56 protein-coding genes and 1 pseudogene (1 of these 57 only partly in view) are annotated in these 56,262 nt (G+C 61.1%); 35 read left to right on the top strand and 22 right to left on the bottom strand.

The features are described 5' to 3' along the window. Together BM131_RS01785 and BM131_RS01780 are read left to right on the top strand one after the other, a co-directional pair. Positions 1-1,181, top strand: partial view of a cobyrinic acid a,c-diamide synthase CobB gene (locus BM131_RS01785; RefSeq protein WP_090184794.1) — the 3' portion only. It extends 82 nt beyond the left edge of the window; 1,181 of the gene's 1,263 nt are visible here — the last part of the coding sequence; its start codon lies off the left edge, out of view; the stop codon is at positions 1,179-1,181. A gap of 27 nt (positions 1,182-1,208) precedes the next feature. After that, positions 1,209-2,423: an MFS transporter gene (locus tag BM131_RS01780; RefSeq protein WP_090184791.1), complete on the top strand. Its 1,215-nt coding sequence runs from the start codon at positions 1,209-1,211 to the stop codon at positions 2,421-2,423. Here BM131_RS01780 and BM131_RS01775 read toward each other — a convergent pair. The 3 genes from BM131_RS01775 to cysS form a co-directional block, all read right to left on the bottom strand. Next, entirely contained in the window at positions 2,420-3,187 is a 768-nt protein-coding gene (locus tag BM131_RS01775; RefSeq protein WP_090184788.1) for a squalene/phytoene synthase family protein, read from the bottom strand. The genes BM131_RS01780 and BM131_RS01775 overlap by 4 nt on opposite strands. 30 nt (positions 3,188-3,217) lie before the next feature. Continuing rightward, complete coding sequence (gene cimA / locus BM131_RS01770; protein ID WP_090184785.1) at positions 3,218-4,837, bottom strand: citramalate synthase; 1,620 nt, start codon at positions 4,835-4,837, stop codon at positions 3,218-3,220. A gap of 70 nt (positions 4,838-4,907) precedes the next feature. Then, positions 4,908-6,353, bottom strand: coding sequence for a cysteine--tRNA ligase (gene cysS, locus BM131_RS01765; RefSeq protein WP_090184783.1), 1,446 nt, complete (start codon positions 6,351-6,353; stop codon positions 4,908-4,910). Between the two features lie 239 nt (positions 6,354-6,592). On the opposite strand from cysS, the gene BM131_RS01760 reads away from it, so the two are divergent. Then, positions 6,593-7,765 (top strand): pyridoxal phosphate-dependent aminotransferase, encoded by a 1,173-nt coding sequence (locus tag BM131_RS01760; protein ID WP_090184780.1) that lies wholly within the window; start codon positions 6,593-6,595, stop codon positions 7,763-7,765. A gap of 70 nt (positions 7,766-7,835) precedes the next feature. Here BM131_RS01760 and BM131_RS01755 read toward each other — a convergent pair whose 3' ends face one another. Both BM131_RS01755 and BM131_RS01750 read right to left on the bottom strand, forming a co-directional pair. Continuing rightward, positions 7,836-8,426, bottom strand: a complete 591-nt coding sequence (locus BM131_RS01755) for an outer membrane protein (protein WP_090184777.1) — start codon at positions 8,424-8,426, stop codon at positions 7,836-7,838. A gap of 136 nt (positions 8,427-8,562) precedes the next feature. Then, the gene (locus BM131_RS01750; RefSeq protein WP_090184774.1) at positions 8,563-9,660 is read right to left on the bottom strand and encodes an anhydro-N-acetylmuramic acid kinase; all 1,098 of its coding nucleotides are present in this window, start codon (positions 9,658-9,660) and stop codon (positions 8,563-8,565) included. A 105-nt stretch (positions 9,661-9,765) separates the two neighbouring features. On the opposite strand from BM131_RS01750, the gene tyrS reads away from it, so the two are divergent. The 5 genes from tyrS (at position 9,766) to BM131_RS01725 (ending at position 15,183) form a co-directional block, all read left to right on the top strand. Next, complete coding sequence (gene tyrS / locus BM131_RS01745; RefSeq protein ID WP_090184772.1) at positions 9,766-11,016, top strand: tyrosine--tRNA ligase; 1,251 nt, start codon at positions 9,766-9,768, stop codon at positions 11,014-11,016. Positions 11,017-11,205: 189 nt separating this feature from the next. Further along, entirely contained in the window at positions 11,206-12,075 is an 870-nt protein-coding gene (locus BM131_RS01740) for a GNAT family N-acetyltransferase (protein ID WP_090184769.1), read from the top strand. 42 nt (positions 12,076-12,117) lie between these two features. Further along, positions 12,118-13,374, top strand: a complete 1,257-nt coding sequence (locus BM131_RS01735; RefSeq protein ID WP_090184766.1) for a cation:proton antiporter — start codon at positions 12,118-12,120, stop codon at positions 13,372-13,374. Then, on the top strand, positions 13,371-14,219 hold the full coding sequence (locus BM131_RS01730; RefSeq protein ID WP_090184763.1) for a PhzF family phenazine biosynthesis protein: 849 nt from the start codon (positions 13,371-13,373) through the stop codon (positions 14,217-14,219). The genes BM131_RS01735 and BM131_RS01730 overlap by 4 nt, the downstream gene beginning before the upstream one ends. Next, positions 14,206-15,183: a CorA family divalent cation transporter gene (locus tag BM131_RS01725; protein WP_090184760.1), complete on the top strand. Its 978-nt coding sequence runs from the start codon at positions 14,206-14,208 to the stop codon at positions 15,181-15,183. Before BM131_RS01730 ends, BM131_RS01725 begins: the two co-directional genes overlap by 14 nt. On the opposite strand, the gene BM131_RS01720 is transcribed toward BM131_RS01725, so the two are convergent. After that, complete coding sequence (locus tag BM131_RS01720; protein WP_175499122.1) at positions 15,180-15,929, bottom strand: DUF533 domain-containing protein; 750 nt, start codon at positions 15,927-15,929, stop codon at positions 15,180-15,182. The genes BM131_RS01725 and BM131_RS01720 overlap by 4 nt on opposite strands. Positions 15,930-16,075: 146 nt before the next feature. Between BM131_RS01720 and BM131_RS01715 the strand changes: the two genes are divergently transcribed. The 3 genes from BM131_RS01715 to eno are packed head-to-tail and all read left to right on the top strand — an operon-like array spanning position 16,076 to position 18,789. Next, on the top strand, positions 16,076-16,525 hold the full coding sequence (locus tag BM131_RS01715; protein WP_090184755.1) for a Fur family transcriptional regulator: 450 nt from the start codon (positions 16,076-16,078) through the stop codon (positions 16,523-16,525). A 57-nt stretch (positions 16,526-16,582) separates the two neighbouring features. After that, positions 16,583-17,473, top strand: a complete 891-nt coding sequence (locus tag BM131_RS01710) for a DMT family transporter (RefSeq protein ID WP_090184753.1) — start codon at positions 16,583-16,585, stop codon at positions 17,471-17,473. Between the two features lie 38 nt (positions 17,474-17,511). Then, positions 17,512-18,789 (top strand): phosphopyruvate hydratase, encoded by a 1,278-nt coding sequence (gene eno, locus BM131_RS01705; RefSeq protein ID WP_090184750.1) that lies wholly within the window; start codon positions 17,512-17,514, stop codon positions 18,787-18,789. A 66-nt stretch (positions 18,790-18,855) separates the two neighbouring features. On the opposite strand, the gene BM131_RS01700 is transcribed toward eno, so the two are convergent. Both BM131_RS01700 and BM131_RS01695 read right to left on the bottom strand, forming a co-directional pair. After that, positions 18,856-19,629, bottom strand: a complete 774-nt coding sequence (locus BM131_RS01700; RefSeq protein ID WP_175499121.1) for an NYN domain-containing protein — start codon at positions 19,627-19,629, stop codon at positions 18,856-18,858. A gap of 140 nt (positions 19,630-19,769) precedes the next feature. Further along, positions 19,770-20,330 carry a PRC-barrel domain-containing protein gene (locus BM131_RS01695; RefSeq protein ID WP_090184745.1) on the bottom strand — a complete coding sequence of 187 codons (561 nt, stop codon included), beginning with the start codon at positions 20,328-20,330 and terminating at the stop codon, positions 19,770-19,772. 145 nt (positions 20,331-20,475) lie between these two features. On the opposite strand from BM131_RS01695, the gene BM131_RS01690 reads away from it, so the two are divergent. The 4 genes from BM131_RS01690 to BM131_RS01675 are packed head-to-tail and all read left to right on the top strand — an operon-like array spanning position 20,476 to position 23,158. After that, complete coding sequence (locus BM131_RS01690; RefSeq protein WP_090184742.1) at positions 20,476-20,904, top strand: cupin domain-containing protein; 429 nt, start codon at positions 20,476-20,478, stop codon at positions 20,902-20,904. Between the two features lie 36 nt (positions 20,905-20,940). Then, on the top strand, positions 20,941-21,645 hold the full coding sequence (locus tag BM131_RS01685) for an ABC transporter permease (protein ID WP_090184739.1): 705 nt from the start codon (positions 20,941-20,943) through the stop codon (positions 21,643-21,645). Beyond that, positions 21,642-22,352: an ATP-binding cassette domain-containing protein gene (locus BM131_RS01680; RefSeq protein ID WP_372804434.1), complete on the top strand. Its 711-nt coding sequence runs from the start codon at positions 21,642-21,644 to the stop codon at positions 22,350-22,352. The genes BM131_RS01685 and BM131_RS01680 overlap by 4 nt, the downstream gene beginning before the upstream one ends. Beyond that, positions 22,349-23,158, top strand: coding sequence for an ABC transporter substrate-binding protein (locus tag BM131_RS01675; RefSeq protein WP_090184733.1), 810 nt, complete (start codon positions 22,349-22,351; stop codon positions 23,156-23,158). Before BM131_RS01680 ends, BM131_RS01675 begins: the two co-directional genes overlap by 4 nt. A 111-nt stretch (positions 23,159-23,269) precedes the next feature. Here BM131_RS01675 and BM131_RS01670 read toward each other — a convergent pair whose 3' ends face one another. The 5 genes from BM131_RS01670 to BM131_RS01650 are packed head-to-tail and all read right to left on the bottom strand — an operon-like array spanning position 23,270 to position 27,745. Continuing rightward, a complete protein-coding gene (locus tag BM131_RS01670) occupies positions 23,270-23,812 on the bottom strand; it encodes a DUF6505 family protein (protein ID WP_090184731.1) in 543 nt (180 codons plus the stop codon). Beyond that, positions 23,809-24,513 (bottom strand): biotin/lipoate--protein ligase family protein, encoded by a 705-nt coding sequence (locus BM131_RS01665; protein ID WP_090184729.1) that lies wholly within the window; start codon positions 24,511-24,513, stop codon positions 23,809-23,811. Before BM131_RS01665 ends, BM131_RS01670 begins: the two co-directional genes overlap by 4 nt. Continuing rightward, positions 24,510-25,574: an Mrp/NBP35 family ATP-binding protein gene (locus BM131_RS01660; RefSeq protein WP_090184727.1), complete on the bottom strand. Its 1,065-nt coding sequence runs from the start codon at positions 25,572-25,574 to the stop codon at positions 24,510-24,512. Before BM131_RS01660 ends, BM131_RS01665 begins: the two co-directional genes overlap by 4 nt. Next, the gene (locus BM131_RS01655) at positions 25,571-25,783 is read right to left on the bottom strand and encodes a DUF6494 family protein (RefSeq protein WP_090184725.1); all 213 of its coding nucleotides are present in this window, start codon (positions 25,781-25,783) and stop codon (positions 25,571-25,573) included. The genes BM131_RS01660 and BM131_RS01655 overlap by 4 nt, the downstream gene beginning before the upstream one ends. Positions 25,784-25,795: 12 nt before the next feature. Then, the gene (locus tag BM131_RS01650; protein ID WP_090184722.1) at positions 25,796-27,745 is read right to left on the bottom strand and encodes a 4Fe-4S binding protein; all 1,950 of its coding nucleotides are present in this window, start codon (positions 27,743-27,745) and stop codon (positions 25,796-25,798) included. A 245-nt stretch (positions 27,746-27,990) separates the two neighbouring features. Between BM131_RS01650 and BM131_RS01645 the strand changes: the two genes are divergently transcribed. The 13 genes from BM131_RS01645 to typA all read left to right on the top strand — a co-directional run bounded on the left by BM131_RS01645 (position 27,991) and on the right by typA (position 40,123). Then, entirely contained in the window at positions 27,991-28,527 is a 537-nt protein-coding gene (locus tag BM131_RS01645) for a DUF3305 domain-containing protein (RefSeq protein WP_090184719.1), read from the top strand. Further along, positions 28,524-29,171, top strand: coding sequence for a DUF3306 domain-containing protein (locus BM131_RS01640; protein ID WP_090184716.1), 648 nt, complete (start codon positions 28,524-28,526; stop codon positions 29,169-29,171). The genes BM131_RS01645 and BM131_RS01640 overlap by 4 nt, the downstream gene beginning before the upstream one ends. Continuing rightward, the gene (locus BM131_RS01635; protein ID WP_090184713.1) at positions 29,168-29,821 is read left to right on the top strand and encodes a TorD/DmsD family molecular chaperone; all 654 of its coding nucleotides are present in this window, start codon (positions 29,168-29,170) and stop codon (positions 29,819-29,821) included. The genes BM131_RS01640 and BM131_RS01635 overlap by 4 nt, the downstream gene beginning before the upstream one ends. After that, complete coding sequence (locus BM131_RS01630; protein ID WP_090184710.1) at positions 29,818-30,009, top strand: twin-arginine translocation pathway signal protein; 192 nt, start codon at positions 29,818-29,820, stop codon at positions 30,007-30,009. The genes BM131_RS01635 and BM131_RS01630 overlap by 4 nt, the downstream gene beginning before the upstream one ends. Before the next feature lie 54 nt (positions 30,010-30,063). After that, on the top strand, positions 30,064-33,024 hold the full coding sequence (locus BM131_RS01625; protein ID WP_090184708.1) for a formate dehydrogenase subunit alpha: 2,961 nt from the start codon (positions 30,064-30,066) through the stop codon (positions 33,022-33,024). Between the two features lie 12 nt (positions 33,025-33,036). Beyond that, complete coding sequence (gene fdh3B / locus BM131_RS01620; RefSeq protein ID WP_090184704.1) at positions 33,037-33,630, top strand: formate dehydrogenase FDH3 subunit beta; 594 nt, start codon at positions 33,037-33,039, stop codon at positions 33,628-33,630. A 63-nt stretch (positions 33,631-33,693) separates the two neighbouring features. After that, positions 33,694-34,917: a formate dehydrogenase subunit gamma gene (locus BM131_RS01615; RefSeq protein WP_175499120.1), complete on the top strand. Its 1,224-nt coding sequence runs from the start codon at positions 33,694-33,696 to the stop codon at positions 34,915-34,917. Positions 34,918-34,920: 3 nt separating this feature from the next. Beyond that, entirely contained in the window at positions 34,921-35,082 is a 162-nt protein-coding gene (locus BM131_RS20180; RefSeq protein WP_175499119.1) for a hypothetical protein, read from the top strand. 163 nt (positions 35,083-35,245) lie between these two features. After that, entirely contained in the window at positions 35,246-36,454 is a 1,209-nt protein-coding gene (locus BM131_RS01610; RefSeq protein WP_090184702.1) for an NADP-dependent isocitrate dehydrogenase, read from the top strand. A 109-nt stretch (positions 36,455-36,563) separates the two neighbouring features. Beyond that, positions 36,564-37,166: a YitT family protein gene (locus BM131_RS01605; RefSeq protein WP_090185323.1), complete on the top strand. Its 603-nt coding sequence runs from the start codon at positions 36,564-36,566 to the stop codon at positions 37,164-37,166. Between the two features lie 190 nt (positions 37,167-37,356). Continuing rightward, positions 37,357-37,752, top strand: coding sequence for an ACT domain-containing protein (locus BM131_RS01600; protein ID WP_090184699.1), 396 nt, complete (start codon positions 37,357-37,359; stop codon positions 37,750-37,752). Positions 37,753-37,906: 154 nt separating this feature from the next. Next, entirely contained in the window at positions 37,907-38,242 is a 336-nt protein-coding gene (locus BM131_RS01595) for a DMT family transporter (RefSeq protein WP_090184696.1), read from the top strand. A gap of 63 nt (positions 38,243-38,305) precedes the next feature. Then, the gene (typA, locus tag BM131_RS01590) at positions 38,306-40,123 is read left to right on the top strand and encodes a translational GTPase TypA (protein ID WP_090184693.1); all 1,818 of its coding nucleotides are present in this window, start codon (positions 38,306-38,308) and stop codon (positions 40,121-40,123) included. 144 nt (positions 40,124-40,267) lie between these two features. Here typA and BM131_RS01585 read toward each other — a convergent pair whose 3' ends face one another. The 4 genes from BM131_RS01585 to recA all read right to left on the bottom strand — a co-directional run bounded on the left by BM131_RS01585 (position 40,268) and on the right by recA (position 44,920). Beyond that, entirely contained in the window at positions 40,268-40,717 is a 450-nt protein-coding gene (locus tag BM131_RS01585) for an MOSC domain-containing protein (protein ID WP_090184689.1), read from the bottom strand. Positions 40,718-40,734: 17 nt separating this feature from the next. Continuing rightward, complete coding sequence (locus tag BM131_RS01580) at positions 40,735-41,022, bottom strand: DUF1330 domain-containing protein (RefSeq protein ID WP_090184686.1); 288 nt, start codon at positions 41,020-41,022, stop codon at positions 40,735-40,737. Beyond that, a complete protein-coding gene (gene alaS / locus BM131_RS01575; RefSeq protein ID WP_090184683.1) occupies positions 41,019-43,673 on the bottom strand; it encodes an alanine--tRNA ligase in 2,655 nt (884 codons plus the stop codon). Before alaS ends, BM131_RS01580 begins: the two co-directional genes overlap by 4 nt. A 167-nt stretch (positions 43,674-43,840) precedes the next feature. Then, the gene (recA, locus tag BM131_RS01570; protein ID WP_090184680.1) at positions 43,841-44,920 is read right to left on the bottom strand and encodes a recombinase RecA; all 1,080 of its coding nucleotides are present in this window, start codon (positions 44,918-44,920) and stop codon (positions 43,841-43,843) included. A 200-nt stretch (positions 44,921-45,120) separates the two neighbouring features. Between recA and BM131_RS01565 the strand changes: the two genes are divergently transcribed. Continuing rightward, a complete protein-coding gene (locus BM131_RS01565; protein ID WP_090184677.1) occupies positions 45,121-45,723 on the top strand; it encodes a sulfotransferase family protein in 603 nt (200 codons plus the stop codon). Here BM131_RS01565 and BM131_RS01560 read toward each other — a convergent pair. After that, the gene (locus BM131_RS01560; protein WP_090184674.1) at positions 45,711-46,457 is read right to left on the bottom strand and encodes an RlmE family RNA methyltransferase; all 747 of its coding nucleotides are present in this window, start codon (positions 46,455-46,457) and stop codon (positions 45,711-45,713) included. The two genes, BM131_RS01565 and BM131_RS01560, sit on opposite strands and share 13 nt — an antisense overlap. A gap of 96 nt (positions 46,458-46,553) precedes the next feature. Next, the gene (locus BM131_RS01555) at positions 46,554-47,666 is read right to left on the bottom strand and encodes a Ppx/GppA phosphatase family protein (RefSeq protein ID WP_090184672.1); all 1,113 of its coding nucleotides are present in this window, start codon (positions 47,664-47,666) and stop codon (positions 46,554-46,556) included. Between the two features lie 255 nt (positions 47,667-47,921). On the opposite strand from BM131_RS01555, the gene BM131_RS01550 reads away from it, so the two are divergent. From BM131_RS01550 to BM131_RS01535, 4 genes are read left to right on the top strand one after another with little or no spacing between them, the layout of a single operon-like run. After that, a complete protein-coding gene (locus tag BM131_RS01550) occupies positions 47,922-48,218 on the top strand; it encodes a virulence factor (protein ID WP_090185320.1) in 297 nt (98 codons plus the stop codon). Between the two features lie 44 nt (positions 48,219-48,262). Next, complete coding sequence (locus BM131_RS01545; RefSeq protein ID WP_090184669.1) at positions 48,263-49,198, top strand: methylenetetrahydrofolate reductase; 936 nt, start codon at positions 48,263-48,265, stop codon at positions 49,196-49,198. Then, entirely contained in the window at positions 49,195-50,262 is a 1,068-nt protein-coding gene (locus tag BM131_RS01540) for a methyltetrahydrofolate cobalamin methyltransferase (RefSeq protein WP_090184667.1), read from the top strand. The genes BM131_RS01545 and BM131_RS01540 overlap by 4 nt, the downstream gene beginning before the upstream one ends. 44 nt (positions 50,263-50,306) lie before the next feature. Next, complete coding sequence (locus tag BM131_RS01535) at positions 50,307-50,528, top strand: N-(5'-phosphoribosyl)anthranilate isomerase (protein WP_245754103.1); 222 nt, start codon at positions 50,307-50,309, stop codon at positions 50,526-50,528. Between the two features lie 51 nt (positions 50,529-50,579). Here BM131_RS01535 and BM131_RS01530 read toward each other — a convergent pair whose 3' ends face one another. Further along, on the bottom strand, positions 50,580-52,235 hold the full coding sequence (locus tag BM131_RS01530) for an alpha-glucosidase (RefSeq protein WP_392337315.1): 1,656 nt from the start codon (positions 52,233-52,235) through the stop codon (positions 50,580-50,582). A gap of 126 nt (positions 52,236-52,361) precedes the next feature. On the opposite strand from BM131_RS01530, the gene BM131_RS01525 reads away from it, so the two are divergent. Together BM131_RS01525 and BM131_RS01520 are read left to right on the top strand one after the other, a co-directional pair. Next, positions 52,362-53,693, top strand: a complete 1,332-nt coding sequence (locus BM131_RS01525; protein WP_090184664.1) for a GH1 family beta-glucosidase — start codon at positions 52,362-52,364, stop codon at positions 53,691-53,693. Next, on the top strand, positions 53,690-54,673 hold the full coding sequence (locus BM131_RS01520; protein ID WP_090184661.1) for a glucokinase: 984 nt from the start codon (positions 53,690-53,692) through the stop codon (positions 54,671-54,673). The genes BM131_RS01525 and BM131_RS01520 overlap by 4 nt, the downstream gene beginning before the upstream one ends. 109 nt (positions 54,674-54,782) lie before the next feature. Here the strand turns inward: BM131_RS01520 and BM131_RS01515 are convergent. Continuing rightward, positions 54,783-55,946, bottom strand: a pseudogene (locus BM131_RS01515) (ATP-binding protein); the annotation flags it as partial. Positions 55,947-55,966: 20 nt separating this feature from the next. Continuing rightward, on the bottom strand, positions 55,967-56,262 hold a 296-nt coding region (locus BM131_RS01510), incomplete at its 5' end, for a transposase (protein WP_139222573.1).

Here is a 56,262-nt window from a genome sequence, read left to right as displayed (position 1 = left end):
GCGCTGGCGTCTGCGTGCGCGGCGCGAAATCCGGCCCCGACTACATTGACCCCGCCTATCATGCCGCGGCCACGGGCAAGCCCTGCCTGAACCTTGACGCTTGGGCGATGTCCGCCGCCGCCACCCAGTCCCGCGCGGCGACCGAGGATTTACTCTTGATCGAGGGGGCCATGGGCCTTTTCGACGGCGCCCCGCCGGACAGGGCAGGCTCCAGCGCTGATCTGGCGCGGATCCTTGGCCTGCCCGTCGTCCTGATTGTCGACGCCGCCCGCATGGCGCAGTCCATTGCGCCGCTGGTGGCGGGATTTGCCCATCATGACCCCGCTGTCCGCATCGCTGGCATCATCCTGAACAAGGTCGGATCAGACCGGCACGCCGCCATGCTGCGCCGCGCGCTTGGCCCCCTTGGCCTGCCGATCTTGGGGGCCTTGCCCCGCCGCGATGATCTGGCCCGCCCGTCCCGGCACCTTGGCTTAGAGCAAGCGATGGAAGACCCCGCATTGCCCGCATTTCTGGACCGCGCCGCCGATTGGGTCACAGCGGGCTGCGATCTGGCAGCGCTGACGGCCTTGGCGCAGCCTTTGCCCGCGCCAAGCACCCGGACCGCGCCGCCGCCCGCGCAACGCATTGCCATCGCGCAGGATGTCGCGTTTTCCTTTTTCTACCCCCACCAGCTGCAAGACTGGCAGGCCGCTGGCGCGCAGATCACGCCCTTCTCGCCACTCGCCAATGACCCTGTACCTGACGCCGATCTGATCATCCTGCCCGGCGGCTACCCAGAGCTTTACGCCCCCCAGCTTGCTGCTGCCCAGACCTTCATGCAAAGCTTGAAGAACGCCGCACAATCAACTGATATATATGGAGAATGTGGCGGGTATATGACCCTTGGCGACAGCCTGACGACCGCCGATGGCACCGTGCACGCCATGGCAGGGCTGCTGCGGCTCGACACCTCTTTTGCCGCACGCAAATTGCACCTTGGCTATCGCCAGCTGCACGCCATGCATGGCCCCTTTGCCGGCGCATGGCGCGGTCACGAATTTCACTATGCCACCACCAGCCGCGCCGCAGGTGATCCGCTGTTCACCGCCCAAGACGCCGCAGGCGATGCCCTGCCGCCGATGGGCCTGCGCCTTGGCCGGGTCGCGGGGTCTTTCGCCCACATCATCGACGGGGCATAAGATCGGCAACGATATAAGGACTCCCCCATGATCGACGATTCGCGCGCCAAACGAAACGTCGCGGTGCTGGTTGCCGCGCAGGCGCTACTGGGCGCGCAGATGCCGATGATCTTTGTGATTGGCGGCCTTGCAGGTGGCATGCTGTCGCCAATTATCTGCCTCGCGACCTTGCCGATCACCTTTATCGTCTTCAGCTCCATGACCACCGCCCCTTGGCTATCCCCGCTGATGCAGCGCCGAGGCCGCCGCTTTGGCTTTGTCCTTGGGGCCGCCGCTGGCGCGCTGGGTGCGCTGATTGCAGCATACGGCCTTTATGTCGGCTCCTTCGCGATCTTGCTGCTCGGTTCATTCTTCACCGGCATCTACATGAGCGCGCAGGGCTTTTACCGCTTCGCCGCCGCCGATACCGCCTCTGACAGCTTTAAGCCCAAGGCGATTTCATACGTGCTGGCGGGCGGATTAATCTCGGCCCTGATCGGCCCGCAACTCAACAAACTGGTCCAAGACGCGTTGGTCGTGCCCTTCCTTGGCACCTACCTAGCGGTCGCTGGCATCAATCTGGTCGGCATGAGCCTGTTCTTTTTCCTCGACCTGCCGAAAGGCACCCGCGGCCAGCCTCAGGTCCTTCACGCCATCCCGCCCCGCACGCGGGGGCAGCTGCTGCGTGACCCGCGCATCGTCGTCGCGATCGTCTGCGGCATGGTGTCTTATGCGCTGATGAACCTCGTGATGACCTCGACCCCGCTGGCCGTCGTCGGCTGCGGCTTTACCAAGAATAACGCCAACGACATCGTGTCAGCCCACGTCATCGCGATGTATTTGCCCAGCTTCTTCACCGGCCACCTGATCGCCCGCTTTGGCGTAACGAAAATCGTCGGCGCAGGTCTTGTGATCCTTGGCCTTGCCGGCATGGTCGCCCTGTCCGGCGTGACGCTTGGCAACTTCTTTGGCGCGCTGGTGCTGCTAGGAATTGGCTGGAACTTCGGCTTCATCGGAGCCACCACAATGCTCGCCGGCAGCCATAACACGGCAGAGCGCGGCGTTGTCCAAGGCCTGAACGATACCATCGTGTTTGGCATGGTCACCGTCGCGTCGCTTGCCTCTGGCGGGCTCATGAACTGCGCTGGCGGCTCTGCGGTGCAAGGCTGGAACATGGTCAATATGGCAATGATCCCGCTGCTGGTGCTGGCGGGCGGCGCGCTGATCTGGCTGATCTTTAGCGCCCGCAGGCCGCTCGCTTAACGCCACCAACCAAAGGTCGCGGCCCGCGCCAGGCGCAGCTGATCCGCGACGGGCGCGGGCTCCAGCAGCCCCTCGACCACGCGCGCGGGCTCTTGCGCGGCGCGAACCAGAACACCCCGCGCTTGCCAGCCCGGCAGCAACGCCGCGCCTGCCGCCTTGGACACCTTGCGCCGCATCCCCCGCGCTCTGTCAAGCCGCGCCAGCGCATCCCGCGCCAGATCGCGCACACCGTCCGGCGTGCCATCGATCAAAGGCTTGCGCCCTGCATCTTCCAGCGCCGGAATAGCCCGCAGAAAATTCGCAACGCCGACACCGTAAGCATAATCGGCGACAACATCCGCATCCGCTGGCCCTAGCAGCCGCGCCGCAACCCCCATCAACGCGCCAGAGGTCGCCGCGATATAGCTGTCCAGATGCGCGCGATCCTCGAACACATCGGAATAGACATCCCAGCGCCGCATCGCGACAAGCTCATCCAATGCCCGCGCGCCTTCGGGATCAAGCACCTGCGCCAAAGCATCGGTAACCTCATGGCGCCGTACAGTTTGACCCGACGCCACTTCCTCCAGCACGTCACGCCACCATTGCAGCCGCATCTCGGCGATCATCGCTTCCTTGGTCACCCAAGGGGCCCGCGCGACTTCTAGGTTAAAGGCATAAAGCGGAAACAAGACGCGGCGCGCTGCCACGGGCGCAGCCATCGCAGCGCGAAACCGCACCGGATCGCCCCGCTCCACCAGCTGCGCGCAGGCCTCAAAGCTCATCGGATTTCACCTTGCCAAATACACTCAAAATCAAACAGTCGCCCCATCACGGATCAGCTTCCAATTGATCGCATCAAGCAGCGCATCAAAGGACGCATCGACGATATTCGCGCTGACGCCCACAGTCGACCATGTCCGGCCCTGTGCATCGGCGCTATCAATGATGACACGGGTCACAGCCTCTGTGCCGCCATCGGTGATACGGACCTTGAAATCGATAAGGCGCAGATCGTCGATGATTGCCTGATATGGCCCCAAATCCTTGGCCAAGGCGCGCGACAGCGCGTTCACCGGGCCGCGGTCCGACCCGTCGGGTCCGATGGATTCTGAGACATTCAGGACCTTCTCGCCCGCGACCTTCACCACGACGACGGCTTCGGACAGGCTGACCATCTTGCCGCGCTTGTTGCGGCGCCGCTCGACCGTGACGCGGTAGCGTTTGACCTCAAAGAACTCTGGCAGCATCCCCAGCTCTTTACGCGCCAGCAGCTCGAAACTGGCCTGCGCGGTATCATAGGAATACCCCTGCGATTCCATCTCTTTGATACGGTCAAGGATACGCGGCAGACGCGGATCGCCCCGCTCCACCTCTAGTCCGGCTTGCATCAACCGCTCGCGCAGGTTCGACTGGCCAGCTTGGTTGGACATCGGCACGATGCGCGCGTTGCCGACAAGCGCCGGATCGATGTGCTCATAGGTCGTAGGGTCTTTGGCGATCGCGCTGGCATGCAGCCCTGCCTTATGGGCAAAGGCCGAACTGCCGACGTAAGCGGCTTGCTTGGCGGGCACCCGGTTCAGGATATCATCCAGCACGCGGCTGGCCTTTTTCAGGCCTTTCAGCGCCTCAAGCGTCACGCCCGTCTCGAACCGGCTGGCAAAGGGTTCTTTGAGCAAAAGTGTCGGGATCAGCGTGGTCAGGTTGGCATTGCCGCAGCGCTCTCCTAGACCGTTCAGCGTGCCTTGCACTTGCCGCGCGCCTGCAAGCACCGCCGCAAGCGTATTTGCCACAGCGTGTTCCGTGTCGTTATGCGTATGGATACCCAGCTTATCGCCGGGGATGCCGCTGGCGATCACCTCGGCCACCACTCGGCCCACATCATCGGGCAAGCTGCCGCCGTTGGTATCGCACAGCACGATCCAGCGCGCGCCGGCGTCATGGGCGGCGTGAACCGCTTCCAGCGCATAGGCCGGATCGGACGCATAGCCGTCAAAGAAATGCTCTGCGTCCAGCATCGCCTCGCGCCCTTGGGCCACGATATGCGCGACAGAGACGCGGATGTTTTCTGTATTCTCGTCGTTGGTGATGCCAAGCGCGGTGGACACGTGGAACGAATGCGACTTGCCGACAAGGCAAACCGCAGGCGTATTGGCATTCAGCACCGCCGCCAGCACATCGTCGTTTTCCGCAGACCGGCCAGCCCGCTTGGTCATGCCAAAGGCGGTCAGCACCGGACGCATCGGGCCGACCTGCTCGAAATACTCGCTGTCGGTCGGGTTCGCGCCGGGCCAGCCGCCTTCGATGTAATCCACGCCAAGAGCGTCCAGCACCGCAGTGATCTTTAGCTTTTCAGAGGTTGAAAACTGCACCCCCTGCGTTTGCTGGCCATCGCGCAAAGTGGTGTCGTACAGATACAAACGTTCCTTGGTCATACCTTCTCCTCTGGCGTACAAATTTTCGCCGAAAATTTGCCTTTTCCGAATTTTCGACGAAAATTCGGCATTACAGATCTACGAGTGCTGCGGCATCGAAATTAGGACCGGCGGCCCAGCTGGCTTGCCCGCCGACGTCGGTGACGACCACACCAGCGGCGGTCAGGATGTCGCGCACCCGGTCGGCCATATCCCAATCCTTGGACGCCCGCGCCTTGGCGCGCGTGTCCAGTAGCGCGTCGATCCGCTGGGCAATGGCGTCATCCACCTGCGCGCCGCCTTCACCGCCCGCAAGGCGCGGCAGGTCGGCCCAATCAGGGACCAGCCCCAGCAGGTCCAGCCCGTGGGCAAAGCCTGCCAGCTGCGCCGGGGTCTTACCCTTGGCCAGCACATGCAGCCGGGCAATCGCGCCGGGGGTATTAAGGTCATTGGCAAGCACGCCAAGGAATTCCGCATCCGGTTCCCACTGGCCATCGGCCTTCAGCGCCTTGATCAGCGCAGGGCCGAAACCGTGGCCGGCCAGAATGCCATACCAGCGCCGCAGGGTCGCATCCGCGTCGTCCCGCTTTTTCGCGGTCCAGTCCATCGGCTTGCCATAATGCGTGCCCAGCATCACAAGGCGGATCACCTCGCCGCTGATGCCTTCGTCCAGCAAATCGCGCACGGTAAAGAAGTTGCCCAGCGACTTGGACATCTTCTTGCCCTCGACCTGTAGCATCTCGTTGTGCAGCCAATAGGTGGCAAAGCCCGCCTCAGGGTCGGCGCAGCAGGACTGGGCGATCTCGTTTTCGTGGTGTGGGAACAGCAGATCGTTGCCGCCGCCGTGGATGTCGAACGCAGGGCCCAGCAGCGCGCGCGACATGGCAGAGCATTCGATATGCCAGCCCGGACGACCAACGCCCCACGGGCTGTCCCAGCCCGGCTGGCCCGCGCCAGAGGGTTTCCACAGTACGAAATCCATCGGATTGCGCTTATACGGCGCGACCTCGACCCGGCTGCCCGCGATCATATCATCCAGCGACCGGCCCGACAGCGCGCCATAGGCGTCATAGCTGTCGACCGCGAACAGGACATGGCCCTCTGCCTCGTAGGCATTGCCGCGCAGGATCAGCTCGTTGATCATATCGACCATCGCGCCGATGAAATCGGTCGCGCGCGGCTCGTGGTTCGGGCGCAGCGCACCCAGCGCGTCCATGTCGTCGTGATACCAGCGGATCGTCTCGGCGGTGATATCGCCAATCTCGCGGCCAGCTTCGGCGGCGCGGGCGTTGATTTTGTCGTCAACGTCGGTGAAATTGCGCACGTAGACAACGTGTTCCGCGCCGTAGGTCTGCCGCAGCAGGCGATACAGCACATCGAACACCAGCACAGGCCGCGCATTGCCAAGGTGCGCCCGGTCATAGACCGTCGGGCCGCACAAATAGATGCCGACCCGCTTTGGATCGAGCGGCTCAAACTCCTCGCGGCGGCGGGATTTGGTGTTCTGCAGACGGATGATGGGCTGGTCGGTCGTCATGTGGGCCTCGCACGGGCGTTACGCCTGCGGGCCTAGATCATCAGTTCAGGAAAGAAACGTGAAAAAGCGGCCCGCGGACTGGATCAGCAGGGAATAATGCAGCAAATAAGGGTGCAGCGCTTGTTCATATCCTTGCTTTAGCACCGACGCCTGCGCCTGTCGAGTAGTCTTGGCCTACCCTGCTTGACTTCGCCCCCGCCCCGCTTGACTTCGCCGATCTGCCCCGATTGGGTGCGGGTATGAAACTCTCATCTCGCATCACGCATATCACTGGCGGCGGCTCTGACGGGTGGAGCGTGCATTACCGCGCGCTGGCCCTGAAAGCCTCTGGCGCACCTGTCACACTGCTATCGATGGGGGAACACGACACGCGCACCGACCCGTCGATTTTGGCGGCGATGGACGCCGCGGCCCGGGGCGGCAATACGGGCTATTCCCCGGTCCCGGGATTTCCCAGCCTGCGCAAGGCTGTGGCCGCGCGGATTGAACGCCAGACGGGCGTGCCGACCGGGCCAGACAACGTCATCATTGTGCCCGGCGGCCAAGCGGCGCTGTTTGCAGCCCATCACGCGGTTTGTGACCCCGGCGATACGGCAGTGTTTATCGACCCCTATTACGCCACCTACCCCGGCACGATCCGCGCCGTCGGCGCTGTGCCGCGTGCGGTATTGGCCCATGCGGACAACGGTTTTCAACCGCTGCGCGCCGATCTGGACGCGGCCGCCAAGGGCGCAAAATCGCTGCTGGTGAACTCGCCCAACAACCCCACTGGCGCGGTCTATTCCGAACAGACGATGCATGACATCGCCGATGTGTGCCGCGACAATGACCTGTGGCTGATCTCGGACGAGGTGTACGACACGCAGGTTTGGGACGGCACCCATATCAGCCCCCGCGCCCTGCCCGGCATGGCAGAGCGGACGCTGATCGTGAATTCCATGTCGAAAAGCCACGCGATGACCGGCAGCCGCGTCGGCTGGGTCTGCGGGCCAGCGGAGGTCATTCACGCGATCCACAACCTGGCGACGCACAACACTTACGGCGTTGCGGGCTTTGTGCAGGATGCGGCGCTGTTCGCCCTTGGCCAAGGGGCCGCCGCAGAAGAGGCCGTCGCCGCCCCGTTCCGCCGCCGCCGCCAAATTGTGATGGACGCGCTGGCCGGGCAAAACGCGGTGCGCGCAGCACCGATCAGCGGGGCGATGTACGCGATGCTGGACGTGCGCGCCACGGGGATGAGCGGCGAAGACTTTGCCAATGCCTTGCTAGATGCAGAGCTGATCGGCGTCATGCCCGGCGAAAGCTTTGGCGCGGGCGGCGCGGGGCATATCCGCGTGGCCATGACTGTGGCCGATGATCTGCTAGCCGATGCGTTGCGCCGCATTGCCAGCTTTGCTGGAACGCTGGTGCGTTAAGGTCGCACAAACAAAAAGGGCACCCCGAAGGGTGCCCTTTGCCGCCGAAACGATGCTCGGCGCTACGTCATTAGAATACGTAGGACACTTTCAGCGAAGTTGTCTTTGCAGTCAGGTCGACATCGGAGTCGTTGAAGTTGTCGAACTTGTGCTCGAGGTACTCAACACCAACGCGGACTTTGGAAGTCACAGCGTAGTCAACGCCAGCACCGTAGTAGTAGCCATCGTCATCGACGCCATCGGCATCAACGTTGGCGTAACCAGCGGTCACGTATGGCAGGAAACGACCAGCGTCGTAACCAGCGATCACACCAGCGCGCAGCACGTCAGCGTTGTCGTCAGCGCCATCAACGTCCAGCTGGGTGTAAGCAGCTTCTGCACCGACAACGAACTTGCCCAGGTCGTACAGGTAACCGCCCTGAACGCCGTATGCAGTCAGGTCTTCGTCAGCGGATACGTCGTCAAGTTCAGCTTCCAGCTGACCAAAACCAACCTGTGCACCAGCGTAGAAGCCGGACCAGTCGTTGGTCATGACGACAGGAGCAGCAACAGCCACGGGCGCTGCGGGTGCAACGGTCATGACGGGCTCAGCGATGCCACCAGCGAAGGATGCAGTTGCGGTCAGCGAAGCGACGACGCTTGCGATCATTACGTTTTTCATTTTGTATTCCTTTGGGAGTTTGGTCGTTCCGGTGAGTTAACCCTCCGGATTGAGTTTGGTTAGCACGCCAGGGTCCAGAAAAACGAAACACAAGATTGTGGATGCAAGTCTGCAACACTCACGCGAATGTGTGCAGTCACGCACCGGGGCGGCTAAGGGTGCCGCCACTCACGGCTGCACGCACACCCGTGGTGCCTTGGCAGGACGTCGGCAGCCCCCGCGCGACACGCACCGCAAGATAGGCAAATGCCTGTGCTTCAAGCATATCACCGTCTAATCCGGCCTCGTCCACCGGGCGCACGGGCACATCGACAGCGGCGGCAATCATCTGCATCAGAACGGGGTTGTGACGCCCGCCGCCTGCCACCCAGATCGTGCTGGGGGCAGTTGGGCAGTGTTGCATCGCACTTGACACGGCCAGCGCGCTTGCTGCGGTCAGAGTCGCGGCAGCGTCTGCATCGGATAGCTTTTCCACGGCTTTGGCGAGTCGTTCAAACGTATCGCGATCAAGCGACTTTGGCGGCATCTTGTAAAAATACGGATGCGCCAGAAACTCAGCAATAATATCGTCGTTGATGGTTCCCGCAGCAGCAAGCGCCCCGCCCTCGTCCAGCGCCTTGCCCAAACGTTTGAACATCGCGTCGTCCAGCAGCGCATTGGCCGGACCCGTATCAAAGGCCAGCAAAGCGCCGTCATCCTCTGGCCGGGCTTTGCCGGGATCAATCCACGTCAGATTGCCCACGCCGCCAAGGTTCAGGAACGCGACAGGTGCATCAGCCTGCATCCAGCGGGCCAGCGCAAAGTGATAGAACGGTGCCAGCGGCGCACCCTGCCCGCCCAATTGCACATCAGCGCTGCGGAAATCCCAGACCACGGGCCAGCCCAAACGATCCGCCAAGGCCGCGCCGTCGCCTACCTGATGCGTGCCGCGTCCGCCCGGATCATGCGCTAGCGTCTGGCCGTGAAAGCCGACAAGCGCGATATCCTCGAACCCCGCCAGCAAGGAATAATGCCCATGTTCCACAACCTTGGCCGCCTCTGCCACGTTGTCGTCATGCCACAGACCCAGCGCGCTGCGCAGGCTGGCGCGTTCGCGGTCAGAGTATTCGCGATAGTCGGTTTCGCCAAAACTGGTGATCGTTTCGCCGTCGGTGACCAGCACCGCGCCATCAATTCCGTCCAGCGACGTGCCTGACATCGCCCCAAGTGCCCTGATCGGCCCTTTGATCTTCATGGTTATTTCCCTTAGCCTCTGGCCCTTAGCCACTAGCCCTTACCAGAGCGCACCGCTATTGATGCCCGGATTATTGATGCCCCGCCACGAGAATGGGAACAAGACATGACCTACCACCCGAAATCAGACTTCATGGCTGTGATGATGGAGCGTGGCTTTTTAGCCGATTGCACCGACTATCAAGCCCTTGATGACGCCCTGAGCAACGGTGTGGTTCCCGCCTATATCGGCTATGACGCCACGGCGGCGTCACTGCATGTTGGCCATCTGATGAACATCATGGTGCTGCGCTGGCTGCAAAAATGCGGCCATAAGCCGATCACCCTGATGGGCGGCGGCACGACCAAGGTGGGCGATCCGTCCTTCCGCAGTGACGAGCGTCCCTTGCTGGGGCCAGAGCAGATTCAGGCCAATATCGACGGCATGGGTCAGGTTTTTGCCAAATACCTGTCCTACGGCGACGGCGCGACCGATGCGATCATGCTGAACAACGCAGAATGGCTCGACCAGCTGAACTACCTCGATTTCCTGCGCGATATCGGGCGGCATTTCAGTGTGAACCGGATGCTGGCGTTTGAATCGGTGAAATCGCGCCTCGACCGGGAACAATCGCTGTCGTTCCTTGAATTCAACTACATGATTCTGCAGGCCTACGACTTTCTAGAACTGAACCGTCGCTATGGCTGCGTGTTGCAGATGGGCGGATCGGACCAGTGGGGCAATATCATCAACGGTATCGACCTGACGCGCCGTGTTCTGGATAACGAGATTTTTGGCCTGACTACGCCGCTGCTGACCACCAGCGATGGCCGCAAGATGGGCAAAAGCCAAGGCGGCGCGATCTGGCTGAACGGCGACATGCTGGCCCCTTATGGCTTCTGGCAGTTCTGGCGCAACACGACGGATGCGGACACGGCGAAGTTCCTGAAAATCTTTACCGAACTGCCTGTCGCGGAATGCGACCGTCTGGGTGCCCTGCAAGGCGCTGACATCAACGCGGCGAAGATCATCCTTGCCAACGAAGTCACCGCCCTGCTGCATGGCCGCGCCGCAGCCGAGGCCGCCGAGGCGACCGCCCGCGAAGTGTTCGAGCAAGGCGGCGTCGGTGACGATCTGCCAACGCTCGACCTGACGGCAGCAGAGCTGGGTGATGGCATGTCCATCGCCCAGATCATCGTGCGCGCGGGCCTTGCCGCATCCGGCAAAGAGGCAAAGCGCCTGATCGCCGACAACGGTGCCCGCCTGAATGATGAGCCGCTGACAGATGCAGGCCTGATGGTGACGGCAGACATGCTGGCCGCGCCGATCAAGCTGTCGGCTGGTAAAAAGCGTCACGCGCTGGTGCGGCTGGCCTAAGTCAGCAGCACATAGATCAGAAGCGGCAAACAGGTTGCGGCGGCTAATATGGCCGCCGCAATTTTTGTAAGACGCGGCGCTGCGGCCGCGACGCCGTGGATTTTGCGCGGTGTCATCATGGCAATCCTAACGTCATTATCATTGACGCTATTAATCGGACCTTAGGTTTCGATTGATTTAACGGCGGCCATGTTGATGCGCCCCGCCACCGATTTGATCGATCACCCCCTGCCATTGCAGCAGTCGCCCGGCTTTGCGCAGGCGTTGACCCTGCTGGGCCGCGATGCCGGGATTGAACCGTTGCAAGGCTGCGGTCAGGTTCTTGTTGTGCGCCGCGCGGTGCGCGGTTTGGGTCATATGCGCTTTGCGTCGCGCGGCCCGGTGTTTTCCCCTGATTTCAGTATCTGCGACCGCGCCACAGCGCTGCGCGCGGCCCGCCTGCATCTGGTGAATGCAGGTCCCGGCGATGCAGAGGTCATGCGCCAAGCGGGGTTTGTGCAGATCATGTCCCCCGCCACGGCTGCGATCTTACAGTTAGATGCGGACCCGAACGCCCAACTGGACCGCGCCTTTGGCAAATGGCGCAACGCCGCGCGGCAGGGCATGGCGGCGGGCCTGCGGCTGCGGCAGCGGATTCTGTGCCCATCCCGCGATGGCTGGTTACTGGACGCCGATCTGGCGCAGCAACGGGCGAAGCGGTTCCGCGCCCTGCCCCATGCGCTGTCGCTCGCCTATGCGCAGGCGAATGCCGGCGACGCGCTGATCATGACCGCCAGCGAAGGCGGCACCCCAGTCGCCGCGATGTTGTTCTTGCGGCACGGCACGATGGCGACTTATCAGATCGGCTGGTCCGGTCCGCGCGGACGCGTCCTGCGCGCGCATCATGCTTTGCTGATCGACGCCGCCCGCAGGTTAGCCGCGATGGGGGTGGCGCAATTGGACCTTGGCACGTTGGATACGCAGAACGCCCCGGGTTTGGCGCGGTTCAAGCTGGGCAGCGGCGCTACTGCACAGCTTTTAGGGGGTACATGGGCGCGTCTGCCGGGGTGGCGAGGGTAAAATCGCCGTGATAGGCAAGGTTAACCGCTGATCGGAGCCGCCATGTCCCTGCTGCAAATCGCCTCTACCCTGATTGTATTGGCCGGGGCCTTTGGCGCGATCAATTACCTTGTGCTCAAATTACCGTCCGCCATCGGCATCTTGATCGTTGCCCTGCTGGCCTCTGTCATCATGATGGGGCTGGACCTGATTGTGCCGTCCCTTGGCATCGCGGACACGATCCGCGCGCAGGTTGTGGGGATCGAGTTTTCGGATGCCTTGTTGGAAGGCATGCTAGGACTGCTGCTGTTTGCGGGCGCGCTCCATGTCAAAACCTCTGATCTGAAACGCGAATGGCCGACGGTCACGCTGATGGCGACGATGGGCATTGCGATATCGACAGCCGTGGTGGGCTACGGCTTTGCCTATGTGACGGGCATGCCGCTGCTGGTGGCGCTGGTGTTTGGCGCGCTGATTTCCCCAACGGATCCGGTCGCCGTGATGGGCGTTTTGCGCGAAACCAACCTGCCCAAATCGCTGGAAACCAAAATTGCGGGGGAAAGCCTGTTTAATGACGGCGTCGGTTATGTCGTCTATCTTATCCTTGTCGGTGCGGCGTTTACCGGGGCGGCGCATGGGGATAGCGACACCAGCGTAGCCTCGGCCACAGCTTTATTCGCACAAGAAGCCATCGGCGGCGCGGCATTGGGCCTTGTCCTTGGCTTCCTGACCTTTCGCGTCATGCGCCATATCGACGACTATTCGCTAGAGGTTCTGCTGACCCTTGGCCTAGCGTTCGGCGGCTACGAACTGGCAGTCGCGCTGCATGTGTCAGCCCCGATCATGGCGGTCTGCGCAGGTCTGCTAATCGGCGACGTCGGCACGCGCCTTGGCATGTCAGAGGAAACCCGCAAATACGTAGAGGCGTTTTGGAAACTGATCGACGAAATCCTGAACGCGGTGCTGTTCTTGATGATCGGGGTCGAAGTTTTCGCCATCGTCTTTGACACAGCCAATGTCATGGCGGGCCTTGCCGCCATCGTGCTGGGCCTTTTCGCGCGGTTCCTGGCCGTGGCCGTCCCGATCACCCTGCTGCGCCCGTTCCGCGATTATAGCACGGGTGTGATCCGCATCATGACTTGGGGCGGGCTAAAGGGCGGGATTTCCGTGGCGCTGGCGCTCTCCCTACCTGACGGCGAATGGAAGCCCGTGATCCTGACCGCAACCTATATGGTTGTCGTGTTTTCCATCATCGTCCAAGGTTTGACCGTCGCGCGGCTGGCCCGCCATGTGAACCCGCAACCGGAGCTGCTGCCATGACCGCATACCTTGTCTACGACGTCTTTACCGACACCCCCTTTGGCGGCAACCAACTGGCGGTTTTCCCCGACGCAGAGGCGCTGCCGCAGGACAAATTGCAGGCCATCGCGGCAGAGTTCAACTTTTCCGAGGTCACCTTTGTCTACCCCCCGGACGATCTGCGAAACACCGCCAAGGTACGGATTTTCACACCAACGCTAGAGCTGCCCTTTGCGGGCCACCCCTTGATTGGCACGGCTATCGCGCTGGCGGATATCGGCTTTCCTGCAGATATGACGCTAGAGCTGGGGATTGGCCCCGTGCCGTGCAGCGTTGCGGATGGCCGGGCGCAATTCACCGCCACGGTGCCTTTGACGCGCGATAATACGCCGGATGTGGCCCTTGTGGCGGACGCACTTGGGCTGGCGCCGGACGATATCGCGGTGCAGGTTCACGCCCCGGTGCAGGCGGGCGTCGGCGTGCCGTTTGTCATTGCGCAACTGACGGACCGCGCGGCGCTGTCGCGCTGCCAACCTGATGTGGCCGCCATGCGCATCGGTGCGGCGCGCTATCCCAGCAAGTTCGATTTCGCCGTGCTTGCCTATGTCGTGGCGGATGATCTGATCCACGCCCGCATGTTTGCCCCCCTCGACAATATTCCAGAGGATCCCGCTACCGGCAGCGCCGCGGCCGCCCTTGCCGCTTTGCTGTTTGATGTGACAGGCGCGGCGCAGGACCTGACGATCCACCAAGGCGACGATATGGGCCGCCCGTCGGTTATTCACGCCCGCGCACACGCCGCTGGTGTGACGATCTCTGGCCAAGCCGTCCGCGTGATGGAGGGGCAGTTTTTTGGACACAAATAACGAATCCTCGACCCTCACGCCCCTGTCCGCCTTTGACATCTGGGACGACGGCACCGCCCGCCCGGCGTCCGACCTGCAAGCTGTCCCGGCCAGCGGCGCGGCCTATCGCTGGCTGCATTTCGATCTGTCCGATCTGGCCCTGCCCGGTTGGTCGGCGCAATATCTGCCCGGCTTGGCGCGGCGCACTTTGCTGGCCGATAAAACCCGGCCGCGGCTAGATTACGACGGGCACGGCATGGCCGTGACCCTGCGCGGCATCAACCTGAACGCGGGCGAGGAATCCGCCGACATGGTGTCCCTGCGCATCTGGATGACCGCCGATTTGATCATCACCGTGCGCCGTCAACGGATTTTCGCGTTAGAAGACCTGCGCGCGCAGGTTCTGGATAATAACGCGCCCCACAGCCCCGGCCACATGCTCGCGCGCATCACCGAAGGGTTGGTGGAACGGCTCGAAGACATCGCCTTTGCCCGTGAAGACACCGCCGACGACATGGAAGACGATGTTTACGAGCATGACCGCGCGCCCTTGGACGATCTGGCACCGCTGCGGCGTGAAATCATCAAGTTCCGCCGCCATGTCGCCCCTTTGGCCGAGGCGCTGACGCAGGTCGCCCAACTGAATACCGACCTGATCAAGGACGATCTGCGCCACCGCCTGCGTGATACCGCCAGCCGGTGCCGCTGGGCGCTAGAAGAGCTGTCAGAGGTGCACGACCGCCTGACAGCGATGTCGGACCATCTGGATACGGTGCAAAATATGCGGCTGGAACGGAACGGTTATCGCTTGTCCGTTGTGGCGGCGATTTTTCTGCCGCTTGGCTTCTTGACCGGCCTCTTCGGGGTCAATGTCGGCGGCATGCCCGGCGTTCAAAGCGGGCATGCCTTTTTGCTGTTGTGCATCGGCATGGCGGTGATCGGCGTCGTATCTGCCGCCGTCATGCGCTGGCTGCGCTGGTTCTAGCTATACAGCGGCACCACGCCCATCTGGGCGTGAATGTCGTTCACATCGCCGGACCGCAGGCCAAGCTCGTCTGCGAAACCGCGCAGGAAATCAACCTCTGCGGGGTGGTCCAGATCAATCGCCATGACGGCCATGGAATAGACCTGCGCCTCTGCGCCTGCGGGGACGCGGGCGGCCAGATCGGTGACCGACATGCGCTGCGCCATGGCCTGTTCGACAAAGGCACGCTCTGCCGGTGTCGCCTCGTTCAGGTGGTCCATGATGCGGCCACGTTCGGTGTCGTCCAGATGCCCGTCAGCCTGCGCCGCTTGCACCATGGCCAGCAGCATCACAGCGGCCAGGCCTTCTTGGTCAGCGGTCGGCTCTTGTGCAGGCTCTGGCGTGGTGTCGAATTGCGATTGCAGCGCTTTGCCAAAACCGCCGCCGCTGGCCCCGCCGGCCAAACCGCCCAGCAACCCGCCAAGACCGCCAGCGCCAGCCAAACCGCCCAGCATATCCTGCAACCCGCCAGAGGACGGCTGCGTGCGCCGATCGCCGGTCTGCTTGCCCTGCAAGCTGTCCAAAAGACCGCCCAAACCGCCGCCCATACCGCTGCCAGTGGACGCCGATGTGCCGCCCTTTGGGGCCATCCAATCATCCAGCATCGTGCCCGATTTGCCCGCACGCGCGTTGCGTGTCAGGGCGCTGGCCCCTTTTGCGACAGCAATGCCGACAGCGACGCGGGTTAGTGTTTTCATTAGGCTCATGTGACGTCCTCCGGTTAAACTTTGCGGCAGGCTGGCACGGGGGCCAACACTTTGCCATGGGAATTGCAGCCAGATGTCATCACATCGGTGGCCGATCTGGCGGAATAACGCTAAGACCATAAGTCAGTTCCCGGGGGATTCCTGCCATGACAACTTCGATTTTGACCCGCGCCGCCGCAGCGGGCCTGCGCATGACCGCCCCCCGGCGGGTGATTGCCGGCGTGCTGGACGCCGCGAGCGATCACCCCGACGCCGAAGCCTTGCACGCGCGCGCCGCGCAGGTTGATCCGCGCATCTCTCTTGCAACGGTGTACCGCACGGTGAAGTTGTTCGAGGAAAAAGGCATCCTGGAAAAGCACACCTTTGGCGATGGCCGCGCGCGGTACGAGGCGGCAGACGTCGCCCACCACGACCACCTGATCGACATGGCCACCGGACAGGTCATCGAATTTGTCGACCCAGAAATCGAGGCGCTGCAGGACAAAATTGCAAAGCGCCTTGGCTATCGTCTGGTGGGCCACCGCCTGTCGTTGTTCGGCGAGCGCATTGCGCCGCGAAACACGGCAAAGGTGCAAAAAAGCGGCGATCCAGACTAGGCAATTGCGCGGCCGGGGCGTAACCCACCTGTAACATTCCTGAATTGGAGTCCGGCTTTGGACAATCTGCGCGGCAGCATTCTGATGGTTCTGGCGATGCTTGGCTTCGCGCTAGAAGACATGTTCATGAAGCAGATGGCAAACGCCCTGCCCACCGGGCAAATCCTAGCCATGCTGGGGCTGGGCGGCGGGCTTATTTTCGCAATCGTCTGCTGGGTCCAAGGGCAAAGCCTACTGGCCCGCGACGTGCTGCACCCGATGGTCCTGCTGCGCAACTTTGGTGAAGTCTTTGGCACTGTCGGCTATGTCTCTGCGGTAATTCTGACGCCGATTTCCAGCGCCTCTGCGATCTTTCAGGCGACGCCGCTGTTTGTGACGCTGGGGGCTGCGCTGTTTTTGCAAGAATCCGTGGGCTGGCGGCGCTGGGTTGCGATTGCCGTCGGCTTTTGCGGGGTGCTGCTGATTATCCGCCCCGGTCTGGACTCGTTTCAGCCTGCGTCGCTGTTCGCGGTGCAAGGCGTTATTTTCCTTGGCATTCGCGATCTGGCAACACGGCGTATTCCCCGCTCGATCAGCTCTATGCGGCTGTCGACCTATGCCTTTGCGGTGATCGTGCCGACCGGGCTAGTGCTGATGGCGGTCATGGGCGACAGCTTTGCCGTCCCATCGGGCACCGACAGCTGGCGCATTGCCGGGTCCATCGCGGCGGGCGTGCTGGGCTATTACGCGCTGGTCACCGCCACGCGGCTTGGCGACATGTCCCACATCGCGCCCTTCCGCTATTCGCGGCTGGTCTTTGCGCTGATCGTCGGCACGACCGTCTTTGGCGAACGCCCGGACCTTGCCACATTGATCGGCGCCGCGATCATCGTGGGGTCTGGCACATACGCCGCAATCCGCGAAGGCCAGCGCCGCCGCGCTTCCCTTGCGGCAGCAGGCGCGATATAAACCCGTTAACGCTAACACTCACTAAATCGGAGCCTCTTATGAGCAGCATCATCGACATTCACGCCCGCGAAATTCTGGACAGCCGGGGCAACCCTACGGTCGAAGTTGACGTGACACTCGAAGACGGCACCATGGGCCGCGCAGCTGTCCCCTCTGGCGCGTCCACCGGCGCACACGAGGCGGTCGAGCGCCGCGATGGCGACAAGTCCCGCTACATGGGTAAAGGCGTGCTGGAAGCCGTCGCCGCCGTCAACGGCGAGATTTTCGAGGCGCTGCTGGATTGCGACGCGCTGGACCAAGTCGGCATCGACGAGACGATGATCGAGCTGGATGGCACGGACAACAAAGCACGTTTGGGCGCCAACGCGATCCTTGGCGTATCGATGGCCGTCGCTAAAGCCGCTGCCGATTTCACCAGCCAGCCGCTGTTCCGCTACATCGGCGGCACCTCTGCGCGCGTGATGCCTGTGCCGATGATGAACATCATCAACGGCGGTGAACATGCTGATAACCCGATCGATATTCAAGAATTCATGATCATGCCGGTCGCCGCGGCCAACATCCGCGAAGCGGTGCGCATGGGCTCTGAAGTGTTCCACACGCTGAAAAAAGAGCTGTCGAACGCGGGCTACAACACCGGTATCGGCGATGAGGGCGGCTTTGCCCCCGGTCTGAGCTCTAGCCGCGAAGCCCTTGATTTCATTCTGAAGTCCATTGAAAAGGCCGGCTACAAGCCCGGCGAGGATATCTTCCTTGCCCTCGATTGTGCCGCGACCGAATACTACAAAAACGGCAAGTACGAGATGGTTGGCGAAGGCAAGTCGCTGACGTCCGAAGAGAACGTCGACTATCTGGCGCAGCTGGCCAGCGACTATCCGATCATCAGCATTGAAGACGGCATGTCCGAGGATGACTGGGACGGCTGGAAGGCCCTGACCGACCGCATCGGCAACAAGGTCCAGCTGGTCGGCGACGATCTGTTCGTGACCAACCCCAAGCGTCTGGCCGAAGGCATCAAGCGCGGCTCTGCGAACTCTATGCTGGTCAAGGTCAACCAGATCGGCACCCTGACCGAGACCCTGCAAGCCGTTGAAATGGCCCACCGCGCAGGCTTTACCAACGTCATGTCCCACCGTTCCGGTGAGACCGAGGACGCGACCATCGCCGACCTTGCGGTTGCGACCAACTGCGGCCAGATCAAAACCGGCTCGCTGTCCCGCTCGGACCGTCTGGCAAAGTACAACCAGCTGATCCGGATCGAGGAAATGCTGGGCGAGACCGCGCAGTACGCCGGTCGTTCGATCCTGAAGGGCTAAGGTTTAGTCTAAGCGAAGCCCGCCGTGCAGCACTGCGCGGCGGGCTTTTTTGTGGGTGATGGGTGGTTACTCGGCAGCAAGGGTTACGGATTGGAATGCTCTAGAAATCGCTGGTTTTCGATATCGGACTTTTGCATCTGGGCCTTTGGGATCAAGGCTATAAAGATCGGGCCGTTTTGAAAAATACGCTCGCCAGGTCTTTTCTTCAACTGCGCCAATCAGAACCCCTAAATCGAATTTCATTCGAATATTTACGTCGGTGATCTTCATCCCTTGGGCCGGAGTTTTCTGCGACATCATCATGTAGATAATATCGTGATCCAATTTGGAAATTTGCCCGAAACAGCTCAGATCTGGTAATTTTGGTTTAGGCTGTAATTCTGGAGGTTTCTCAGTTTTTATCTCTGGGCTCACGTTAGGTTTTGCCGCAGATTTCGACTGTGCACCGACCTGAACAAAATCGCTGCACGCGGTCCGAAAGGATATCGGGGCTTTCGCTTCTCCGATCCCGCAGACGGTCATTCCACGTTCGCGCAATCGTTGCACCAGATGCGTAAAATCGCCGTCGGACGTCGCAATCACAAATGTATCCCACACCCCGGTTATCGCCATTTCAATCGCGTCGATGCAAAGCAAAACATCAGCTGCGTTTTTTCCGCACCCAGCATGGATCATGCGAAACCCAGGCGCAGTTAGCCAATCGGATGTCCGGTTCGCCTGTCCATAAACGCGAGAGACATCAACACGGCCACGCCGTTTGACAGCCTTCAGAATAAGATCGGCATGTACCGGGCTGATATTGTCGCCATCAACGAACAGAGCAATGCGCGGTTCGGTCACGTCAGATTCCTGTGTCTTTTTCACCGAACACGCTAGGCGTGTATTAAGGCCGCAATTTGACGCAGCGCGTTTTTTTGTCACCTTAGAACGAAAAAGGGGCGGCCGAAGCCACCCCTCTGTCGTCAATCGGACCCTAAAGATTAGTCCCAGAAGCCTTCGTCAACGTCTTGCGCTGCTTCGATGTCTTCCTGCGTCATCTGTGTGACGAACGCATACTGGCCATCGTCGATTGCGGTCAGGCGCACGTTCTCGACGGGCATCAGGACCATTTTGTCGCCAAGGCCCAGAAAGCCGCCGACTTCACCGACGATACCGATCATCTGGCCGTCTTTGGACAGCACGATGTCTTCGATAGAGCCGATACGCTCCCAGCCTTCGCCGGTGCCTTCATAGGTGCCGTTTTCCGTCCATGTGACGTTGTCGGCCTCGGGGTCCATGCGCCACACTTCACCGCCAACGATATCGCGGGTGCGGATCAGGTTTTCCGACGTGCTCAGGTCAAAGTTCTGCATATCGTCGACCGACTCTGCTGCGTCAGACACGGCGTTGCCGGTTGCGTCTGCTGCGCCTTCGACCGACTGCTCGACCTGTGCTGCGTCGTTTTCCATTGCCTCGTCTGCGGTGACGTGGCTTTCAGCGAATGCCATGGAACCAGCGACGGTCAGTGCGATTGCGGCGGTGCTTGTTTTCAGGATGTTCATTGTCATCTCCTATTGTCTTCATCTGCCATCACAACAGGGTGAAGCGACAATTGGTTGCACCTGACGCAGCGCAAACGTTTGTTTCTTTAACCTGCTTTAACGATTATACAATTTCTTAAATATCAGCTAATTTCTGGGGAACCCGATGAGCGCCGAAGCTATTATTACAGCCCTCAACCTGTCGCCCCACCCCGAAGGCGGTTGGTATCGCCAGACTTGGGTGGCCGAGAACACAGGCCGTCCCAGTGGCACCGCGATCCTGTTTTTATTGCCGCGGGGTGAGGTCAGCCATTGGCACACCGTCGACGCGACAGAGATTTGGTTTTACCACGCCGGCAGCCCCCTGATCCTGTCGCGGTCTGCGACTGACGCGGGGCCAGCCACAGATGATGTGCTGGGGCCTGACGTGCTGGCTGGACAGTCGGCGCAGTTGATCGTGCCGCCACATCATTGGCAATCTGCGCGCAGCACAGGCGACTGGACGCTGGTCAGCTGCACCGTATCGCCGGGCTTTGATTTCGCGGGCTTTCATTTGGCCCCTGCGGGCTTTGACATTCCGCGCGCGTCTGCCTAGCACGTTGGGCAGGATGCAGGGACAGATCGGCAGACGATGAACACGATTACCGAAGGTCTTCTGTCGGCCGCAAAACTGGTCGTGACGCTGGACCCAGACCTGGTCGAGATTAGCCTGCGATCCTTGCGCGTCACCCTGACCGCATTGGTCGTGGCCAGCATCATCGCGATACCGCTGGGCACCGTGCTGGCGATCCAGCGCTTTCGCTATCGGCGCACGGTGATTGCGCTGCTCAATGCCTTTATGGGTCTGCCGCCCGTCGTCGTGGGCCTTGTGATTTATGTGCTGTTGTCGCGGGCTGGGCCGCTGGGCGTGCTCGGGCTGCTGTTTACGCCCACCGCGATGGTGATCGCGCAGGTCGTCATTATCACGCCGCTGATCGCCTCGGTCACGCATCAGGCGATGCGCGATCTATGGGCGGATTACCATGACCTGCTGATATCGCTGAACGCGACGAAACGGCAGCGGATCATGACGCTGATCTATGACGGGCGGCGCACCTTGCTGACGGCCGTGCTGGCCGGCTTTGGCCGCGCGATCGGAGAGGTCGGGGCGATCATGATCGTCGGCGGCAATATCGAACACGCAACCCGCGTGCTGACCACAGCAATTGCGCTAGAGACTGGCAAAGGCGATTTTGCATTGGCCCTTGGCCTTGGGTTCGTCCTGATCGGCATGGCGATTGCCGTTAATCTGGCGATCCACGCCCTGTCTGGCACAGAGCGGGAGGGACGCTGGTGAATATTCTGCCCCTGCGCCTAACCGCAGCCGAAGTGCGCCGCCGGGGCAAGCGTCTGCTGGGCCCCGTGGACCTGACGCTTGGCACCGGCGGTGTCACAGTCATCGTCGGCCCCAATGGTTCGGGCAAGACTACCTTGCTGCGCGTGATGCACGGCGTGGAACGGCTGTCATCCGGCAGCGCGAACTGGGCCGTGCCCGACCGCGATGCGCAGGCGCGGCAGGCTTTTGTGTTCCAAAGCCCGATCATGCTGCGCCGGTCGGTCGCCGCCAATCTGCGCTATCCGCTGGCACTGCACGGCGTGGCGCGCGCCGATCAGGACGTGGCTGTCACGGAATGGGCCGCCAAGATCGGGCTGAGCGACGCGCTGACAACCCCTGCCCCGCGCCTGTCCGGCGGCGAGCGGCAAAAGCTGGCATTGGCCCGCGCGCTGATTGGCAAACCGCAGGTGCTGTTCTTGGACGAGCCTTGCGCCAGCTTGGACGGGGCCGCGACCCTTGCGATTGAGGGGCTGCTGCGCGACGCGCGGGACGCGGGCGTGCGGATCGTGATGGCGACACACGACATGGGACAGGCACGCCGCCTTGCGGATGACGCGCTGTTTGTATTGGGTGGCACTATCGCTGAGGCTGCATCGCGGGATCGATTCTTTGACCGCCCGCAGCACCCGGCGCTTGCATCATTCCTGAACGGAGACATCGTGACATGACACGCCCCATTTTGGCCCTGACGGCCATTGCCACCCTGTTTGGCGCACAAACGCAGGCGGAAGAGATGAAGATGGCGGTGACGACGTCGTTTGAAAACTCAGGTCTGGCCGACGTTCTGCTGCCTGCGATTAAAACCGATCTGGATATCGACCTTCAACTTTTGGTTGTTGGCACAGGCCAGGCGATCGAGCTGGGTAACAACGGCGACGTCGATGCGGTGCTGGTGCATTCGCGCGCCGCCGAAGAAGCCTTTGTCGCATCCGGCAATGGCACCCACCGCCGCGAGATTATGTATAACGACTTTGTCCTGATCGGCCCAAACACCGACCCCGCCAGCATTGCGCAGACTGAAACCGCCGCAGGCGCGTTGCAGGCGATTGCAGCGGTTGAGGCAGAGTTCGTCAGCCGCGGCGACGACAGCGGCACGCATAAGGCAGAGCTGGGTTTGTGGAAAACCGCCGAACTTGATCCCGCCACTTTTGGCCCATGGTACAAGGCCGTCGGCGCAGGCATGGGGGCTGCGCTGAACACCGCGTCGGGCCTGAACGCCTATATCCTTGCGGACAGGGCCAGCTGGCTCAACTTTGGCAACAAGGGCGATCTGGCGCTGCTGTTTGCGGGTGATCCGGCGCTGTTCAACCAATACGCCTACATTCCCGTCAGCCCCGAAGCACACCCCGGCGTGCGCAATGATCTAGCGATGAAGCTAGAAGGTTGGCTGGTCTCTGATGCCGCCAAAGACCTGATCGAAGCCTATGAAATCGGCGGCGAGCCCCTGTTTGTATTCAACGCGGCGGCTGAGTAACGCGCACCGATTTTTCGCTGAAAAATCAGTAAAGGCGGGGGGCCAGCCCCCCGTCCCTGCGGGACTCCCCCCGAGGTATTTTTGACCAGAAGAAGTTGTGGACGTGGCGCGCTAATGCTTGTGGTCGTGCCCGTGGTGATGGTCGTGGTGATGGTCGTGGGCATGATCGTGGCCCGCGTCATCATCGGTGACGTGGATCGCGAACTGCTCTAGCCCGGCGTCTTGTGGCGGGATCGCGCGGAAGCTTTCGCGCACGCCGGATTCCGTGAGCTCTCGGGTCACGGTGAGCAGTGTATTGGTGTCGTGATCGGCGCAAAGATCGGCCATGTGGTGCAGCTCTTCTAGGGCTGTCGGGCGCGCGGTCTCAGGATCGGGTGCGCCGTAAATCGTCACAAAATGTGCGGCAAGGGCGTCTGCCAGCGCATCCAGTTCTGAAGGGGTGATCGGCGTGACAGCGACAAAGGTTGTGCGGCCATAGGTTTCGACGCCCATCCAGCCATTGGTGAAGGCTTGCCGCGCCTTGCCGACAAGGTCGCCTTGGGACCAGTTCGAAAACTCGAAGCCGCCCGGGATGCACCATTCGCCGGTGCGGGCCGGGCTGTGAAAGACGCGGGTGTCGCTTTCGTCAAAGTGGATGGCGCGGGCAAGTTTCATGGGGCGTCCTTTAACAGGCGGGTCAGCGGGATCAGGGTGGTCGTGTCGCCGGATTTGAGCAGCCCGTTCAGATGCTCATCCGTGCCAAGCAAGGTGCCCGTCTGGCCCGCGAGGGTGACGGTTTCGTTCAGCCCATGCACAAGGCCGGACCATTCGCGGTGCAGCGGCGCGGTACCTTGGTTGTCCCAAGTATCCAGCCAAGATAGCGAATGGCGCAGCCATGCTGCCAACAAATCAGGGGCCGCCACATCGCCGCAGCCTTCGGCGTAAAGCGCCGTGCGATCCGGGTCAGTGCCACCGTCGTCCCCGAGCGGGGTCAGGTCAAGGTGAAGGCCGATCACCAGCCAATCCGGCACAGCATCCGGATCATCGGTGCTGGCGATCATCGTCAGCTGGCCGCAGCGGCCGCCATTGACGTAGATCGCGCCGTCCCAGCCAAGGTGGATCGCGACCACCGGCGGGGCCAGCACGCCAAGGGCGTTTTGAAAGCCCAGACCGCACAGCGGGAGCATGATCGCGGCTTCGCGCAGCGGCACCTCTGGCGCAAAGACGACGGCGGCGCGCAGGCTGTCTGGGCCTGCGTCGTGGATGACAAGTCCGGCTTCGGTGCCGCCCTGCGCAGCGTTGCAGGCCAGCGCAAGGGGGTCGTCCCCCGCGCTGGCGTAGCCGTTAAACAACGGTGGAAAATCGGCGTCGGTCACGCGGATCCTGCGTCGATCAGATGCTTGGCGACATCAAGGAATGCTTTAGCCTGCGCGCTTTCGGGATCGGACACCACGATGGGTGCGCCGCCGTCCGCGGCAAGGCGGATCGACAAGTGCAGCGGAATTTCCGCCAGCAAAGGCACGCCGAGCTTTGCGGCCTCTTTCGCGACGCCGCCATGGCCGAAGACGTGTTCTTCGTGACCGCATTCAGAGCAGATATGCGTGCTCATGTTTTCGATCATGCCGATGATCGGCACGTGCAGCTGCTGGAACATGTCGATGCCCTTGCGCGCATCTAGCAAGGCGACGTCCTGCGGCGTGGACACGATGATCGCGCCGTCGACCTGCGCCTTTTGCGCAAGGGTCATCTGCACGTCACCCGTGCCGGGTGGCAAATCGACGATCAGCACGTCTAGCGCGCCCCATTGCACCTGGTTCATCATCTGCTGCAATGCGCCCATCAGCATGGGGCCGCGCCAGACGACGGCTTGGTCTTCGTTCGTCATCAGGCCGATGGACATCATCGTCACGCCGTAGTTGCGCAGGGGCAGGATTGTTTTGCCATCGGGGCTGGCCGGGCGGCCAGATACGCCAAGCATGCGCGGCTGGCTGGGGCCGTAGACATCAGCGTCCAGCAGACCAACGCGGCGGCCCATCGCGGCCAGCGCGCAGGCAAGGTTGGACGCGACGGTGGATTTGCCAACGCCGCCTTTGCCGGACGCGACAGCCAGAATGCGGTCAATGCCGGGGATTTTTTGCGGGCCAGAGGGGGCCGCGCGGCCGGATTTCAAATCCGGCGGGGCGGCGGGGCTGGAATGCGCGGTCATCACGACCGTCACCTTTTCCACGCCGTCCAGCGCGCCAATCAGCTTTTCCGCCTCGGCCTGCACGGGGGCGTACTCTGCCGCCCGGCTGGCTGCGATTTCCAGAACAAAGCGCACGGTGCCGCCGTCCACGGTCAGTGCCTTGACTGCGCCGGATGCGTTGAGCGGGCCGTTCGTTGCGGGATCGGTGATGCCTGCCAGAACGGCCTGCACGTCGTCGCGAGTCACGCTCATGCGGAGGCGTCCGAGGATGCGCCAGCGATCTGGCCGGTGACGGTGTGTTCCAGATCAAGACCGTTCACGGTCAGCACGACCTTGGCCTCGAAGGTTTGGCCTTCGGTCCCGCCTTTGGCGCGCATCGCTTCTTCGATCGCTTGCTGGCTGGTCACCCCCACCTGTTTCAGGAATTTGCGCATGGACATGTTGAATGTGTCATCAGACATCTTTGTATTTCCTTAATGATCGCGGCGCTTGGACAGATAATCGTCCGTGCTACGCGGCTTTGGCCGCTCGCCGCCGGTGAAGGGGTTATTTTCAGAGTGATATTGCGCGCCAACACGGCAGTTGTCGCACATCTGGATCATCTTCAGCGCGCCAGGGTTCGAGAACATGGAATGCCCTGTCAGCTTGGCGGTGATGTTTTCAATCGTGGATTTTACGCCGAACAGCGTGCCGCATTCGATGCAGGCAAAGGGCTCTTCTTCGTTGACGATGACCTGCCGGAACGCCTCTGGCGTCAGGTTCAGGCGCGGCTCTAGCGTGATCGCGTCCTCTGGGCAGATGTTCACGCAAAGGCCGCATTGCAGGCAGGCGTCCTCTTGAAAGCGCAATTGCGGCAGGTCGGGGTTGTCCCCCAGCGCGCCGGACGGGCAAAGCGACACGCATGACAGGCACAGGGTGCAGGCGTCGGTGTCGACCAGCACAGCGCCATAAGGGGCGCCTTCGGGCAGCTCGATCACCTCTGACTGCGGGCGCAGGGTGCGGGCGGCAAGGCGCGCGACCTGGCGGCGGGTACCGATTTGCAAGGTGGGCGTTTTGACAACCGGGCCGACGACGGCGGCATACAGGTGGTCAGACAGCGCGTCGGGGTCGGTCATGTCCAGCAGGACCACGGCCTCGCGCCCGGCGATGGCATTGGCGAGGGACGTCTCGCGCACCGGTGCCTCTGTTTCCGTCTTTGGCGACAGCAGCACCGCGACATCGGCAAAGCCTGCGCCAAGGGCGGCGACGGCTTCGGCGTGGCCAAAGGCCGCCAGCGCGGCGACTTCGAGCGGGATGACATCAGTGGGCAGACCGCGGCCAAAGCGGGCGGCCAAGGCGATCATCTCTGCCCCGTGCTCTGTGTCGTGGACCAGCAAGCGCGGCGCGGTGCCGCCCGCTTTGCGGTAGGTCTGCGCCAGCGTGGTCAGGCGGGCAAAGATGCTGTCGACGGAGGGCGCATCAAAGCTGATCGCGCCAGATGGGCAAACGGCAGAACATGCCCCGCAGCCTGCGCAGATCATCGGGTCGATGGTGACATGGTCGCCGTCCGGGCTGATCGCGCCAGTGGGGCACAGATCAAGGCAGTTGGAACAGGCGACCTGTTCGGCCCGGCTGTGGGCACACAAGGATTGTTCCAACCGGACATAAAGCGGCTTTTCGAATGTGCCGGTCATCTGGCTGGCAGCAAGGATTGCAGCAGCCACGGCTGGCTGGCTGGCCGGGTCGGCCCGCAGATAACCGTCACGCTTGGCATCAGCGGCAAACAGCGGCCCCTGCCCGCGCAGATCAAGGATCAGATCGCATTGCGATTGCGCCCCGTTTTGCGGCGGCGTCAGCGACACAGTGCCGCGCCCGCCGGGGATGATTTGCTGCAGTGCGTCAATGCCTGCGTCGAATTGCCCCAGCGAGCCGGTGGCCTTTGTCAGCGTGCCGGTGACCGTATCAAAGCCCGGGTGCAGTTCCACGTCCCAGCCTGTCGGCATCAGCAGCGTCACGCCAAGGGTATCGGCCAGCGCCAACGCCGCATCAACAGCAACTTGGTCGCGGCCAAGGATCAGGCAGGTGCCTTCGGACACGACATCAAGGCTGCGCGCAGGGGCGATGGGCAGCAGCCCTTCGGCCAGCAGCGCGGCTTGTTTTGCGGTCGGATCACCGGCCTCTGTCCAGCCAGCACGGTCGCGCAAATCGACGAATTGCGGGACTTCTGCGCCAATTTCTTCGGCCAGCGCGGCAAAACGGGGGGCCTCTTGCTGGCAGGCAATGATGACATCGCCATCGGCCATCGCGGCGGCGGCAATGTTAATCTGACGGTCACACAGGCTGGTGTGCAACCGAGAGCACGGCAGTCCCGTGGCGGCGGTAATCGCTGCGCCATCGACACGCTGACTGCCAAGGCAGTCGCAAATCATAACGGTCTTGGACATCGGCTGGCTCCTATAGCGTGCAGCGCCTTTTTCATCATCAATACACAGAAAGGTAAACTGCTAACCTAGATTCACAGAACGCTCAAAAATGCCGCAGCGCAGCACGATTTACCGCGTAACCTGTCCTACTGCATAGAAATTTCACCTTGGCCTTCGGCGGCATTTAGCGCATGATCAACAAAAGCCGACCCCAGCCATCCAGCAAGGAGCGGGCATTGCCCTTCACTACGCCAGACAGCCAAACGATGCCGATGGGCGTTGTCATTCGCCGCAGCCCCGGGGTCACCCGCTGGGCTAAATGGGCGTGGCTGGCCGTGGACGTCTTGCCGGGCGCGGCCCCTGCCGATTGGAAAGTGCTGCGCGAGGATGGCGAGGCGACCTTGTTTCATGCCGCCACGCGCACAGTGCGCCTGTATCCATCCGATACCCAAGCTTATGTGCACGAACTGCAAACGCGCCAGCCGTCGGTCTATGTCATTCTGCGCCGCGTTGATGATCGCCCTAATGCGCCGCTCGATGTGGTGATGGTCACTGCATCCCCTTACGAGGCGCAGGACTACGCCGACTCCGGTGAAGAGCTGGTCGAAAAGGTCGTGATGCCCGCCCCTGTCTTGGCGTGGATCACCGATTTCGTTGAACAGCATCATACCGAAGAAGCCTTTATCAAGCGCCGCCGCGACCGGCAAAAGACGGACGGCGTGCAGGACGGCATCGGTGATCGCCGGATTGCGCAGACCACTGACGTTTACCGTGCGCCGACCCGGCACGAGGTGACGGAATGAGTCAGGAGCAATCCTTTTTCGCCCGCCGCCGCGCTGGCCTGAAAGCAGAGCGCGAAGCTGAACTCGTCAGTGTTCCAGAAGAGCCCGTTACGCCTGAGGAGGTCGAGCCTGACCTGTCAGAGATGTCGGATACCGATATTCTGGAACTGCTTGACCTGCCCGACCCGGACACTTTGCGCAAAGGCGACAACTTTGCAGCCTTCATGGCCAAAGCTGTCCCGATGCACCTGCGCAACCGCGCCCTGCGCAATCTGTGGCGGTCGGACCCTGTGCTGGCCTGTCTGGACGGGCTGAACGATTACGACACCGACTATCTGACCGGATCGACCGGACAAGGCGTCATCAAGACAAGCTATCAGGTGGGCCGCGGGTTGCTGGCCCATGTGGAAAAGATGGCAGAAGAAGCCGCGGCCAAAGACGCTGCGGCCGAAGTTGCCATAGCAGACGCTGAGGCCGACACGCAGGACCCGCTGCGCGAAGATGTCGCACCAGTTGTTGCGTCGGTTGCAAACGCCAGCGTTCCAACCGAAGACGTTAACGAAGATACGGCAGCGCAAGATGGTGTGGACGATGCAGATGATGCAGACGCCCCTGCCGCCCGTGCGCCGCGCCGCATGCGATTTGAATTCGGAGACCGTACATGACTGCTGACACCCTGCCCCGGATTGATGCAGAGGACCGCCTGCGCGCGGATCTGTACAATTATCTGGGACTGATCCTGTCCGCCCCGCCGGAGCAGATGCTGCTAGACCAGACCGCCGGTCTGTCGGGCGATACGTCCGAACTGGGCCGCGCGATCGACCAACTGGCCGCCGTGGCAAAAGTGACCAAGCCCAAGGGCGTCATCACCGAATATAACGCGCTGTTCATTGGCCTTGGCCGGGGCGAATTGCTGCCCTACGTCAGCTACTACCTAACGGGTTTTCTGAACGAAAAGCCGCTGGCGCGTCTGCGCGGCGATATGGCGGCCCTGCGCATCGCACGGTCCGACAATGTGTTCGAGCCTGAGGACAACATCGCATCCTTGATGGAGATGATGGGCGGCTTGATCGTTGGCCGCTTTGGCGCACCAGCGACGTTAAGCGTACAGAACGATTTCTTCGCCAAGCATATCGGCCCATGGGCTGGTCACTTTTTTGGCGATCTGACCGCAGCCAAGGGTTCGGTCTTTTACGCAGGGGTTGGGGCCGTCGGCCAAGCCTTTATGACTATCGAAAAAGAAGCCTTTCGGCTTTCGAATGAAGAACAACACACAAACGGGCCAAATACCCGGCATCTGGGAGGATCGACATGACTGATGATACCAAAGGCACAAACCGCCGCGGTTTCCTGAAACTGGCAGGCACCGCCGCGCCGGCAGCCATTGTCGCCGCCGCAACAGCCGCACCAACCACCGCTGCGGCGAACCCGGTCGATCTGTCGTCCAGCGTCATGCAGGACACCGACCACACCCGCGCGTATTTCGCCAGCGCCCGTTTCTGATCAGATGCAACACCAGTCCGGTCCTGAAATGGGCCGCGGCTGAGGGAGGAAAACATGCTTCGTAAAAAGACAACATCGACCGCCTCAAGCCGTCCGGGCATCGTTGCCCGCGACGGGGCCAAGACCGTGAACCGCCGCAGCTTTCTGGCGGGCTCTGGTCTTGTCATCGGTGGTCTGACCGCCATCGCGGCCACGGGCGGCAGCGTCACCGCTGCCAGCGCGCAGACGCAGGCGAACACCAACGCCGAGATCATCAAATCCGTCTGCACCCACTGTTCCGTGGGTTGCACCGTGATTGCAGAGGTGCAGAACGGCGTTTGGACCGGTCAGGAACCCGGTTGGGACAGCCCGTTCAACCTTGGCGCGCATTGCGCAAAAGGTGCTGCGGTGCGTGAACACGCCCACGGCGAACGTCGCCTGAAGTACCCGATGAAGAAAGTCGGCGGCAACTGGGAACGCATCAGCTGGGAGACGGCGATCAACGAGATCGGCGACGGCATGATGAAAATCAAAGAAGAGTCCGGTCCGGATTCTGTCTATTGGTTGGGCTCCGCCAAGCACAACAACGAGCAGGCCTATCTGTTCCGTAAGTTCGCCGCCTATTGGGGCACGAACAACGTCGACCACCAGGCGCGGATCTGCCACTCGACCACCGTTGCTGGCGTCGCGAACACATGGGGCTACGGCGCCATGACCAACAGCTACAACGACATCCACAATTCCAAAGCCATCCTGATCATCGGCGGCAACCCTGCAGAGGCGCACCCCGTGTCGCTGCTGCACGTGCTGAAGGCCAAGGAAGAGAACAACGCACCGCTGATCGTTTGCGATCCACGCTTTACCCGCACCGCCGCCCACGCGGATGAATTTGTGCGGATGCGGCCCGGTTCGGACGTGGCTCTTGTCTGGGGCATCCTGTGGCACATCTTTGAAAACAAGTGGGAAGACACTGAATTCATCCGCCAGCGCGTCTGGGGCATGGATCAAATCCGCACAGAAGTTGCCAGCTGGAACCCCGAAGAAGTCGAGCGCGTCACCGGCGTCCCCGGCGAGCAGCTAGAGCGCGTCGCAAAGACGCTGGCCAACAACCGTCCCGGCACCCTGATCTGGTGCATGGGTGGCACGCAGCACTCTAACGGTAACAACAACACCCGCGCATACTGCATCCTGCAGCTGGCACTGGGGAACATGGGCACCGCCGGCGGCGGTACCAACATCTTCCGCGGCCACGACAACGTGCAAGGCGCGACCGACCTTGGCGTGCTGGCCGACACCCTGCCCGGCTACTACGGCCTGACACCGGGTGCTTGGGCGCATTGGGCACGGGTCTGGGACGAAGATCTGGACTGGCTCAAGGGCAACTTCTCTGACGCGACCTATGACGAAACCAGCATGATGAACCTGACCGGTATTCCCGTCAGCCGCTGGATCGACGGTGTCCTGGAAGATGCTGATAACATTGACCAACCCGCCAACACCCGCGCGATGGTATTCTGGGGCCACGCCCCAAACAGCCAGACGCGGATGAAGGAAATGAAGACGGCAATGGAAAAGCTGGACATGCTGGTCGTCGTTGACCCGTATCCCACCGTTTCTGCCGTCATGAACGACCGCACCGATGGCGTGTACCTGCTGCCCGCCACGACGCAGTTCGAAACCCGCGGCTCTGTCACCGCGTCGAACCGTTCGCTGCAGTGGCGCGACAAAGTGGTCGAGCCTCTGTTCGAATCCAAGGTCGACCACACGATCATGAAGCTGTTCGCAGACAAGTTCGGGTTCACCGATCGTCTGTTCCGCAACATCGCGATCGACGGCGACGAGCCGAACATCGAGGACATCACCCGCGAATTTAACCGCGGCATGTGGACAGTCGGCTATACCGCACAATCGCCAGAGCGCATGAAAATGCACATGGCAAACCAGCACACATTCGACCGCACAACGCTGCGCGCGAATGGTGGCCCGGCTGACGGCGATTTCTACGGCATGCCATGGCCAGCTTGGGGTACGCCCGAAATGAACCACCCCGGTTCGGCGAACTTGTACGATACATCGCTGTCCGTGGCCGAAGGCGGCCTGCCGTTCCGCGCCCGTTACGGTGTCGAACGCAATGGCGACAACCTGCTTGCCGAAGGCAGCTTTACTGTCGGGTCCGAAATTCAGGACGGTTACCCTGAATTCACCATGGCAATGCTGATCGAACTGGGCTGGGACAAAGACCTGACCGCCTACGAGCGGAACATGATCGAATGGGTCGCGGGCTTCCGTGACACCCGTCCGGGCACCGAAGAAGTCGGCGAGACAAGCCAGACCGGAGAGATCCCGTCCGATTACGTCGACAATGTCGGCGGCGTGAACTGGAAGACCGACCTGTCGGGCGGCATCCAGCGCGTTGCGATCCTGCATGGCTGCGCCCCTTACGGTAACGCCAAGGCCCGCTGCGTCGTCTGGACCTTCCCCGATCCAGTCCCAATCCACCGCGAGCCGCTGTACACCGCGCGCCGCGATCTGGTTGCCGACTATCCGACCTATGAAGACAAGAAGTTCTGGCGTCTGCCCACGATGTATAAGTCCATTCAGGAAAACGACTTTTCCGAAGGCTTCCCCATCGTGCTGACCTCTGGCCGGCTTGTTGAATACGAAGGTGGCGGCGATGAAACCCGGTCCAACCCTTGGTTGGCCGAGCTTCAGCAGAACATGTTTGTCGAAATCAACCCGCGTGATGCCAACAACCTTGGTGTGCGCGACGGCAAAGATGTTTGGGTCGAAGGTCCTGAGGGCGGCAAGGTCAAAGTTATGGCCATGGTCACCGAACGGGTCGGCGAAGGTGTCGCCTTTATGCCATTCCACTTTGGCGGCGTCAGCGAAGGTGTTGATCTGCGGGACAAATATCCCGAAGGTGCAGACCCCATCGTGCTGGGCGAATCCACAAACACAGCGCAGACATACGGCTACGACTCGGTGACCCAAATGCAGGAAACCAAAGCCACCCTCTGCAAAATCAGCGTAGCGTAAGGAGCACTATATATGGCACGCGCAAAATTTCTCTGCGACGCTGAACGCTGCATCGAATGCAACGCCTGCGTTACCGCCTGTAAGAACGAGCATGAGGTGCCTTGGGGCATCAACCGCCGGAAAGTTGTGACCATTCAGGACGGCAAGCCGGGCGAACGCTCGATCTCTGTCGCCTGCATGCACTGCTCTGACGCGCCTTGCATGGCCGTCTGCCCGGTGGATTGCTTTTACCAGACCGACGACGGTGTGGTTCTGCACTCTAAGGACCTGTGCATCGGTTGCGGTTACTGCTTCTACGCCTGCCCGTTTGGCGCGCCGCAGTACCCGCAGGCTGGCAACTTTGGTAGCCGCGGCAAGATGGACAAGTGTACCTTCTGCAACGGTGGCCCCGAAGAAAACCACTCCGAGGCAGAGTTCCAGAAGTACGGTCGCAACCGGATCGCCGAAGGCAAGCTGCCGATCTGCGCCGAGATGTGTTCCACCAAGGCACTGCTAGCCGGCGACGGCAATGTGGTGTCGGAAATCTATCGCGAACGCACCGTGGCCCGCGGCTTTGGCGCTGGCGCATGGGGTTGGGGCACTGCTTACGGCCTGAAAGGCCAGTAAGGTTTGTGCGGGGCGGCCAAGTGCCGCCCCTTTTCCCTTTGTGATCCAGACAGGAGCCTGCCCATGCTGCGCGCCCTCACTGCCCTTTTGCTGACGATCGGCCTGTCCGGGCCGGCGTTGGCGCAATACGTCGACCCCGATGTTCTGCAGGCCCCGGTCGCGGAGGGGGCAAGCGAAGCCGCCCCGCGCGCGTCCACCGGCGGGGCCACAACGCTAGAAGACATCCTTGCCCGCCAAAACGGCGAGGTTGTCGACGACAGCTATCGGTCCGAAAACCTTGGCCAAGACAAGCCAGTCTATCCAACCGATAGCCCGCTGTTCACACGCGGCGGCCCGTCCGATGCCGATCTGTGGCGCGCCATGCGCTATGACGAGGCGGACATCCGCACGCAAAACAACGGCCCCGCATCACATACGCTAATCCAAGATGGCGGCATGCGCTGGCTGGAATTCCGCAGTGGTCCCCTGCTGTTTTGGGGTGCCATCGGTCTTGGCGGCACGCTGGCCGTGCTGGCGCTGTTCTATTTGATCCGCGGCAAGGTAAAGCTCGATCACGCGCCGCAGGGCCGTTACATCGAACGTTTCAAAGCGATTGAGCGTTTCGCCCATTGGCTGCTGGCCGCGTCCTTTATCACGCTTGGCATCACCGGCTTGCTGTCACTGTTTGGCCGCAAGGTGTTCATCCCGATCTTTGGCCACGACGCTTTTGCGGCTGTGGCTGGCGTGACCAAGTGGGTGCATGACAACATCTCTTGGGCGTTCATCATCGCGCTGGTCATGATCTTTGTGTTCTGGGTCGCGCATAACCTGCCGGACCGGACCGATATCAAGTGGATCCTGCGCGGCGGCGGCATGTTTGGCGGTGGCCATCCACCGGCGAAAAAGTTCAATGCCGGGCAAAAGCTGATCTTCTGGTCGGTGATCATCTTCGGCACCTCGATTTCCGTCTCTGGCCTGTCGATGCTGTTTCCGTTCCAGATCAACCTGTTCGGTCACACCTTCGGCTTGCTGAATGATATCGGCGCGCCCGGTTGGTTCGGTCAAGGGCCCCTGCCCGTGAACCTTGCCCCGCAAGAGGAAATGCAGCTGGCGCAGCTTTGGCACGCCATTCTGGCGTTGGTCCTGACGGCGATCATCTTTGGCCACATCTATATCGGCACGCTCGGTATGGAAGGCGCGTTTGACGCGATGGGCAAAGGCGAAGTTGACGTCGAATGGGCACGCGAGCACCACTCGATCTGGGCCGCAGAGGTCGAGGCCGAGACAACACCACGGCGAAAGGTTTAAGCGATGAAGGTTTTCCTACTCTCTTGTGTCGCCGCTGTGGTTGTCATGGTTGGCTCGCATTTCATCCTGCGCGATGCGGTGCCTCTGTCCTCGCAAGAGGCTTATACCGTGGGCAGCAGCGTGCGTGTTGGCGATGCAGATAGCGTCACAACCAAAATCGACTGACGCCAGTTCAAACCTATAAAAACAGGCGCGGCACCCATCGGTGCCGCGCCTGTTTTGCATTTAGCACCCGATCTATTTGCGGTATACCGACGTATACCGCCTTCCCGAACGCTAAGTTTTCCGTTAGGAGGAGTGCAATCGCAACGTGCCAACCGGAGACATCATGTCCAAGATTAAGGTAGCTAACCCGATCGTCGAACTCGACGGCGACGAAATGACCCGCATCATCTGGGATTTCATCAAGCAAAAGCTGATCCTGCCCTATCTGGACGTGGATCTGCTGTACTACGACCTGAGCATGGAAGAGCGTGATCGCACCGACGACCAGATCACCATCGACGCTGCCCACAAAATCGCCGAAGTCGGCGTTGGCGTGAAATGCGCGACCATCACCCCGGACGAGCAGCGCGTCGAAGAATTCGGCCTGAAGAAGATGTGGCGCAGCCCGAACGGCACGATCCGCAACATCCTTGGCGGCGTCATCTTCCGCGAGCCGATCATCTGCAAAAACGTGCCCCGCCTTGTACCCGGCTGGACCCAGCCGATCATCGTTGGCCGTCACGCCTTTGGTGACCAGTACAAAGCCACCGACTTCCGCTTTCCCGGCAAGGGCAAGCTGACGATCAAGTTCGTCGGCGACGACGGCCAGACGATTGAACACGAAGTGTTCGACGCACCCGCCGCCGGTGTCGCGATGGCGATGTACAACCTGGACGAATCGATCCGCGACTTCGCCCGCGCATCGATGAACTATGGCCTCAAGCGCGGCTATCCGGTGTACCTGTCGACCAAGAACACGATCCTCAAGGCCTATGACGGCCGCTTCAAGGACATCTTCCAAGAGATCTTTGACGCCGAGTTCGAGGACAAGTTCAAGGCCGCTGGCATCACTTACGAGCACCGCCTGATCGACGACATGGTCGCGGCCTCCATGAAGTGGTCCGGTGGCTACGTCTGGGCCTGCAAAAACTACGACGGCGACGTGCAGTCCGACACCGTGGCACAGGGCTTCGGCTCGCTTGGCCTGATGACGTCCCAGCTGATGACCCCCGATGGCAAAATCGTGGAAGCAGAAGCCGCCCACGGCACCGTGACCCGTCACTACCGTCAGCACCAGGCTGGCAAGGCGACGTCCACGAACTCTATCGCGTCGATCTTTGCATGGACCGGCGGCATCAAGCACCGCGCCAAGCTGGACGACAACGCACAGCTGATGGCCTTCGCCGAGACGCTGGAAAAAGTCGTCGTGGATACGGTCGAATCTGGCCAGATGACCAAAGACCTGGCCCTGCTGGTTGGCCCGGACCAAAAGTGGCTGACGACCGAAGGCTTCCTTGATGCCGTCGATCAGAACCTGCAAAAAGCGATGTAAGCTTAAATTACAGGCATGACCCACCGGTTATGCTGACGTGGCGGCCGTTCCTGATAGGAGCGGCCGTTTTCGTCTAGACAGGTCAACTTTGCTGTCCTATCGGCAAGACATGTCACCAGCCAACAAACACTCCCTCCTCGAAGATGCGCAAGGCATGGGCCTTGGCGTGTTCCTATGTGCCTTGGGTCTTGCGATCCTGACCTCTGCGGGGTTGATCACAGGCCAGACGGCGGGCGTCGCGGTGATCATCGCCTATCTGACCGGTTGGTCCTTTGGCGTTGTCTTCTTTGTCATCAACATCCCGTTTTATGTGCTGGCATGGTACCGGCTAGGCCGCGCCTTCACGATCAAATCGCTTATCTCGGTCACGGCGCTATCGGTCATGACGACCTTGATCCCCCGCGGCATGACGTTTGAAGTCCTGAACCCCGCCTTCGCCGCCGTCACCTTTGGCGCGATTACCGGACTGGGTCTGCTGGCGCTGTTTCGTCACAACGGCAGCCTTGGCGGCTTGGGCGTGGTCGCATTGCTGGTGCAGGACACGACCCGTTTCAAGGCGGGCTATGTGCAGCTGGCAGTCGACGCCGTGATCTTTACCGCAGCGTTGTTCCTGTTCCCCGCGACCATCGTGATGTGGTCACTGCTGGGCGCGGTTGTGCTGAACCTGATCATCACCTTCAACCACCGCCGCGACCGTTATATCGCGACCTGAACGCGGGTGTCAGACGCCCAGCGAACCCGGCCTTCTGGCCCACATAGGTGGCTTCGGAAACGGTTGCTTGGCGAACGGCTTGTTCAGCTTAAACCGGCGGACATTATCGCGGGAACACCGGCCTTCTCGACACCCTCGATTTTGGGCCGCATACAGATGCATCAGGCAAATGTTGCGAAGTGGATCGAAAATGACCGGCGAGACAAATTTGGACGAACTCGTTAGGTCCATGTCGGCCATCCTAGTTAAAGGCTTGTATGTTTTCGTGACCGCTCAGCACGATCAAAAGCTGGACGGCATTGAGCCGCGTATGACCTTCAGAGAAGCAGAAGGAACCACCTATATACTTCTAAAGTCCGAGGCAGAAACGCATGGGCTCTCTTACGAATTTCCATGCCGGATGATCACGCTCAATATTCATTCGTCCCTAGAGGCTGTCGGCTTTATGGCGCGCATTGCGACGGAACTTGCAAAGCATGACATGGGCGTAAATCCAGTTTCTGGCTACTTCCACGATCATCTCTTTGTGCCCGATGGACGTCAGGACGACGCTATGAAGGTGCTAAACGAAATGGCGAATACCTAGACCCTTAGCGTGATTGCCGGCCCTCCCGCGAACCAAACCCTCTGCTTTCTTAAGCCAAACGTCAGGTTCAGGGCTAACGACACAGACGTTTCGCGGCTTAGTCCTCGGCTTGGCGCTAATTGACAAGCCAAGCCCGCCGCGCGATGCCTAGCCGATGCCATATCATTACATCGCCCTGCTGATCGCCATCGTCGCTGAAACCATCGGCACCATGGCGCTGCAAGCTAGCCAGCAATTTACCAAGCCCCTGCCCGCCGTGATTACTGTCGTGTTCTATGGCGCGTCGTTCTATTTCATGGCGCAGGCGCTGCGGGTCATGCCCGTCGGCGTCGTCTATGCGATCTGGTCCGGCCTTGGCATCGTGCTGATCGCTGGTTTCGGTTTTGTGATCTTTGGCCAGCGCCTAGATGTGCCCGCGGTGATCGGACTTGGCCTGATTATCACAGGAATTGTGGTCATCCAGCTTTACTCCACCGCGTCACCGCACTAAGGGACTAGCCTTTGCTGCATATGCATTGTATTCGCGCGGCAACTCCGGACAAAGGCTGATATCATGGACATTCGCAATATTGCGATCATCGCGCACGTTGACCACGGCAAAACCACGTTGGTGGACGAGCTTCTGAAGCAATCGGGCGTTTACCGCGAAAACGAGGCGACGACCGAACGCGCCATGGACAGCAACGATATCGAGCGCGAGCGCGGTATCACCATTCTGGCCAAATGTACCTCGGTCGAGTGGAAAGGCACGCGCATCAACATCGTTGACACGCCCGGCCACGCCGACTTTGGCGGCGAAGTCGAACGCATCCTGTCGATGGTCGACGGCGTTGTGCTGTTGGTTGACGCGGCCGAAGGCCCGATGCCACAGACGAAATTCGTGCTCTCCAAGGCGCTGGCACTGGGCCTGAACCCCATCGTCGTCGTGAACAAAGTCGACAAGGCCGACGGCGAGCCTGATCAGGCTGTCGACAACGTGTTCGACCTGTTCGCTGCATTGGAAGCCAACGACCAACAGCTTGATTTCCCAGTGATGTTCGCCTCTGGCCGTGCTGGCTGGTGCGACAACGAACTGGACGGCCCACGCGAAAACCTTGACGCGCTGTTCGACATGGTCCTCAAGCACGTCCCGATGCCCGCCCAGATTTCCCGCCGCGAAGAGCCGTTCCAGATGCTGGCAACGACCCTGTCCGCTGACCCCTTCATCGGCCGCATCCTGACCGGCCGGGTCGAGGCTGGTACGCTGCGCGCAGGCGAAACCGTCAAGGCGCTGTCGCGCAATGGCACCAAGATCGAACAGTTCCGCGTGTCTAAGATCCTCGCGTTCCGTGGCCTATCCCAGACCGCGATTGACGTGGCAGAAGCTGGCGACATCGTCACGCTGGCCGGTATGACCAAGGCAACCGTGGCCGACACGATCTGCGATCTGTCCATCGACACCGCGATCCCTGCCCAGCCCATCGACCCGCCCACCATCACCGTGACCTTTGGCATCAACGATTCGCCACTGGCTGGTAAGGACGGCAAAAAAGTGCAGTCCCGCGTCATTCGTGACCGCCTGATGAAAGAGGCTGAAGTTAACGTCGCAATCAAAATCGCCGACACCGAAAAAGGCGACGCCTTCGAGGTCTCTGGCCGCGGCGAATTGCAGATGGGCGTTCTGATCGAGAACATGCGCCGCGAAGGTTTCGAGCTTTCGATCTCTCGCCCGCAGGTTATCTACAAAACCATCGATGGCGTCCGTATGGAGCCGATCGAGGAAGCGACAATCGACGTTGATGACGAGTACACCGGCGCCGTCGTCGAAAAGCTGACAGGCCCCCGCAAAGGTGAGCTGGTCGAGATGAAGCCAGCTGGCGCAGGCAAGACCCGCATCATCGCCCACGTCCCGTCCCGCGGCCTGATCGGCTACCACGGCGAATTCCTGACCGACACCCGCGGCTCTGGCATCCTGAACCGCTTGTTCCACGGCTGGGCCCCTTACAAGGGCAAGATCCAAGGCCGCCGTCAGGGCGTTCTGATCTCGATGGAAAATGGCACGTCGGTCGCCTTCGCTTTGTGGAAGCTGGAAGACCGCGGCAAGTTCTTCATCGGCGCACAGGAAGCTGTCTATCAGGGCATGATCATTGGCGAGCATTCGCGCGATAACGATCTGGAAGTGAACCCGCTCAAGGGCAAGCAGCTGACCAACGTCCGCGCCTCCGGCACAGACGAAGCGGTCCGCTTGACGACCCCCGTCACGATGTCGCTAGAGCAGGCCATCGCCTATATCGACGATGACGAGCTGGTCGAAGTCACACCAAACGCGATCCGCCTGCGTAAGCGCTACCTTGACCCGCACGAGCGTAAGCGGAACGCAAAGTCCGCCTAAACACATGAAAAGGCCCGCTCCAACATCGGAGCGGGCCTTTTTGTATTTAACGTCTTCTTCTGGTCAAAAATACCTCGGGGGGCGTCGCGCAGCGACGGGGGGCTGGCCCCCCTCTGACCGATATTATGTAAAAATACGTCGCCCTCAGCCCGCCGCGACCGTATCCCCGACCCGCAGTATTCCGCCCTGCACGACAGAGGCGTACCATCCGCCATGCCCGCGCACGGCGTTATAGCCGCCGGAACCAAAGGTTTCCTCCATCCGGCTGCACGGCGGACAGGGTCCTTCGATCAGCAAGGTAACCTCGCCGATCCGCACCGCACCCTTGCGCAGGGCGGCTAGGTTAATGCCTGAAATGACTAAATTACGCCGCAGGTCAGCGGCTGCAACATCATCGCGCCCGATCAAGGCAGCGATGACGGGCAAATGCTCTGCCTGTATCAGCGTCACCGCGCGCTTGCCGGGGCGGCCGTGATCGCCATCTAGGCCAGCCTCAGTCACTGCGGCGCGCAACGTGCTCTCGACGTCGCCCCGCCGTACGGCCCGCAGGCCGATCCAGTCTAGATGCCCCGCCTGCGCATGGCGGGACATCATAGCGCCAAGTGCGCCTTTCAAAGTTCTTCGATGATGCTCAATTCACGCTGCGCCGCGCCTTTGGCGTGACCCAGTGCTTCTTGGTAGGCATCAGAATAATAGCAATCATGCGCCGCCTGCATCGACGGAAACCGTGCGACGACATTACGCGGACGGACTGGCCCTTCCAGCGTCTCATAGGCCCCGCCACGCGCCAGAAAGACGCCGCCGTGGTCCGCAATCGCGCCCGTCGCGAGGGCAGCGTATTTCGCGTAGGAATCGTTATCCGTCACGGTGACGTGGGCCACCCAAAGCGCTGTTTTCATGCCAATTTCTCCATCACTGCACGTGCTGCCGCGATGGCAGCCTCTGCATTTTCAACCGAAGCACCGCCGCCCTGCGCCATATCGGCGCGGCCGCCGCCGCCTTTACCGCCCAGCTCTGCCACGGCGGCCCGCAGCAGGTCCACGGCGGACAAACGGTCCGTCAGATCCGGCGTCACGCCCGCCGCAACGGCCGCTTTGCCGCCCGCTTCGGCGATCAGCAGCACGGCGCCAGAGCCCATGCGCTGCTTCATATCGTCGATCAGCGCGGGCAGATCCTTGCCCGTGACGCCCTGCATCACCTGACCTTGAAACGCGATGCCATTGACCTGCTCGGCACTGGTATCCGCGCCGCCGCCGCCCATCGCCAAATCGCGGCGCAATTGCGCGACCTCGTTTGCCAGCGCTTTACGTTCATCCATCAGGCTGCGCACGCGGTCTGCGACCTCTGCTGCGGGCGCTTTCAGCGTCGCTGCCACTTGGCTCAGCACTGCATCCTGCGCGCGCAAATGGTCCAGCGCCGCCTGCCCGGTCAGCGCCTCGATCCGGCGCACACCGGCGCTAGAGGCACTGTCGCCCAGCACCACGAACGCGCCAATTTGGCCCAGCTGGCGCACATGGGTGCCGCCGCACAGTTCCAGCGAATAGGTCTGACCATCCGCGCCTTTGCCGCTGCCGGGCTTGCGCCCCATCGACACGACACGCACTTCGTCGCCGTATTTTTCACCAAACAAAGCCTGCGCCCCAAGGGCGCGGGCGTCGTCCGGGGTCATGATCCGCGTCTCGACCGGAGTGTTCTGCCGGATCATCGCATTGACCTCCAGCTCCACGCTGCGCAGATCATCGATCGACACCGCCGCGTTGTGGCTAAAGTCGAACCGCAACCGATCCGGTGCGTTCAGCGATCCACGCTGGGCAATGTGATCGCCAAGCGTCTCGCGCAGCGCCTCGTTCAGCAGGTGCGTCGCGGAATGGTTCGCCTGCACATCACCGCGGCGATCCGTATCGACCTGCAGCTGTGCGCCCTGCCCGGTGCTGATTTCACCCATCGTGACCTGCGCGATATGGATGAAGACTCCCGCCACCTTTTTGGTGTCGGTGATCTGCGCCATGCCGGTTTCCGTCTTGATCGTCCCAGCATCGCCAACCTGACCGCCGGACTCCGCATAGAACGGCGTCTGGTTCAGCACGATCTGCACCGCGCCTTTGGCGGTGGACGCGACTGCACCGTCCACGACAAGGGCCTGAATTTGACCTTCAGCCGTCAGGGTGTCGTAGCCTAGGAAATCGGTCAGGCCCTTGGATTCCGCCAGATCGAACCAGACGGAAGCATCGGCCGCCTCGCCCGTGCCGGACCAAGCTGCGCGCGCCTTTTGCTTTTGCTCGGCCATGGCGCTGTCGAACCCATCGGTGTTCACGCCGCGGCCCTGTTCGCGCAGGGCGTCCTGCGTCAGGTCCAGCGGGAAGCCATAGGTGTCATAGAGCTTAAACGCCGCCTCGCCGGGCAGGTTTTCACCGTCGCCAAGGCGCGAGACTTCGTCGTCCAGCAGCTTCAGACCCCGGTCAAGGGTCTGGCGGAAGCGGACTTCTTCGTTCTTCAGCGTCTCTTCGATCAGGGTGCGGGCTTGGCCAAGTTCCGGATAAGCCGCGCCCATTTCTTGCACCAGCGCAGGCACCAAACGGTGCATCAGCGGATCTTGCGCACCCAGCTGGTGGGCATGGCGCATGGCGCGGCGCATGATGCGGCGCAGCACATAGCCGCGACCGTCGTTGGACGGCATCACGCCGTCAGCGATCAGGAACGACGTCGCGCGCAAATGGTCGGCGATGACGCGGTGGTGCACTTTGCCGGGGCCGTCGGGATCGCTGCTGGTGGCATGGGCGGACGCCTCAATCAGGGACCGCATCAGGTCGGTGTCATAGTTATCGTGCTTGCCCTGCAGCAGTGCGCCGATCCGCTCTAGCCCCATGCCGGTGTCGATGGACTGCATATCAAGGGGGCGCATGGTGCCATCCTCGAACTGCTCGTTCTGCATGAACACAAGGTTCCAGATCTCGATAAACCGGTCGCCATCTTCCTCGGCAGAGCCCGGAGGGCCGCCCCAAATCTTGTCGCCGTGGTCGTAGAAAATCTCGGTGCAGGGGCCGCAAGGACCCGTCGGCCCCATCCGCCAAAAGTTGTCGTCAGTCGGGATGCGGATGATCCGGTCGTCACTGATGCCTGCGACCTTTTTCCAGATCGCCGCGGCCTCGTCATCGGTGTGGTAGACGGTGACCAGCAGCTTGTCCTTATTCAGGCCAAAATCCTTAGTCAGCAGTTCCCACGCAAAAGCGATGGCGTCGTCCTTGAAATAGTCGCCAAAGCTGAAATTGCCCAGCATTTCAAAGAAGGTATGGTGCCGCGCGGTATAACCGACGTTGTCCAGATCGTTGTGCTTGCCGCCGGCGCGCACGCATTTCTGCGCAGACGTCGCCCGGTTGTAATCGCGCGTTTCAACGCCCGTGAACAGGTTCTTAAACTGAACCATACCAGAGTTGGCGAACATCAAAGTCGGGTCGTTGCGCGGCACGAGCGGGCTAGAGGCGACGACCTCGTGCCCGTTGCGACCGTAGAAGTTCAGAAATGTCGAACGGATATCAGAAAGAGAGGTCATATCAGGGCCTTCAATGCGGTGGTTTGGGATGAAATAGACCCCTAGCGCCGCACCGTAAAGCGATAACGAAAAAGGGTGCAGCCTGCGCCGCACCCTTTCCCGGATATTGTCCGCGCATCGCTGCGCGTCAGGCGTTTCTGGTGTCGCCCCGCACCGTTCGAAGTGGCTTACATTTCAACCAGATCGTCGTCTGATCCAGAATCGTTATCCGACATCGCGAAGTCCAAGCCATGAGCCGCGCGAATTTTGTCTTCAATTTCGATCGCGGCTGCAGGGTTATCCTTCAGGAACTGCTTAGAGTTCTCGCGGCCCTGCCCCATACGCTCGTCGCCGTAGCTGAACCAAGCGCCGGACTTTTCCACGACGCCAGCTTTCACGCCCAGATCCAGCAGCTCGCCATTTTTGGAAATGCCTTCGCCATACATGATGTCGAATTCGACCTGCTTGAACGGCGGCGCGACTTTGTTCTTAACAACCTTCACGCGGGTCTGGTTGCCCACAACCTCGTCCCGGTCCTTGATCGAACCGATGCGGCGGATATCCAAACGCACGGAGGCATAGAACTTCAGCGCATTTCCGCCGGTCGTCGTCTCGGGCGAGCCGAACATGACGCCGATCTTCATCCGAATCTGGTTAATGAAGATCACCATACAGCCAGAGCGGTTGATCGAACCGGTCAGCTTGCGCATCGCTTGGGACATCAGGCGGGCGTGCACGCCAACGCTGCTATCGCCCATATCGCCTTCGATTTCCGACTTCGGTGTCAGGGCGGCGACAGAGTCGATCACCACCAAGCTGACCGCGCCAGAGCGGACCAGTGTGTCAACAATCTCAAGCGCTTGCTCGCCGGTGTCGGGCTGCGAAATCAGCAGCTCGTCCAGGTTGACGCCCAGCTTCTTCGCATAGGCCGGATCAAAGGCGTGTTCCGCATCAACAAAGGCGCAAACGCCGCCTTTTTTCTGCTCTTCCGCGATGGAATGCAGGGTCAGCGTCGTCTTACCCGATGATTCCGGACCATAAATTTCAATGATGCGGCCCTTGGGCAGGCCACCAATGCCAAGCGCGATATCGAGTCCAAGCGATCCAGTGCTGGTCGCTTCGATGTCGCGCATCTGGTTTTGGCCGCCAAGGGTCATGATGGACCCCTTGCCGAATTGACGTTCGATTTGCGCCAGCGCGCTTTCCAGCGCCTTTTGCTTGTCGGCGGTTTTCTTGTCAGTCATTTTCAGAAGTTCTGCCGTTGCCATGTCAGTCGCGTCCTTATGTCATGCCCGGTGGGGGGGCCGCAATCGCCGGTATGTGTTCTTGATCTGTTCTTAACGCTTTATATGAGACCAAAGCGAGAACATTTCAACTCATTTCTTAACCAAATTAAACCTGCACCCAGAGTGGTTAAAAATTTGTGCATGAATTAGGGTCTGCCCAAGAATAGCGAAACGGAGCCGCCATGCTGGTCTTTTGGAAAGAAAACTTGGTCTTTTTGGCCGTGCCAAAAACCGGCACCACCGCGATCGAGGGCGCGCTTGGCCCCAAGGCCGCGATGGTCCTGCGCGATCCGCCGACCATCAAGCATGCGCCAATTTACCGCTATCGCCGGTTTCTGAAACCGTTCTTTGTCCAGGCGGGTGGGCAAGAACCAGAAACGATGGCCGTCGTGCGTGATCCAATCGACTGGCTGGGCAGCTGGTATCGCTACCGCGCGCGCGCCGATCTGGACGGGCATCCGAACAGCACCAAAGACGTCAGCTTTGACGAATTCGTGCTGGAATACGTGAAGGGCAAGCCTGAGCCCTTTGCCAATGTCGGCAGTCAGGCAAAGTTTGTCTGCGACGGCGAGGGGCAGATCGCGGTCGATCACCTGTTCGCCTACGAGGACCAGGATCGCCTGATTGCGTTTTTAGAACAACGGCTTGACGTGACCTTGACCCTGCCTCGCCTCAATGTCTCGCCCCCGCGCGCAGCGGTGCTTAGCCCCGCGGTAGAGGCAAAGCTGCGCGACAAGCGGGCGGCGGAGTTTGAGGTTTGGCAGGCCGCGCGTCAGTCGTCCTGATCGTTTGGATCGTCCGGCAGCGGTCCTTTGAAACCGGTCGCGACGACGAACTTTTCCGAACTGTCAGACCGCGATGCAGGCGGTTTGACGTTCGACACTTTCTCGAATCGCGATTTCAGAAGCTTTTGCAAATTGCCTTCTGCCCCGCCCGCCAAAACCTTGGCGACAAAGGTGCCGCCCGGCGTCAGCACGTCGAAGGAAAAATAAGCCGCCGCTTCGCACAGCGCGATGATTTTCAAGTGGTCGGTCTGCTTGTGGCCCGACGCAGAGGCCGCCATGTCGGACATCACCACATCGGCTTGGCCATCCAGCCACGACATCACCAACTGGTCGGCACCGTCATCCAGAAAATCAAGCTGGTGAATTTCAGCGCCAGCAATCGGCTCGACCTCTTGCAGATCGACGCCCAGCACGCGGCCCACGGCCTTTGACGTCCGCTCGCCCAAGGCGTTCACGCGGCGCACCGCGACTTGGCACCAACCGCCGGGCGCACAGCCCAGATCGACGACGCGCGCGCCGGGGATAAGAAAGCGATATTTATCGTCCAGTTCCAAGATCTTGAACGCCGCCCGGCCGCGATAGCCTTCGATCTTGGCTTTCTTCACGTAGGGGTCGTTCAACTGCCGCTGCAGCCAACGCGTAGACGACAAAGAGCGGCCCCGCGCAGTCTTGACCTTGACCGTCAGATCCCGCTGTCCGCGGCCCGATGAATTTTTGCTGGGTGTCTTTGCCATGTTCGTTTCTTCTCAATTCCTACCGTTTGCCACCGGAAGACCTTTCACTTGAAACGTCTTCATCTGCGATTTTTCGCACGAAAAATCGGCCGGCTCTCAATACGGCGCGTCTTCTAGTACCCCATCTGCCGACATCTGGGCATAAAGCAACCCCTCGCGCAGGCCCCGGTCCGCCACAGACAGGCGATCCGTGGGCCAAAGCCGCATCAAAGCCTGCAAAATCGCAGCCCCTGACATGATTAAGGCCTGCCGGTCGCGCCCAATGCGCGGATCACTGCGCCGGCCCAACGGGCCAAGCGTCAGGTAATTGCGAATCACAGTGTCGATCTGGTCCGTCGTCATCCGCAGCCCGTCCACCTTGGTCCGGTCATACCGCTTCAGCCCCAGATGGGACGCCGCGACCGTCGTCACAGTGCCGCTGGTGCCGATGATCTGGAAATTCTCTCGCGCCTGCTCTGACCCATAGGGCGAAAAGTTCGCGAGGTTTTCTTCGAAGAACCAGCTCATCAGTGCAAAGCGCGCGGCGTCGTCTTCCACATCGGCGAACTGATCGCGCAAGGTGGCAACGCCAAGCGGCACGGAAATCCAGTCCACCACCTTGGCCGCGGCAAAGGGACCGGGGTCGGCGGTAAAGCCCGCATGCAGCCGCATAATCGCGCGGGGACGTTCGCGCGCGGGGACATGGCTGATGTCGATCCAAACCAGTTCGGTCGAGCCGCCGCCTATATCGACAACCAGCAGCTGTTCGGTCTTGGTGCTGACCAGCGGCGCGCAGGAAATGACGGCAAGGCGCGCCTCTTCCTCTGGCTTGATGATCTCGAGCTTCAGTCCCGTTTCGCGCCGCACTTGCGCCACGAAATTCGCGCCGTTGCGCGCACGGCGACACGCTTCGGTCGCCACAAGCCGCATATGCGTGACATTGTGACGTTCCAGTTTTTGCTTACAGATCCGCATCGCCGCAATCGTGCGGTTCATCGACGCGCGAGACAGCTTTCCAGTGCTCTCTAACCCCTGCCCCAATTGGACGGATTTAGAGAAGCTGTCGACCACATGAAACTGGCTGCCCTTCGGTTGGGCAATCAGCATGCGGCAAGAGTTGGTCCCCAGATCGAGGGCCGCATAAAGCGTGGCCGGATCAGGAGATTGTGGCGCGGGGGTATCGACCGCTTTCGGGTACGCGCCCGCACCAAAGGGACGCTTGGGCGCCATAGTCACGCCCTCCATTTCGAGTTGCCACCACGCTATGCTGTTGGACGCATACTGGCAAGCGAAGCCTTTGCGTCATGAGGTCGCCTCACCATCATCATGCGGGATATGAGGGTGCGCGGCGCTGGCATCGCGGCGGGCCTTGGGCGATACCCGTCGCGCAAGTGCTGCGTTATGTCGAAAACCGACCAAGCGCCGCGCCGCGCGATGCTAGAAGCGATGAAACGCCGCACCCTGCGGAACAAGGATAACGAAACAATGCCCGACGTCACGATTATCTATTGGCGCGATATGCCTGCTCAGGTCATGGTCGGCCGCGGGCGCAAGGCCAGCAAAATCCAACTGCCAGAACGGTTTGAGCAAGCCATCGACCGCGCTGCGATGAAATCCGGTGCCGCAGGCACAGACGAATACCTGTCAGGTATGCGCCGGGGCGACCCTTATGCGCTGGACGGTGAAGACGCCGCCGTGGCGCAGGCCGAAGCCGCGCGCCTTGATGCGGAATTCACGCCAGATCGCCTGCGTGCCTTGATCGAAAACGACGGCTGGACGTGACCCAGCCGCCACCCCCCTTGCCTCATCGCCTAAAGGAGACTGCCATGTCGCTAATGCCGTTCCTGCGTAAGAAACCCGCACCTAGCGCGGCACCGGATAGTCAGGTGGAGGCATTCCTGAAGGATTATTCGATCGAGGTGATGCCGCGCACAGCGGAAAAGATCGTCGATTTTCAATCGCTTCTGCCCGCAGGGACACGCGTTTACATCGCCCATATCGACGGCACACCGATTGACGACATGGTCGCGACGGCCAAGCGGCTGGCCAATGACGGCTACAACGTCATGCCGCACTTTCCGGCGCGCATCATCAAAGACCGCGCCACCCTGACTGACTGGATCGCCCGCTACCGCGGCGAGGCCGGCGTCGATCAGGCGCTGCTGCTGGCGGGCGGCGTCACCCTGCCCCACGGCGACTTTGAAAACTCTATGCAGCTGCTGGAAAGCGGCGCTTTTGCTGATTTCAAACGCCTGCATGTTGCTGGCCACCCCGAGGGGAACCGCGATATCGACCCCGACGGCTCTGACGCAAATGTGACCGACGCGCTGCGCTGGAAGCAGCGGTTCAGCGACACGACGGACGCGCAGATGGCGCTGGCGACTCAGTTCTGCTTTGAAGCGGACCCGATCATCGCTTGGGCTGATGCGCTCAAAGACGCCGGCATCACCTTGCCGATCCATATCGGCATCGCTGGCCCTGCCAAGCTACAAACCATGATCAAATTCGCCATGGCCTGCGGCGTTGGCCCATCCTTGCGCGTCTTGCAACGCCGCGCCATGGATGTGACCAAGCTGCTGCTGCCCTATAACCCGGACGAGGTCATCACGGCGCTTGCCGCCCACAAGGCCGCAAACCCCGATTTCAACGTGACCAACGTGCATTTCTTCCCGCTTGGCGGGATCAAGACCAACGCCCAATGGGCCATGGACAACGGTGGAGCCTCTGCCCGTCCGGCCAACCCGCAAAAGGACCCCGCATGACCCGTACAATCGTCGAATCCAAGACCAAGACCGCCATCATCGGCTTTGACCAGCCGTTCTGCGTCATCGGCGAACGCATCAACCCGACGGGGCGCAAGATTTTGGCCGCCGAGCTGGAGCAAGGCGATTATTCCCGGGTCGAGGCTGACGCCATCGCGCAGGTCGCCGCTGGGGCGACAATGCTGGACATCAACTCTGGCGCGGTTTTCACCAACAAAATGGCGACCGATCCGCGTTATGCCGACAATAACTTTGTCGAACCGATGCTGATGCCCGAACTGATCCGCCGCGTGCAGGCGATCGTCGACGTGCCGCTGTGCATAGACAGCTCTGTCCCCGGCGCGCTCGAGGCTGGCCTTGCCGCCTGCGAAGGGCGCCCGCTGCTGAATTCTGTCACCGGCGAAGAAGAGCGTCTGGAACTGGTGCTGCCGCTGGTCAAGAAATACAATGTGCCGGTCGTGGCGATTTCCAACGACGACACCGGTATTTCCGAAGACCCCGATGTCCGCTTTGCTGTCGCGAAAAAAATCGTCGAACGCGCCGCTGACTATGGCATCCCCGCCCATGATATCGTCGTTGACCCGCTGGTCATGCCGATTGGCGCAATGGGCACCGCTGGCCTGCAGGTTTTCACCCTCGTGCGCCGTCTGCGCGACGAACTGGGCGTGAACACGACCTGCGGCGCGTCCAACATCAGCTTTGGCCTGCCGAACCGCCACGGCATCAACAACGCGTTTTTGCCGATGGCGATGGCGACGGGCATGACCTCTGCCATTATGAACCCGGTCGCCCTGCCCGTCAGCCTAGCTAAGATCGAGGCGAAAAAGCTGGAACTGGCCGCCGCTGGTTTCATCGTGCCGGACGATATTGATCTGGAAATCTTTTGCCAACTGACCGGGCTTGGGTCGATGAAATCCCGCGCCGGATCGGAAATGGAAGCGATCCGCGCCGCGAACTTCCTGACCGATAACGACCCGTCGGGTGGTGAATGGATCCGCTTTAACCGCGCTGTCGTCGCCCCCGGCGAAGGCCGCGCGCGGACAGGCCGCCGCAAGCGGAATTAAGTCGGTCTTCACCTTGTCGTGCTCAGATGCGGGTCATGAATATCATGACCCGCACAACCCCGCCCTTGAATTGGCTGGACCAAATCTTTGCTGCGAAAGCGGTCCAATCCGGCGGCGTCATCCGACGCAGATCGGACTGGATTACGCGCGAAATTGGCCGCGACAGGTTCGAGGCAGAGGTGCGAAGGCGCGGTTTCCACCTGATCGAAACCGGTCCCCACTTGATTGTCATCTGCCATTCCGGCGGAATTCGGCTGCTGTTCTAGCCAAATTTTCGCCGAAAATTTGGACTCTCCGATTTTTCGACGAAAAATCGGCTAGCGCGCATCTGTGCGATCCAGCGCCATGCAGGCCTGCCACGGCCCCAAATACAGCCAGCCGTCTTCGTTAATCGTGGCGCTGCCCAGCTCTTGCCCCACTGACCGCCAGTCGCCATCCGGCATGTGAAAACTGCTGGGGCTGTCCGAGACGTTGAAGACGCAGAACAGCTTTTGCCCTTCGGTTTCCCGCGTGAAATAGATCACATCGCCGTCCGCTTTCAGCCCATCATGGCTGCCCACACGCAGGGCAGGATGATTGTGCCGGAACGCGATTGCCTTGCGGTAATGGTGCAAGATGGCGCTTGGGTCGTGTTCCTGCTTGTCAACGGCAAGGCTGCGGTGCGCCTCTGCAATTGGCAACCACGTGCGCGGCGCATTCGAAAAGCCGGCGTTTTGCGCGTCGGCGTCCCAGACCATCGGTGTGCGGCAGCCGTCGCGGCCTTTGAACTCTGGCCAGAATTCGATGCCGTAAGGGTCCTGCAAGTCCTCAAACCGCACCTCTGCCTCTGGCAGGCCCAACTCTTCGCCTTGGTAAATGCAGACCGACCCACGCAGCGCCATGATCAACGTAATGAACATGCGCTGCGCCCCGGTGGACAACTGCCAGCGGCTGACATGGCGCACCACGTCGTGGTTGGAAAACGCCCAGCACGCCCAGCCATCGCCGGCGACGCGGTCCACGTCCTCCATCACCTCGACGATGCGGGCGGCGGTCGGCTGGGTGTTGGCCAGAAACTCGAAGGCATAGCACATGTGCATCAGATCGTCGCCGCGCGTATACTCGCCCAAAATCTCGAGCCCGCGCTGCGCATCGCCAACCTCGCCCACGGCAGCGGCACCGTAAGGCTTCATCTCGGCCCGTAATTTACGCAGGAAATCAAGGTTTTCTGGCCGGTTCTTATCGTAGATATGCAGCTGGTGGTTATAGGGGTTCACCGCCGGGGCGATGTTCGCGTTGCGCTGATCCTTGGGCAGCGGTGGGTTGTCCCGCAGTTCGGAATCGCAGGTGTAAAAGTTGATCGTATCTAGCCGGAAGCCGTCGACGCCCCGGTGCAGCCAGAACTGCGCGACCTCGAGCAAGGCGTTCTGCACCGCTTCGGAGTGGAAGTTCAAATCAGGCTGGCTGGTCAGAAAGTTGTGCTGGTAATACTGCTCGCGCCGCGGCGACCACTGCCAGCCGCTCCCGCCAAAGATTGACAGCCAGTTATTCGGCGGCGTGCCGTCCGGCTTGGGATCGGCCCAAACGTACCAGTCCGCTTTGTCGTTCGTGCGGTCCTGCACACTTTGCTGGAACCACGGATGCTGGTCGCTGGTATGGCTGAGCACCAGATCGATCAGCACACGAATGCCAAAGCGGTGTGCCGTATCGATTACCGCATCGAAATCGGCCAGCGTGCCAAACATCGGGTCCACGTCGCAATAATCGCTGACGTCGTAGCCGAAGTCCTTCATCGGGGATGTAAAGAACGGCGAAATCCAGATCGCATCCACGCCAAGCGACGCGATATAGGGAATGCGCCCCACAATCCCCAGCAAATCGCCGATCCCGTCGCCGTTACTGTCCTGATAGCTGCGCGGATAGATCTGATAGATCACGGCCCCCCGCCACCAGTCGGGGTTCGCCACATTGTCGATCCTATGTCCGGTCATCATCACTATCCTTGTCTGGCTATGTCTTTTGCTAGCAACGCGCATGTTTAAACGCAACAAGCCACACGCGCCCGGCCTTGTCATTCGCGATAGCCTGCGTAAAAGTTACCGCTAACAGGAGGAGCCGCCATGAAACTGTCCCGGTCCGATTTCCCAGCAGGTTTTCTGTTCGGGGCCGCCACCGCTGCCTACCAGATCGAAGGGTCATCTTTCGGCGGCGCAGGTTCGACCCATTGGGACACCTTCGCCAAAGGCCCGGGCAATGTCGTGCGCGCAGAAGACGGCGCAATCGCCTGCGACCATTACCACCGCATGGACGCCGATCTGGACCTGCTCAAAGACGCAGGCATGGACGCCTACCGCTTTTCCACCAGCTGGGCGCGGGTGCTGCCCGAAGGGCGCGGCCAAGTGAACCAAGAGGGCCTCGATTTCTATGACCGCTTGGTCGATGGCTGCCTTGATCGCGGATTAAAGCCGTTCCAAACGCTGTATCACTGGGAAATGCCATCTGCTTTGGCGGACTTGGGCGGCTGGACCAACCCCGATGTCGCCGACTGGATGGCGGACTACGCCGAGGTGATCACCAACCGCATCGGCGACCGGGTCCATTCCATCGCGACCATCAATGAAAGCTGGTGCGTCGCCTACCTGTCCCATTTTCTGGGCCACCATGCCCCCGGCCTGCGCGACATCCGCGCCGCCGCCCGCGCCATGCATCATGTGAATAAGGCTCACGGCCGCACCATGACCCGCCTGCGCGACCTAGGCATGAAAAATTGCGGCATCGTCCTGAACTTCGAGGCGACAGAGGCGGCCACAGACAGCGCCGCCGACACCCGCGCCGCCGCCACGCAGGACGCCACCCATAACCGCTGGTTCATCGAGGCAATCACCAAGGGCACCTACCCCGCAGAGGCGCTGGTAGGGTTCGGCCCCCACCTGCCGCAAGGCTGGCAAGACGACATGGCCGAGATCAGCCAGCCGATCGATTTTCTAGGCGTTAATTACTACACCCGCGGCCTTGTTGCCGCTGATCCGGACGCGACCTGGCCCGCGACCAAACCCGTCACCGGCCCGCTGAGTAAAACCCAGATGGGCTGGGAGGTTTATCCCGAAGGTCTGCAACGCACCCTGACCCGCATGGCCCGCGACTATGTCGGCGATCTGCCGATGTTTGTCACCGAAAACGGCATGGCGTGGCCAGACGAGGTGGGCACCGACGACGATGTGCGCATTGATTTTATCGACCGCCATATGCAAGCCATGCAGGCCGCGATCACCAGCGGCGCAAACTTGCAGGGCTTTTTCTATTGGTCGCTGCTCGACAACTATGAATGGGCCTTCGGTTACGAAAAACGCTTTGGTCTGGTGCATGTCGACTTCGACACGCTGGACCGCACGCCCAAAGCCTCTTATCACGCGCTGAAGTCCGCCATTGCCCCGCGAAAGAACGATGTATGACCTTGCCTGCTGCTAACTCCTATAATCTGGTCGCCGATATTGGCGGCACGAATACCCGGATCGCATTGGCCGAAGGCCGCACCGTGCTGGCCGACACAGTGCGCCGCTATCAGAACGTCGATTTTCCCGGACTTGAAAGCGTGATCCGCCAGTACGAGGCGGACTCCGGCGGTCTGGCTCCCTACGCCGCTTGCGTCGCGGTCGCGGGTCCGGTGCGCGACGGTCAAGCATCGATGACCAATCTGGATTGGGTGATCGACAAAGACACGCTGGCGCGCGCAACCCGGTCACATACTGTGGCGATTTTGAATGATTTGCAGGCGCAGGGCCATGCGCTGGGGTTTTTGGCACCGCAGAACGTCCTGCCGATCCTGACCGGCCCCGAAGGTAACGAACACGCCGCCAAGCTGGTGATCGGCGTCGGCACCGGATTTAACGCGGCCCCCGTGTTTGACACCGAACATGGCCGCCTCGTCACCCCTTCGGAAAGCGGCCACGCCAACCTGCCAATCCGCACCGAACAAGAGCTGCGTTTGTGCCAATACGTGTCCAATGCGCATGGCTTTCCGGCGGTCGAGGACGTGCTGTCCGGCCGCGGGCTAGAGCGGGTTTATGCCTTCTTGGGTCAAGAGGCCGGCGATCCGCGTGAAGAGCGGGCGCATATGATCATGGCCGCCCTCGCCGATGGCCGCGATCCGCGCGCCGTTGAAGCAGCCCAGATTTTCACCCGCATTTTGGGCACGGTTGCTGGCAACCTGTCGCTCATTCAACTGCCGTTCGGCGGTGTTTACCTTGTCGGCGGCGTCGCACGCGCCTTTGCCCCCTACCTGACCCAGTTCGGCTTTGGTGAAGCGTTCCGTGATAAGGGCCGGTTTGCCGGGTTTATGGGCAATTTCGCGGTCTCTGTGATCGAAGACGATTACGCCGCCCTGACCGGATCTGCCGCGCATTTGGTGTCGCTGGCGAACGCGGAAACTTAAATCAAGTCCGGCCAAGTCAAAGACTGGTTTTGAAGCCTGCACCTTCCGCCTGATAGCAGGCGGAAGGTGCAGGCTTTCGCGCAGAAATTTGGGCCTGAACGGCTAACTGTTAGGCCAGCTGTTCCTGCACCGTCGATGTCAGCTCGTTCAAAGAGAATGGCTTCGGCAAGAACACCGCATCCGGTATCCGTGCGCTTTCGTCAGAGAACGCGTCTTCGGAATACCCCGACACAAAAACAACCTTGGTGGCTGGACGCTCGATCAGCGCTTCTCTGACCCAGGTTGGACCATCTTTGCCGGGCATGATCACATCGGTCACAAAGATATCGACCTTCAGCTCTGGGTCAGCAAGCATCTCTAGCGCGCCTTCGGCACAATCCGCTTCCAGCACGGTATATCCGCGCAGACGCAGGGCGCGGGATGCAAAGGCACGCACCGGGGCCTCGTCCTCGACCAGCAGCACAACGCCATCACCTTGGCGCACCACTGTTGCGTGCTGCGGCGGCGGGATCAGCGATTTGTCGGCGACGGGCAGCGAATGACTTGGGAATAACAATTCAAATTCCGTGCTAACCCCCACCTCTGAATGCGCAAAGATATAGCCGCCAGTCTGCTTCACGATGCCATAAACCGTCGACAGCCCAAGTCCAGTTCCCTCTCCCGGGCGTTTGGTCGTCCAGAACGGCTCGAATATCTTGTCCAGACGATCGGCCGGAATACCGCAACCTTCGTCGATGACCCGCACGCAGACATATTCGCCCGCAGGCACGGTGACCCGGTCGCGGATCAGGGGCATGTCCAACACGCGATTATTGGTCTTGATCCCAATTTCGCCGCCCGACGGCATGGCATCGCGGGCATTGACGACAAGGTTCATCATGACCTGTTCCAACTGCCGCTTATCTGCCTTGATCGCGGCCAAATCAGGGTCGTGGTCCAGAATAAGTGTTACTTTTTCGCCAACAAGCCGGTTCAGAAGATGGGTCAGATCGGACAGCGTATCGCGCAGATCGATCCGCTCTGGTTGTAAGTTTTGCTTGCGCGAAAATGCCAAAAGCTGCCCCACAAGGCTTGCCGCGCGGTTCGCGTTTTGATGGATCTGGATCAAATCGCCATAGTCGTGATCGCCCTGATCGTGGCGCAGCAGCAGCAGGTCGCAGTGCCCTGAAATCGCAGTGAGCAGATTATTGAAATCATGCGCAACGCCGCCCGCTAACTGACCAATGGCCTGCATTTTCTGGCTTTGCACGAACTGCGCCTCTAAGAGTCTGATTCAAAACTAACTGCACCTTCTCAATCCCTTGCGAGATGCCGTGTGACGCGTCTGATGTGTGCGATGAGGATCCAAGCCTCTGCGCTTGCGATGGATTTTTCCCAATCTTTCGATAGGCGGCGACATCGGTTCAGCCAGGCGAAGGTGCGCTCGACGACCCACCGTCGCGGCAGCACTTCAAAGCCCTCCGCGGTGTCAGAGCGTTTGACGATCTGGACGGTCCATCGGCCGAGGGCCTTTAGCGCGTCCCGCAGTTTGGGCCCTGCATACCCGCCATCCGCAAATACATGTCGCAATGATGGATAGCGCGAGGCGA

This window comes from Loktanella salsilacus (assembly GCF_900114485.1).
Classification (GTDB): domain Bacteria; phylum Pseudomonadota; class Alphaproteobacteria; order Rhodobacterales; family Rhodobacteraceae; genus Loktanella; species Loktanella salsilacus.
The sequence above is the reverse complement of the archived record's forward strand: the minus strand, read 5'-3'. Positions and strand labels throughout refer to the sequence as shown.

What these genes read in the sequence shown, in the direction of transcription:
- BM131_RS01780 (WP_090184791.1), top strand. Translation starts at nt 1,209, where the DNA reads ATGATCGACGATTCGCGCGCCAAACGAAACGTCGCGGTGCTGGTTGCC.
- BM131_RS01775 (WP_090184788.1), bottom strand. Translation starts at nt 3,187, where the DNA reads ATGAGCTTTGAGGCCTGCGCGCAGCTGGTGGAGCGGGGCGATCCGGTG.
- cimA (WP_090184785.1), bottom strand. Translation starts at nt 4,837, where the DNA reads ATGACCAAGGAACGTTTGTATCTGTACGACACCACTTTGCGCGATGGC.
- cysS (WP_090184783.1), bottom strand. Translation starts at nt 6,353, where the DNA reads ATGACGACCGACCAGCCCATCATCCGTCTGCAGAACACCAAATCCCGC.
- BM131_RS01760 (WP_090184780.1), top strand. Translation starts at nt 6,593, where the DNA reads ATGAAACTCTCATCTCGCATCACGCATATCACTGGCGGCGGCTCTGAC.
- BM131_RS01755 (WP_090184777.1), bottom strand. Translation starts at nt 8,426, where the DNA reads ATGAAAAACGTAATGATCGCAAGCGTCGTCGCTTCGCTGACCGCAACT.
- BM131_RS01750 (WP_090184774.1), bottom strand. Translation starts at nt 9,660, where the DNA reads ATGAAGATCAAAGGGCCGATCAGGGCACTTGGGGCGATGTCAGGCACG.
- tyrS (WP_090184772.1), top strand. Translation starts at nt 9,766, where the DNA reads ATGACCTACCACCCGAAATCAGACTTCATGGCTGTGATGATGGAGCGT.
- BM131_RS01740 (WP_090184769.1), top strand. Translation starts at nt 11,206, where the DNA reads ATGTTGATGCGCCCCGCCACCGATTTGATCGATCACCCCCTGCCATTG.
- BM131_RS01735 (WP_090184766.1), top strand. Translation starts at nt 12,118, where the DNA reads ATGTCCCTGCTGCAAATCGCCTCTACCCTGATTGTATTGGCCGGGGCC.
- BM131_RS01730 (WP_090184763.1), top strand. Translation starts at nt 13,371, where the DNA reads ATGACCGCATACCTTGTCTACGACGTCTTTACCGACACCCCCTTTGGC.
- BM131_RS01720 (WP_175499122.1), bottom strand. Translation starts at nt 15,929, where the DNA reads ATGAGCCTAATGAAAACACTAACCCGCGTCGCTGTCGGCATTGCTGTC.
- BM131_RS01715 (WP_090184755.1), top strand. Translation starts at nt 16,076, where the DNA reads ATGACAACTTCGATTTTGACCCGCGCCGCCGCAGCGGGCCTGCGCATG.
- eno (WP_090184750.1), top strand. Translation starts at nt 17,512, where the DNA reads ATGAGCAGCATCATCGACATTCACGCCCGCGAAATTCTGGACAGCCGG.
- BM131_RS01695 (WP_090184745.1), bottom strand. Translation starts at nt 20,330, where the DNA reads ATGAACATCCTGAAAACAAGCACCGCCGCAATCGCACTGACCGTCGCT.
- BM131_RS01690 (WP_090184742.1), top strand. Translation starts at nt 20,476, where the DNA reads ATGAGCGCCGAAGCTATTATTACAGCCCTCAACCTGTCGCCCCACCCC.
- BM131_RS01685 (WP_090184739.1), top strand. Translation starts at nt 20,941, where the DNA reads ATGAACACGATTACCGAAGGTCTTCTGTCGGCCGCAAAACTGGTCGTG.
- BM131_RS01675 (WP_090184733.1), top strand. Translation starts at nt 22,349, where the DNA reads ATGACACGCCCCATTTTGGCCCTGACGGCCATTGCCACCCTGTTTGGC.
- BM131_RS01670 (WP_090184731.1), bottom strand. Translation starts at nt 23,812, where the DNA reads ATGAAACTTGCCCGCGCCATCCACTTTGACGAAAGCGACACCCGCGTC.
- BM131_RS01660 (WP_090184727.1), bottom strand. Translation starts at nt 25,574, where the DNA reads ATGAGCGTGACTCGCGACGACGTGCAGGCCGTTCTGGCAGGCATCACC.
- BM131_RS01655 (WP_090184725.1), bottom strand. Translation starts at nt 25,783, where the DNA reads ATGTCTGATGACACATTCAACATGTCCATGCGCAAATTCCTGAAACAG.
- BM131_RS01650 (WP_090184722.1), bottom strand. Translation starts at nt 27,745, where the DNA reads ATGTCCAAGACCGTTATGATTTGCGACTGCCTTGGCAGTCAGCGTGTC.
- BM131_RS01645 (WP_090184719.1), top strand. Translation starts at nt 27,991, where the DNA reads ATGCCGATGGGCGTTGTCATTCGCCGCAGCCCCGGGGTCACCCGCTGG.
- BM131_RS01640 (WP_090184716.1), top strand. Translation starts at nt 28,524, where the DNA reads ATGAGTCAGGAGCAATCCTTTTTCGCCCGCCGCCGCGCTGGCCTGAAA.
- BM131_RS01635 (WP_090184713.1), top strand. Translation starts at nt 29,168, where the DNA reads ATGACTGCTGACACCCTGCCCCGGATTGATGCAGAGGACCGCCTGCGC.
- BM131_RS01630 (WP_090184710.1), top strand. Translation starts at nt 29,818, where the DNA reads ATGACTGATGATACCAAAGGCACAAACCGCCGCGGTTTCCTGAAACTG.
- BM131_RS01625 (WP_090184708.1), top strand. Translation starts at nt 30,064, where the DNA reads ATGCTTCGTAAAAAGACAACATCGACCGCCTCAAGCCGTCCGGGCATC.
- fdh3B (WP_090184704.1), top strand. Translation starts at nt 33,037, where the DNA reads ATGGCACGCGCAAAATTTCTCTGCGACGCTGAACGCTGCATCGAATGC.
- BM131_RS01615 (WP_175499120.1), top strand. Translation starts at nt 33,694, where the DNA reads ATGCTGCGCGCCCTCACTGCCCTTTTGCTGACGATCGGCCTGTCCGGG.
- BM131_RS20180 (WP_175499119.1), top strand. Translation starts at nt 34,921, where the DNA reads ATGAAGGTTTTCCTACTCTCTTGTGTCGCCGCTGTGGTTGTCATGGTT.
- BM131_RS01610 (WP_090184702.1), top strand. Translation starts at nt 35,246, where the DNA reads ATGTCCAAGATTAAGGTAGCTAACCCGATCGTCGAACTCGACGGCGAC.
- BM131_RS01605 (WP_090185323.1), top strand. Translation starts at nt 36,564, where the DNA reads ATGTCACCAGCCAACAAACACTCCCTCCTCGAAGATGCGCAAGGCATG.
- BM131_RS01600 (WP_090184699.1), top strand. Translation starts at nt 37,357, where the DNA reads ATGACCGGCGAGACAAATTTGGACGAACTCGTTAGGTCCATGTCGGCC.
- BM131_RS01595 (WP_090184696.1), top strand. Translation starts at nt 37,907, where the DNA reads ATGCCATATCATTACATCGCCCTGCTGATCGCCATCGTCGCTGAAACC.
- typA (WP_090184693.1), top strand. Translation starts at nt 38,306, where the DNA reads ATGGACATTCGCAATATTGCGATCATCGCGCACGTTGACCACGGCAAA.
- BM131_RS01585 (WP_090184689.1), bottom strand. Translation starts at nt 40,717, where the DNA reads ATGATGTCCCGCCATGCGCAGGCGGGGCATCTAGACTGGATCGGCCTG.
- BM131_RS01580 (WP_090184686.1), bottom strand. Translation starts at nt 41,022, where the DNA reads ATGAAAACAGCGCTTTGGGTGGCCCACGTCACCGTGACGGATAACGAT.
- alaS (WP_090184683.1), bottom strand. Translation starts at nt 43,673, where the DNA reads ATGACCTCTCTTTCTGATATCCGTTCGACATTTCTGAACTTCTACGGT.
- recA (WP_090184680.1), bottom strand. Translation starts at nt 44,920, where the DNA reads ATGGCAACGGCAGAACTTCTGAAAATGACTGACAAGAAAACCGCCGAC.
- BM131_RS01565 (WP_090184677.1), top strand. Translation starts at nt 45,121, where the DNA reads ATGCTGGTCTTTTGGAAAGAAAACTTGGTCTTTTTGGCCGTGCCAAAA.
- BM131_RS01560 (WP_090184674.1), bottom strand. Translation starts at nt 46,457, where the DNA reads ATGGCAAAGACACCCAGCAAAAATTCATCGGGCCGCGGACAGCGGGAT.
- BM131_RS01555 (WP_090184672.1), bottom strand. Translation starts at nt 47,666, where the DNA reads ATGGCGCCCAAGCGTCCCTTTGGTGCGGGCGCGTACCCGAAAGCGGTC.
- BM131_RS01550 (WP_090185320.1), top strand. Translation starts at nt 47,922, where the DNA reads ATGCCCGACGTCACGATTATCTATTGGCGCGATATGCCTGCTCAGGTC.
- BM131_RS01545 (WP_090184669.1), top strand. Translation starts at nt 48,263, where the DNA reads ATGTCGCTAATGCCGTTCCTGCGTAAGAAACCCGCACCTAGCGCGGCA.
- BM131_RS01540 (WP_090184667.1), top strand. Translation starts at nt 49,195, where the DNA reads ATGACCCGTACAATCGTCGAATCCAAGACCAAGACCGCCATCATCGGC.
- BM131_RS01535 (WP_245754103.1), top strand. Translation starts at nt 50,307, where the DNA reads ATGACCCGCACAACCCCGCCCTTGAATTGGCTGGACCAAATCTTTGCT.
- BM131_RS01530 (WP_392337315.1), bottom strand. Translation starts at nt 52,235, where the DNA reads ATGATGACCGGACATAGGATCGACAATGTGGCGAACCCCGACTGGTGG.
- BM131_RS01525 (WP_090184664.1), top strand. Translation starts at nt 52,362, where the DNA reads ATGAAACTGTCCCGGTCCGATTTCCCAGCAGGTTTTCTGTTCGGGGCC.
- BM131_RS01520 (WP_090184661.1), top strand. Translation starts at nt 53,690, where the DNA reads ATGACCTTGCCTGCTGCTAACTCCTATAATCTGGTCGCCGATATTGGC.